Source organism: Bartonella sp. AP4SXKL, from assembly GCF_042195845.1.
GTDB lineage: Bacteria > Pseudomonadota > Alphaproteobacteria > Rhizobiales > Rhizobiaceae > Bartonella.
The window spans coordinates 57,672-115,342 of sequence record NZ_JBHIPA010000006.1 but is presented as its reverse complement, the minus strand read 5'-3'; the positions used below and the strand labels follow the sequence as shown (position 1 = coordinate 115,342).

49 protein-coding genes, 1 other RNA gene and 1 pseudogene (2 of these 51 cut by a window edge) are annotated in these 57,671 nt (G+C 38.0%); 33 read left to right on the top strand and 18 right to left on the bottom strand.

Features of this window, described 5'->3' with window-relative positions:
- Window positions 1-146 carry the 5' portion of a hypothetical protein gene (locus tag ACFIMI_RS04680; RefSeq protein WP_375692283.1) on the bottom strand. The gene continues 184 nt to the left of window position 1, outside the view, so the window shows 146 of its 330 coding nt (coding positions 1-146); it begins with the start codon at window positions 144-146; its stop codon lies off the left edge, out of view.
- A 414-nt stretch (window positions 147-560) separates the two neighbouring features.
- On the opposite strand from ACFIMI_RS04680, the pseudogene ACFIMI_RS04675 reads away from it, so the two are divergent.
- Window positions 561-1,003, top strand: a pseudogene (locus ACFIMI_RS04675) (integrase); the annotation flags it as partial.
- A gap of 250 nt (window positions 1,004-1,253) precedes the next feature.
- Here ACFIMI_RS04675 and ACFIMI_RS04670 read toward each other — a convergent pair.
- The 11 genes from ACFIMI_RS04670 to gshB form a co-directional block, all read right to left on the bottom strand.
- Complete coding sequence (locus tag ACFIMI_RS04670; protein WP_375632307.1) at window positions 1,254-1,874, bottom strand: ribonuclease D; 621 nt, start codon at window positions 1,872-1,874, stop codon at window positions 1,254-1,256.
- Window positions 1,867-3,261 carry a M20/M25/M40 family metallo-hydrolase gene (locus ACFIMI_RS04665; protein WP_375611787.1) on the bottom strand — a complete coding sequence of 465 codons (1,395 nt, stop codon included), beginning with the start codon at window positions 3,259-3,261 and terminating at the stop codon, window positions 1,867-1,869. The genes ACFIMI_RS04670 and ACFIMI_RS04665 overlap by 8 nt, the downstream gene beginning before the upstream one ends.
- Before the next feature lie 84 nt (window positions 3,262-3,345).
- Window positions 3,346-4,221, bottom strand: coding sequence for a bifunctional DNA-formamidopyrimidine glycosylase/DNA-(apurinic or apyrimidinic site) lyase (gene mutM / locus ACFIMI_RS04660; protein WP_375613328.1), 876 nt, complete (start codon window positions 4,219-4,221; stop codon window positions 3,346-3,348).
- A 271-nt stretch (window positions 4,222-4,492) separates the two neighbouring features.
- Window positions 4,493-5,740, bottom strand: a complete 1,248-nt coding sequence (locus ACFIMI_RS04655; protein WP_375613327.1) for an aminopeptidase — start codon at window positions 5,738-5,740, stop codon at window positions 4,493-4,495.
- 177 nt (window positions 5,741-5,917) lie between these two features.
- Window positions 5,918-6,751 carry a cell wall hydrolase gene (locus tag ACFIMI_RS04650; protein WP_375613326.1) on the bottom strand — a complete coding sequence of 278 codons (834 nt, stop codon included), beginning with the start codon at window positions 6,749-6,751 and terminating at the stop codon, window positions 5,918-5,920.
- A gap of 549 nt (window positions 6,752-7,300) precedes the next feature.
- On the bottom strand, window positions 7,301-8,023 hold the full coding sequence (gene phoU, locus ACFIMI_RS04645) for a phosphate signaling complex protein PhoU (RefSeq protein WP_375638370.1): 723 nt from the start codon (window positions 8,021-8,023) through the stop codon (window positions 7,301-7,303).
- A 21-nt stretch (window positions 8,024-8,044) separates the two neighbouring features.
- Entirely contained in the window at window positions 8,045-8,803 is a 759-nt protein-coding gene (pstB, locus tag ACFIMI_RS04640; protein WP_375611792.1) for a phosphate ABC transporter ATP-binding protein PstB, read from the bottom strand.
- A 51-nt stretch (window positions 8,804-8,854) separates the two neighbouring features.
- Window positions 8,855-10,144, bottom strand: a complete 1,290-nt coding sequence (pstA, locus tag ACFIMI_RS04635) for a phosphate ABC transporter permease PstA (RefSeq protein ID WP_375692282.1) — start codon at window positions 10,142-10,144, stop codon at window positions 8,855-8,857.
- On the bottom strand, window positions 10,141-11,601 hold the full coding sequence (gene pstC / locus ACFIMI_RS04630) for a phosphate ABC transporter permease subunit PstC (RefSeq protein ID WP_375611794.1): 1,461 nt from the start codon (window positions 11,599-11,601) through the stop codon (window positions 10,141-10,143). Before pstC ends, pstA begins: the two co-directional genes overlap by 4 nt.
- 74 nt (window positions 11,602-11,675) lie before the next feature.
- The gene (locus ACFIMI_RS04625; protein WP_375692281.1) at window positions 11,676-12,722 is read right to left on the bottom strand and encodes a substrate-binding domain-containing protein; all 1,047 of its coding nucleotides are present in this window, start codon (window positions 12,720-12,722) and stop codon (window positions 11,676-11,678) included.
- A 133-nt stretch (window positions 12,723-12,855) separates the two neighbouring features.
- The gene (gshB, locus tag ACFIMI_RS04620) at window positions 12,856-13,803 is read right to left on the bottom strand and encodes a glutathione synthase (protein ID WP_375627632.1); all 948 of its coding nucleotides are present in this window, start codon (window positions 13,801-13,803) and stop codon (window positions 12,856-12,858) included.
- A gap of 87 nt (window positions 13,804-13,890) precedes the next feature.
- Here gshB and ACFIMI_RS04615 point away from each other — a divergent pair, with 87 nt between their 5' ends.
- Window positions 13,891-14,685, top strand: a complete 795-nt coding sequence (locus tag ACFIMI_RS04615; protein WP_375613322.1) for a molybdopterin-synthase adenylyltransferase MoeB — start codon at window positions 13,891-13,893, stop codon at window positions 14,683-14,685.
- Between the two features lie 926 nt (window positions 14,686-15,611).
- Here the strand turns inward: ACFIMI_RS04615 and ACFIMI_RS04610 are convergent.
- Window positions 15,612-16,175 (bottom strand): c-type cytochrome, encoded by a 564-nt coding sequence (locus tag ACFIMI_RS04610; protein ID WP_375668309.1) that lies wholly within the window; start codon window positions 16,173-16,175, stop codon window positions 15,612-15,614.
- Window positions 16,176-16,279: 104 nt separating this feature from the next.
- On the opposite strand from ACFIMI_RS04610, the gene ACFIMI_RS04605 reads away from it, so the two are divergent.
- From ACFIMI_RS04605 to truB, 24 genes are all read left to right on the top strand, one after another.
- Window positions 16,280-17,011 (top strand): 3-deoxy-manno-octulosonate cytidylyltransferase, encoded by a 732-nt coding sequence (locus ACFIMI_RS04605; RefSeq protein WP_375632301.1) that lies wholly within the window; start codon window positions 16,280-16,282, stop codon window positions 17,009-17,011.
- Window positions 17,008-17,871, top strand: a complete 864-nt coding sequence (locus ACFIMI_RS04600; protein ID WP_273790573.1) for a prephenate dehydratase — start codon at window positions 17,008-17,010, stop codon at window positions 17,869-17,871. The genes ACFIMI_RS04605 and ACFIMI_RS04600 overlap by 4 nt, the downstream gene beginning before the upstream one ends.
- 537 nt (window positions 17,872-18,408) lie before the next feature.
- Window positions 18,409-18,816 carry a hypothetical protein gene (locus ACFIMI_RS04595; RefSeq protein ID WP_375668310.1) on the top strand — a complete coding sequence of 136 codons (408 nt, stop codon included), beginning with the start codon at window positions 18,409-18,411 and terminating at the stop codon, window positions 18,814-18,816.
- A 1,581-nt stretch (window positions 18,817-20,397) separates the two neighbouring features.
- Window positions 20,398-20,495: signal recognition particle sRNA small type (gene ffs / locus ACFIMI_RS04590), an RNA gene on the top strand.
- A gap of 223 nt (window positions 20,496-20,718) precedes the next feature.
- Window positions 20,719-22,659: a DNA polymerase III subunit gamma/tau gene (locus ACFIMI_RS04585; RefSeq protein ID WP_375692280.1), complete on the top strand. Its 1,941-nt coding sequence runs from the start codon at window positions 20,719-20,721 to the stop codon at window positions 22,657-22,659.
- A 14-nt stretch (window positions 22,660-22,673) separates the two neighbouring features.
- Complete coding sequence (locus ACFIMI_RS04580; protein WP_375611802.1) at window positions 22,674-22,997, top strand: YbaB/EbfC family nucleoid-associated protein; 324 nt, start codon at window positions 22,674-22,676, stop codon at window positions 22,995-22,997.
- A 30-nt stretch (window positions 22,998-23,027) separates the two neighbouring features.
- The gene (gene recR / locus ACFIMI_RS04575; protein WP_273790577.1) at window positions 23,028-23,633 is read left to right on the top strand and encodes a recombination mediator RecR; all 606 of its coding nucleotides are present in this window, start codon (window positions 23,028-23,030) and stop codon (window positions 23,631-23,633) included.
- 49 nt (window positions 23,634-23,682) lie between these two features.
- Window positions 23,683-24,711, top strand: a complete 1,029-nt coding sequence (locus ACFIMI_RS04570; RefSeq protein ID WP_375613318.1) for a YeiH family protein — start codon at window positions 23,683-23,685, stop codon at window positions 24,709-24,711.
- 734 nt (window positions 24,712-25,445) lie between these two features.
- Window positions 25,446-26,132 (top strand): tRNA (adenosine(37)-N6)-threonylcarbamoyltransferase complex dimerization subunit type 1 TsaB, encoded by a 687-nt coding sequence (gene tsaB, locus ACFIMI_RS04565; protein WP_375613317.1) that lies wholly within the window; start codon window positions 25,446-25,448, stop codon window positions 26,130-26,132.
- Window positions 26,132-26,623: a ribosomal protein S18-alanine N-acetyltransferase gene (rimI, locus tag ACFIMI_RS04560; protein ID WP_375613316.1), complete on the top strand. Its 492-nt coding sequence runs from the start codon at window positions 26,132-26,134 to the stop codon at window positions 26,621-26,623. The genes tsaB and rimI overlap by 1 nt, the downstream gene beginning before the upstream one ends.
- Window positions 26,624-26,654: 31 nt before the next feature.
- Window positions 26,655-28,031: a tRNA (N6-isopentenyl adenosine(37)-C2)-methylthiotransferase MiaB gene (gene miaB / locus ACFIMI_RS04555; RefSeq protein WP_375611806.1), complete on the top strand. Its 1,377-nt coding sequence runs from the start codon at window positions 26,655-26,657 to the stop codon at window positions 28,029-28,031.
- 159 nt (window positions 28,032-28,190) lie between these two features.
- On the top strand, window positions 28,191-29,315 hold the full coding sequence (locus ACFIMI_RS04550) for a PhoH family protein (protein WP_375613339.1): 1,125 nt from the start codon (window positions 28,191-28,193) through the stop codon (window positions 29,313-29,315).
- A complete protein-coding gene (ybeY, locus tag ACFIMI_RS04545; protein WP_375611807.1) occupies window positions 29,312-29,779 on the top strand; it encodes an rRNA maturation RNase YbeY in 468 nt (155 codons plus the stop codon). The genes ACFIMI_RS04550 and ybeY overlap by 4 nt, the downstream gene beginning before the upstream one ends.
- 109 nt (window positions 29,780-29,888) lie before the next feature.
- Window positions 29,889-30,914, top strand: a complete 1,026-nt coding sequence (locus tag ACFIMI_RS04540; RefSeq protein ID WP_375613314.1) for a hemolysin family protein — start codon at window positions 29,889-29,891, stop codon at window positions 30,912-30,914.
- Window positions 30,877-32,511, top strand: coding sequence for an apolipoprotein N-acyltransferase (gene lnt, locus ACFIMI_RS04535; RefSeq protein WP_375671922.1), 1,635 nt, complete (start codon window positions 30,877-30,879; stop codon window positions 32,509-32,511). The genes ACFIMI_RS04540 and lnt overlap by 38 nt, the downstream gene beginning before the upstream one ends.
- Before the next feature lie 148 nt (window positions 32,512-32,659).
- Window positions 32,660-33,073 carry a helix-turn-helix domain-containing protein gene (locus ACFIMI_RS04530; protein WP_375611810.1) on the top strand — a complete coding sequence of 138 codons (414 nt, stop codon included), beginning with the start codon at window positions 32,660-32,662 and terminating at the stop codon, window positions 33,071-33,073.
- A gap of 130 nt (window positions 33,074-33,203) precedes the next feature.
- Complete coding sequence (metK, locus tag ACFIMI_RS04525; RefSeq protein ID WP_375613312.1) at window positions 33,204-34,472, top strand: methionine adenosyltransferase; 1,269 nt, start codon at window positions 33,204-33,206, stop codon at window positions 34,470-34,472.
- Window positions 34,469-35,170, top strand: a complete 702-nt coding sequence (locus ACFIMI_RS04520; protein ID WP_375613311.1) for a tRNA (guanine(46)-N(7))-methyltransferase TrmB — start codon at window positions 34,469-34,471, stop codon at window positions 35,168-35,170. Before metK ends, ACFIMI_RS04520 begins: the two co-directional genes overlap by 4 nt.
- Window positions 35,171-35,297: 127 nt before the next feature.
- A complete protein-coding gene (rimP, locus tag ACFIMI_RS04515; RefSeq protein WP_375613338.1) occupies window positions 35,298-35,948 on the top strand; it encodes a ribosome maturation factor RimP in 651 nt (216 codons plus the stop codon).
- Between the two features lie 47 nt (window positions 35,949-35,995).
- On the top strand, window positions 35,996-37,627 hold the full coding sequence (gene nusA / locus ACFIMI_RS04510) for a transcription termination factor NusA (RefSeq protein ID WP_375613310.1): 1,632 nt from the start codon (window positions 35,996-35,998) through the stop codon (window positions 37,625-37,627).
- A complete protein-coding gene (locus ACFIMI_RS04505; protein WP_375611814.1) occupies window positions 37,628-38,263 on the top strand; it encodes an RNA-binding protein in 636 nt (211 codons plus the stop codon).
- A complete protein-coding gene (gene infB, locus ACFIMI_RS04500; RefSeq protein ID WP_375611815.1) occupies window positions 38,260-40,779 on the top strand; it encodes a translation initiation factor IF-2 in 2,520 nt (839 codons plus the stop codon). The genes ACFIMI_RS04505 and infB overlap by 4 nt, the downstream gene beginning before the upstream one ends.
- 123 nt (window positions 40,780-40,902) lie before the next feature.
- The gene (rbfA, locus tag ACFIMI_RS04495) at window positions 40,903-41,310 is read left to right on the top strand and encodes a 30S ribosome-binding factor RbfA (protein WP_375611816.1); all 408 of its coding nucleotides are present in this window, start codon (window positions 40,903-40,905) and stop codon (window positions 41,308-41,310) included.
- Between the two features lie 4 nt (window positions 41,311-41,314).
- A complete protein-coding gene (truB, locus tag ACFIMI_RS04490) occupies window positions 41,315-42,277 on the top strand; it encodes a tRNA pseudouridine(55) synthase TruB (protein WP_375611817.1) in 963 nt (320 codons plus the stop codon).
- A gap of 462 nt (window positions 42,278-42,739) precedes the next feature.
- Here truB and ACFIMI_RS04485 read toward each other — a convergent pair whose 3' ends face one another.
- Entirely contained in the window at window positions 42,740-44,368 is a 1,629-nt protein-coding gene (locus ACFIMI_RS04485; RefSeq protein WP_375692279.1) for an MFS transporter, read from the bottom strand.
- A 314-nt stretch (window positions 44,369-44,682) separates the two neighbouring features.
- Between ACFIMI_RS04485 and rpsO the strand changes: the two genes are divergently transcribed.
- The 3 genes from rpsO (at window position 44,683) to ACFIMI_RS04470 (ending at window position 48,463) form a co-directional block, all read left to right on the top strand.
- Window positions 44,683-44,952 (top strand): 30S ribosomal protein S15, encoded by a 270-nt coding sequence (gene rpsO / locus ACFIMI_RS04480; RefSeq protein WP_005774142.1) that lies wholly within the window; start codon window positions 44,683-44,685, stop codon window positions 44,950-44,952.
- Between the two features lie 250 nt (window positions 44,953-45,202).
- Window positions 45,203-47,395: a polyribonucleotide nucleotidyltransferase gene (gene pnp / locus ACFIMI_RS04475; protein ID WP_375692278.1), complete on the top strand. Its 2,193-nt coding sequence runs from the start codon at window positions 45,203-45,205 to the stop codon at window positions 47,393-47,395.
- Between the two features lie 72 nt (window positions 47,396-47,467).
- Window positions 47,468-48,463 (top strand): class I SAM-dependent methyltransferase, encoded by a 996-nt coding sequence (locus ACFIMI_RS04470; RefSeq protein WP_375654448.1) that lies wholly within the window; start codon window positions 47,468-47,470, stop codon window positions 48,461-48,463.
- 19 nt (window positions 48,464-48,482) lie between these two features.
- On the opposite strand, the gene hslU is transcribed toward ACFIMI_RS04470, so the two are convergent.
- Window positions 48,483-49,793, bottom strand: a complete 1,311-nt coding sequence (gene hslU / locus ACFIMI_RS04465; protein WP_375631079.1) for an ATP-dependent protease ATPase subunit HslU — start codon at window positions 49,791-49,793, stop codon at window positions 48,483-48,485.
- Complete coding sequence (gene hslV / locus ACFIMI_RS04460; protein WP_012754621.1) at window positions 49,794-50,375, bottom strand: ATP-dependent protease subunit HslV; 582 nt, start codon at window positions 50,373-50,375, stop codon at window positions 49,794-49,796.
- Window positions 50,376-50,595: 220 nt separating this feature from the next.
- Here hslV and ACFIMI_RS04455 point away from each other — a divergent pair, with 220 nt between their 5' ends.
- The 4 genes from ACFIMI_RS04455 (at window position 50,596) to ACFIMI_RS04440 (ending at window position 55,111) form a co-directional block, all read left to right on the top strand.
- Window positions 50,596-51,585 (top strand): asparaginase, encoded by a 990-nt coding sequence (locus tag ACFIMI_RS04455; protein WP_375627650.1) that lies wholly within the window; start codon window positions 50,596-50,598, stop codon window positions 51,583-51,585.
- 123 nt (window positions 51,586-51,708) lie between these two features.
- A complete protein-coding gene (gene coaA, locus ACFIMI_RS04450; protein WP_375627680.1) occupies window positions 51,709-52,707 on the top strand; it encodes a type I pantothenate kinase in 999 nt (332 codons plus the stop codon).
- 13 nt (window positions 52,708-52,720) lie between these two features.
- Window positions 52,721-54,088 carry a M17 family metallopeptidase gene (locus ACFIMI_RS04445; RefSeq protein WP_375692277.1) on the top strand — a complete coding sequence of 456 codons (1,368 nt, stop codon included), beginning with the start codon at window positions 52,721-52,723 and terminating at the stop codon, window positions 54,086-54,088.
- A gap of 159 nt (window positions 54,089-54,247) precedes the next feature.
- Window positions 54,248-55,111, top strand: a complete 864-nt coding sequence (locus ACFIMI_RS04440; protein ID WP_375611871.1) for an NlpC/P60 family protein — start codon at window positions 54,248-54,250, stop codon at window positions 55,109-55,111.
- A gap of 898 nt (window positions 55,112-56,009) precedes the next feature.
- Here the strand turns inward: ACFIMI_RS04440 and mutT are convergent.
- Together mutT and argJ are read right to left on the bottom strand one after the other, a co-directional pair.
- Window positions 56,010-56,423 carry an 8-oxo-dGTP diphosphatase MutT gene (gene mutT / locus ACFIMI_RS04435; protein ID WP_375627652.1) on the bottom strand — a complete coding sequence of 138 codons (414 nt, stop codon included), beginning with the start codon at window positions 56,421-56,423 and terminating at the stop codon, window positions 56,010-56,012.
- Between the two features lie 125 nt (window positions 56,424-56,548).
- Window positions 56,549-57,671, bottom strand: partial view of a bifunctional glutamate N-acetyltransferase/amino-acid acetyltransferase ArgJ gene (gene argJ, locus ACFIMI_RS04430; RefSeq protein WP_375613298.1) — the 3' portion only. It continues 110 nt past the right edge of the window; only the last 1,123 of its 1,233 coding nucleotides appear in the window; its start codon lies off the right edge, out of view; the stop codon is at window positions 56,549-56,551.

Here is a 57,671-nt window from a genome sequence, read left to right as displayed (position 1 = left end):
AGCTGTTCACCAGTAAAAAAACCTATTGGAGGAACAGCCGAAGATGCTCTCTGTATAAGGTTTTGAGACGCTAAAAAACTTGCACCTTGAGCCATAGAGATTGAAGCAAAAGTAGCAAAAGCTGTAATAAAATATTTTATGTTCATAAATTTAACCTCATCAAATATTCATAATGGATTTTATCTAGTGCCTTCATTGCAAATTTCCAGAAAAAATAGCATGTTTATAGATAAAAAGTGAGAATCCTTAAAAATAAAGCTTTGGAGCATTTTAATTTTAAAATAAAAGAAAATTGCCCTGCTCTGCCAACATAGAAATTACTTATTGAGTAATAAATAAAGGCACGAAGTATCGTCTGAAAATAATAAACTATACGAACTTCATATAATATACTGATTTATAATGATAATATAGCGTTATCCATATTGACTGAGAATCCTAAATACCATAAGATTCTCTCATTCCAAATCTTTTTCATGTTGAATCAATCAAAACCATTTGTTTGCACGTTACAAGTTGAGAGAGCTGTGTGGATAAAAAACACTAAAAAAAGACTAAAAATGCCTCTTATGAACCGTCTCAAGTGCTAAGGACTTACACAACATTGGGAATTGGTACAGTTGTGTGGATGGTAGCGGCTTGTTACTCCATAAGCATAAAGATGGTAGTGTTCAATAGATTTTATATTGGTATTGGAAGCTTTATTGTTATATCTTTTATGAGCGCCACCGTAAAATGAACTTGGGTGTCGGTTTCTTTACAAAAAGCACATGAATTAGCAACACAAATATATTCCGTTTAGGGCGTTCTGTTTTACACGAAGAACGTAAATCCATTAAAAACATGAGGCAATGCGTAATCTCTATTATTTAACAGACATTGCTTTAAATACTTTTGAAAGTCGTAAAGCAGAATTAAAAATGATGGTAAAGATGAGATTTGGTTTTTACATTTACACATTCATATTCTCCCCCAATTAGGCTGTATACCGGTTTCAGAGATTTAAGTCTTCCAACCTACCGTATGTTTCCAGCCTCTCCTCAAAATTGCTTTGTTTCAAATAAAAGCTGTTACAAAAATAAAAAATATGGATTCGCAAAAGTATTTTTATTGCCTAAACTTCAAATGAAATAGCACTTAAGAATTTATTATAATTCTTATCAGAAAAGATGAGAGGATAAAACGCCCATAATGTACAAGCATTTTGTCCTCTCACATCAATAATTAACTCTATTTAAAAGCCAATTTTAAAGTTAGCTATGCGCAAAAATATCAACTTCCGCCCATCCTAAAAGATCAAGCCTAGCTCTCATAGGCAAAAATTGAAAGCATGCCTTGGCAACATTTTCTCGCTCTTCACGTCTTAAACGTTCTTCAAATATAACCTTTAAACGATGTAAATATAACACATCCGACGCAGCATATTCAATTTGTGCCTGTGATAACGTTTCTGCCGCCCAATCCGAAGATTGTTGCTGTTTAGAAATATTCACATTCAGCAATTCATTACAAATTTCTTTCAAGCCATGACGATCCGTATAAGTGCGCGTGAGTTTCGAAGCAATCTTTGTACAAAAAATAGCCTCTGGCATAACACCAAATGTATGCGCTAAAATAGCAAGATCAAAACGCCCAAAATGAAATATTTTGGTTATTGCGTTATCCTCAAGCAATTTTATCAAATTTGGTGCACTCTTTTGTTCTTTAGCAATCTGAATAACGTCAGCAGTACCATCTCCAGAAGAAAGCTGAACAACGCATAAACGATCACGATAGGGTTGTAATCCTAAAGTCTCGGTATCAATCGCAATGGCATCAGTTTTATAATTGTCTAAGTTTGGTAAATCACCTTGATGAACGCGAATCTCAGCCATTTACCCTCCTACTTGCTAAAGCAGCAAGAATACGCGCCCAAGACCGCTGCCCCTTATGAAACGATTTTAAATTATACTTTTCATTAGGAGAATGAATACGGTCATCAGCCAATCCAAAACCAACCAAAAGAGTTTCCATACCAAGAATTGACCGAAAATCTGCTACAATTGGGATCGAGCCCCCCATGGCTGTCAAGACAGCGGGCACTTCCCACTCTTGTGATAAGGCATCCTTCGCCTCCTTGATAAAAGATGAATCATCAGAAATCTGAAGTGCCGGAGAAGAACCGTGATTCTTAAATTCAACCTTACAATCAGCAGGAATTGAGCTACGTACATAATCACGCAACGCTTGGCGTATTTTCTCTGGATCTTGCTTATGCACCAAACGACACGATACTTTTGCACTCGCTTGAGAAGCAATAACTGTTTTCATCCCTTCCCCTTCATAGCCGCCACTAATACCATTAATTTCCATGGTAGGACGTGCCCATACAAGCTCTAAAATGCTCCGCCCTTTTTCACCAGCTGGAACGGAAAGTCCTATAGGACCAAGAAAATTTTCAGCAGTACAATTAAGTGCATTCCATGATTGTAAAATCTGTGGAGGTGTTTCTTCTACGCCATCATAAAAACCAGGAAGTGTTGCCCTATTATTTTCATCGTGAAGTCCTGCTAAGATTTTCGTTAAAATACGAATGGGATTAGCTGCTACTCCTCCAAAATAACCAGAATGTAAATCACGATTCGCTGCTGTGATAATAATCTCTTCTGCCATAATTCCCCGAAGAGAAAGAGCAATAGATGGTGTATCCGCATCCCACATTGACGTGTCACAAACCAATGCATAATCTGCCTTAAGTTCATCTGTATTTGCTTTTAAAAAAGGAATAAGGGAAGGAGAAGCACATTCTTCTTCTCCCTCAAATAAAACAGTAACTTTAATAGGAAGCTGCCCTGTTTCTTTCTTAAATGCACGACATGCTTCAATAAAAGTCATCAACTGACCTTTGTCATCTGAAGCTCCACGAGCACAAATAACTTTCTCTCCATCTCTCTCTTTTAAAGAAGGTGTAAATGGATCATCCTCCCATAAACTCAATGGATCAACAGGTTGAACATCATAATGTCCGTAAAACAGCACATGCAAACAATCATCTGAAGGTCCAGGATGATGCCCAACAACCATTGGATGCCCCGGCGTATCACGGCGTGAAGCCTCAAAACCGATGCTTTTTAAATCCTCCACTAACCAATCAGCTGCTTTACGACATGCATCCTTGTAAGCCGAGTCTGTAGAAATCGATTGAAAACGTAAAAGAGAAAAAAGGCGTTCAAGGCTCTTCTCTATATTTCCATCAAGATGTGTTAGTACTTTATTCAGCATAAAAAAAACCTTTCAAGCCTTGTGTAATTATATTATAGATGCGATGACTTTAAGCCTCTTGTAAGATTTTGCAAGACACCTTATTCATTTTTGACATTGTGAGCAGTAAAAACTTGAACGTCCAGCCTGTAAAATGCGCATAATAGGCGCTCCACATTCCAAACATTGCTTGCCTTCTCGTCCATAAACTGAAAAAGCATGCTGAAAATAACCAAGCGAACCATCTATATGCATATAATCACGTAAAGAAGAGCCACCAGACAAAATGGCTTCAGAAATCACATTGCGTATATTTTGTGCTAAAGAATCTGCAAATTCACGTGCACGTGCCGTTTTTGATGCTAATGTAAATGCACCACGTTGTGGAGACAAACGACTCCGCCAAAGTGCTTCACAAACATAAATATTCCCAAGACCTGCAACAATAGACTGATCAAGTAAAACACCCTTGAGAGACATTTTTTTATTAACAAAAGCCTTTTGTAAATAACGACCAGAAAACGAATTACTTATAGGTTCAAGACCTAGCTTATTTAAAAGTGGATGTTCATAAAGCTTATCCGTATCGACTAAAAGCATAAACCCAAAGCGACGCACATCATTATAAATAAGACGATAAACGTCACCATTCTTTGTCTGAATATCCATGACAAAATGATCATGTTTAACTAATTTACTTGACGCTGAACAAGCTTTTCTTAAAAAATCATTCTCTATACGCCATGAACCAGACATTCCTAAATGGCTTAAAATCGTTTCATCCTGAGAAAGATGAAATAATAAATATTTCGCACGCCGACCAAGTTCTATAATTGTTCTGCCAATAAGGCGCTCAGAAAAAGCCTCAGGAAAAGGAAAGCGCAAATCTCTACGATTAAGTTTGACAGATACTATCTTTGCATCAGTTACAACGGACTCAAGTCCACGACGAACTGTCTCTACTTCAGGAAGCTCAGGCATTACTCTTCTTTAATAATTATACACTTTCCAATCGTATCACTGATAAATTGACTTCTTCCCCCCTCAAAAAACGAAGACTTCCTCTACATCTACTAAACAAATTCTTGATGAGTCGATTTTACTTGGATTCCTACTCATGTGAATCATTTAACTAAAGGCTTTATGGACAAACCCTGCCTTGAATATATACCACACACTCTAAAATACTTAACGTATCAATAAAGCTTACATCCCACCCCACCTCAAATGACCGCGTTTTATGGTAACAAAATTAAGCCCATTCACCCTTACGAAATACAGGAACTCTTACACCATCTTGGGTAATGCCATCTATGTCAATTTCACCAGAACCAATCATCCAGTCAATATGAATGACACTTTTATTCCCACCACGTGCTGCAATCTCTTCTGACGTCAATGATGCCCCATCTAAAAAGCATTTGGAATAACACTGCCCTAAAGCAATATGACATGCAGCATTTTCATCAAATAAGGTATTATAAAAAAGGAGGCCACTCTTAGAAATTGGTGAAGAATGGGGCACAAGGGCAACTTCGCCCAACCGGCTTGCACCCTCATCACTTTGCAAAACCTGCTGTAAAACTTCTTGGCCTGTTGATGCACGAGCCTCAACAATACGCCCGGCTTCAAAACGTACTTCAATATTATCAATCAGAGTTCCTTGATAGGAAAGGGGCTTTGTTGAGCGAACGAAACCTTCAACCTTATGAGCATGAGGAGTCGTGAAAACTTCTTCTGTCGGAATATTCGGATTGCAAATAACACCATTTTGAGCAACGGATGCACCACCATGCCATTCATGATCATCTGCCAAACCAACAGTTAAATCAGTCCCTGGCCCTGTAAAGTGTAAGGCAGAAAAACGCTGCTCATTAAGCCAAGATGACCGTTTCTTCAAATGTGCATTATGAACAGTCCACGCCTGCACCGGATCTTCTCCTGTAACACGTGAAGCAGAAAAAATTGCATCGGCTAATTTTTTAATCGCCTCATTAAGTGGTAAAGAAGGAAACATTGCCTCAGCCCATCCTGCTGTTGGATAAGCAACAATCGACCAATTCATAGCAAAATTTGATATTTGCTTGAGTGCCGGCTGGTAAGCTATTGAAGTGGCTTTATTTAAACGTGAAACCTTATCAAAATCCTGATTGGAAAGGAGCAAAGGATTATCACCAACAATCGCTAAACGCGCTGCCCCATTTTCAAAAGCCTTTGCCATTCCCTCATAAAGCCAAGAAGGGGCACAATCAAAACTAGCTGTATGGGCATTTTCAAACCGTGTAAGCGATAACATATCATCACTAAAAATTGGTGTAATGACACCAGCACCAACCTTATAAGCATGATATGCAATACGCCGAACAAAAGGTAACGCTGAAACTGGAGCAGTTAAAACAAGATCCTGCCCCTCTTGTAAATTCAACCCCACTTTCACTGTAATTTCTGCAAGACGATTAAGCATTTCAGGCAAAATTGTCTCATGAATATCAAAGTACATTACCAATACCCTTCTTTAAATAGAATGCGTTCTTTATGTCGTCATATTATAAATTGTTTTTCAGATCCTTTGAGTTCGCTTTCTCTACGTATATTTATGCGTATCATTATCGCTAAAATTCACTTAATTCATAAACCGCAATGGGTATATCATCCTTCTTTGGTCATGAAAAACTTACTAGTTCCTGTGTCGTTTTTCTAACATTGCAACAATTGCATTTAACTGATCAGATGAAGGTAAAACCATAATCGTTTTATTTTCCTCTTTCCTAGCTAGATGTTGAGGTGCATAGGCAGGGATAGGAACTTTATCAAGCTGTACCATAGCAAAAGGCGCAGGATGTGCCATCTTGGACTGTGCTACTTCTGTCGAAGGAGATGTACTTTTCTCTGCCTTTACGCCCCTACTCTCTAAGCCTTCATCTATAAAGCTTGGCGCATGACCAGAACGTTCTTGAGCAAAAGCATAAGCAACATCATAAGGGCGATTATTTGTAGGAACTTGAAGCTCTCCATCACGTGATCGTTTTTCATAAAAAGCATTTCCCCCTGCAACCTGAACATAATGCATGTTTTTATACGGAAAAGACAAACCAGCGGTATGAAAAAACTTAGCGTGTTTAACTTTCTTATCTCGTTCACCCCGTAAAACGGCATCAGCCGCCTCTCTTACACGAGCAACAGATGCTTTCTCCGTCATAGGACGCGTTAAAACACCAGGAGCAAATTGCCTATATTGACCAACAACACCACAAATCGTCTTAGGATAGGCGGTTGAATTAACACGATTCATAACAACCGTTCCAACGGCAATCATTCCTTCACGGCTTGTGCGATTTGATTCAAAATACATCGCTCGCATAAGACATTGACGCTCTGTCAATGGATATGTAACCGCTTTTGTCTTATTATTATTTATTTTTCCAGCATCTAAATGACTTGAAGCACATCCCACAACAACTAACGGCGCTACACAACAGGTAACAAAAACATTCCAACGATTTTTTTTCATCTTATGCAACACATTCCTATAATCTCTGAGATATTCAAGTCTTGAAATGAGCTTTAAATGTATCTCTCAATAAAGTACATAGCTAATTGTTACCACTCAGTAAAATTTTAATACAAGAGGTAATCAAAAAGTATCTATGCAAAATAAAAAATAAAAAACTCTTAATTTACAGATCGATATTGTTATTCTTCATGGTTCAATATAGGCTATAATAACCCACACGTTTCAATTACAATAAAGTAACACTATCCACTTCTTCTACATACGAAAAAATAATACAGATATCCCCTTTAATATAAAATTTTAACAAAATGATCTGAAAGGAAATTCCCCTAGAAAACTCCCCTCCTGCCACAATACGAGTGATGATATCATCCAATATACAAATATGTCAAACCAAGAGTTAACAATCTGCCATGCTTCTCTGAAAAAACTCTTTGTTGCTTCTTTGTGCTTTGCCATAAAATGGTTATCTTATTCTTCTTATAGCTGCACTGTAAGAAAATACTCATATATCTACAAACTTATTTTATACATATAAGAAAAATTTTAATCTATTTTCTTCTCACCTACCCCAACTTTATAAGTAAGGTCATCACGAGGACGATCAGAGGACATATGGTAACCCGTTATGATATAATGCAGCATTTCAGCAATATTAGTAACATGATCACCAATTCGTTCAATATTCTTTAAACAAAACAGTAAGTGCGTACAAACCGTAATATTGCGCATATCTTCCATCATATACGTCAAAAGTTCACGAAAAAGAAAAGTATACAAAGCATCAATCTTCTCATCACGCTCACGCACCGCGTCAACACGCTCTAATAGGCGACTCGTATAAGCATTTAAGACTTCTTTTAATTGATTGAGTGCTAAAGCTGTAATTGTTTCAAGCCCATGATAAACAGAAGCAGATTGACGTATTTCTGAAAGTGCAACAGTCCTTTTAGCAATGTTTTTTGCCATATCCCCAATCCGTTCAAGATCAGAAGAAATACGAATGGCTCCAATAATTTCACGCAAATCGACAGCCATCGGTTGGCGTTTGCAAATAATAGCAACCGCTTTTTCATCAATGTCACGTTCTGCTTCATCTAAAAACACATCATCGGCAATCACTGTCGTTGCAAGTTGAAGATCACTACTCACAACCGATGCGACAGAACGTTCAATCATCCTTTCTGCATGGCTCCCCATTTCTGTAATCCTTACTCTTAAATATTTTAGTTCTGCATCATAAGAACGGACAGTATGTTTCATAGACATATCTTACACTCCTCAATTCACCTATCCAAAACGCCCCGTAATATAATCTTGTGTCCGTTGCTCTTTTGGTGAGGTAAAGATCATTTCAGTCGCACCAACTTCTACCAAATGCCCTAAATGAAACATAGCCGTATATTGAGAAACACGTGCGGCCTGTTGCATGGAATGCGTTACGATAACAATTGTATAATTTTGCCGTAACGCATCGATAAGCTCTTCAATCCGTGCTGTTGCAATGGGATCAAGAGCTGAACAGGGCTCATCCATCAAAATAACTTCAGGACTAACCGCAATAGCACGTGCAATACACAAACGCTGTTGTTGTCCCCCTGATAAACTTGTTCCAAGATCATGAAGGCGGTCTTTTACTTCTTCAAACAAACCTGCCTGCCTCAAACTCTTTTCAACGACATCATGCAATTCAGAGCGTGTTTTAACTAAACCATGAATGCGTGGACCATACGCAACATTCTCAAATATAGATTTTGGAAAAGGGCTGGGCTTTTGAAAAACCATTCCAACACGAGCGCGCAATTCTACAACATCAATCCGTGTGTCATAAATATTCTCCCCATCTAAGGTAATAAGACCAGTTGTTTTAGCGCCTTCAATTGTATCATTCATACGGTTAAAACAACGCAAAAAAGTTGACTTTCCGCATCCTGATGGACCAATCAAAGCAGTTACTTGATGTTCAGGAATATCAAGTGTAATACCGTGGAGTGCTTCTTTATCTCCGTAAGAAACCTTCACATCCTGACCGCGCATTTTAATCTTCATTACAAAAATTCACCTTACAAAAATCTTATCAAAGCTGTTGTTTTATTAAAATTACTGGCGGCGTTCAAATCGTCGACGTAAAAAAACCGCAGAAATATTCATGATCGCAAGAAAAATCATCAATACAATAATAGCACCTGATGTCTTTTCAACAAAAGCACGCTCTGCTTCACCCGCCCACATAAAAATTTGAACAGGCAAAGCCGTTGCTGGATCCATGGGGGTCGTAGGAATATTAACAACAAAAGCAACCATTCCAATCAAAAGCAAAGGAGCTGTTTCACCCAAAGCCTGAGCGACTCCAATAATTGTGCCTGTTAAAATGCCAGGCGCAGCTAAAGGAACAACATGATGAAAAATCATTTGTGTTTTTGATGCTCCCAACCCCAAAGCTGCAGAACGAATAGAGAGAGGAACAGCACGCAGAGCAGAACGTGTTGCAATAATGATCGTGGGAAGAGTCATGAGCGCTAAAACAAGACCACCAACAAAAGAGGCTGAACGTGGTAATCCTAAAAAATTAACAAAAAAAGAGAGTCCTAAAAGACCAAACACAATTGAAGGAACAGCTGCAAGATTATTGATATTAACCTCTATAAAATCTGTAAATTTATTTTTGCGTGCATATTCTTCTAAATAAAGAGCCGTTGCTATGCCTATCGGAAGGGAAACTAATAAAACGATGCCTATCATATAAAGAGAACCAATGATCGCAACACCTAATCCCGCAGTCTCAGGACGACTTGAAGCGCCAAATGTAAAAAAACCAATATTAAATGTTTTATAAAGCGTACCATCATGCGCTAAACGCTTTATCCATTCTATTTGTCGATTAGAAACTTTACGTTTTTTTTCTGCTACACGCAGATCAATCTGTCCCTTATAAGCAGAATCAATATCCGCAGATGCCAAAACTTTAACTTTTTGCATTGTGCCAATCAGTTTTGGATTTTTTGTCACCATTTTACGCAGTTGAACACGGACACCATTTGAAAACATACGGTTAACGTCCAAAAGAGAGGCTCGATCATTTTGATTGATATTAAGTTTCTTCGCTAAAGCATTGCGTACAAGAAGTGGATAATTCGCCGTCATGAGCACTTGTGGTTTTGTTTTACGTTGACCACTTGGATCAATGATCTTTTCATCCAAATAAATCGATAATGTCATTTCACTTTGAAAAAAAGCTGTATAACCCTGACTAATGATAGACCATAAAAGCGTAAATAAAAAAAATAAACCAATAAAAATGGCAATCAAACCATAGGCACGAAAACGACGTTCAGCCCAATACCGACGCTTGAGACTAATATTGCGACGAGGAAAAAAATCTTCATTCATTCATATTGTTCCCGATATTTACGCACAATATAAAGAGCTAGAATATTCATCAAAAGTGTCATAACAAAGAGCGTCATCCCTAAGGCAAAAGCCACCAGAGTTTGTGGAGAATTAAACTCAAAATCACCGGTCAATTGATTAACAATCTTAACAGTCATCGTAGTCATTGCTTCGAAAGGATTGAGTGTTAAATTTGCTGCAACACCTGCCGCCAAAACCACAATCATTGTTTCTCCAATTGCACGCGATGCCGTCAACAAAATAGCCCCCATAATCCCTGGAAGCGCTGCTGGTATAACAACTTTTTTAATTGTTTCAGATTGCGTTGCGCCTAAACCATAAGAACCTTCACGTAAAATGCGTGGAACAGCCGTAATAACATCATCCGATAAAGAGGAAACAAAAGGTATCAACATAATTCCCATCACAACTCCAGCAGTCAAAACACTTTGTGCCATAATAAAACTAACCCCGTCTGAGAGAGAAGCAGAGAGATCTCGTAAAAATGGTCCCACAACCTTCAAAGCAAAAAAGCCATAAACAATCGTTGGAATGCCAGCAAGAACTTCTAACAATGGCTTCACAATTGCTCGCAATCGCGCAGAAGCATACTCCGCCATATAAAGAGCTGAAAATAGTCCTATAGGTACAGCAAAAAGCATGGCAACAAATGCAATATAAAGCGTACCAGCAAGAAGCGGTATTAGACCAAATTGTCCTACTTCATCGCTGGAACCGCTCGCGGAAAAACGCGGATCCCAAACTGTTCCTAAAAAGAAATTTGAAAAGGATACAGACTGAAAAAAGCTTACTGTCTGAAAAAGCATAGAAAGCGCAATGGCTATTGTTGTCAAGACTGCAACAATAGATGCACAAATCAATCCAATAATAATAAAAGATTCAACCTTATTACGGGCACGTTGATGAGGCGCAATTTGCATCATTCCACAGATAAAACCAAAGGACGCAATAGCAAAAAGAAAAACATAACCTATAAACTTAAGCTTTTCAGAAGAGAATACCCACGACTGTGCTATTTTGAACACATCATCCGATGCTTCATCGGATAAAATCAATCCCTTCGCGAGTAATTGTGCCTGCACTTCCTTATAGGAAGCGGTAGAAAGATTCCCCTCAAAGCGATGAATCTTTTTGACGAGACTTCGAAGTGTCTCCCAAAGTAGATCGTGATTTACAGGCTCTGTTACATGCGCACTATACGCCCCCAGCTCTCGAGAGGCATTATATTCTAAATAAATTGTACTCCCAGCATCCCAAACAATTAAAAAAATAAAAGCTGGAATAACAGTAATCAAAAATGTCCACCAGCCATAATAATACGCACGAGAATGCATTTTATGTTGTCTGTATTCAAGAATGCGTGCTCGCATATAAGAAATACAAAAGCCACAAAATCCAAAAATCAATAATAGCAAAACAATGAAGGAAATGCGCATTTTATCTTTCAGTTTTTATAAAAAATAGCACCCAAATTTCCTATCTCAGAAATCCAACAAATTTTCCCTGCAAATTATTTCAATGTCATTACTCGACCAGCAGAAAAATCAGAACGCTGTGCTTGACGTTCCTTTTCAGGAGAAACAATCAAACCATATTCAGCCAAAGGACCCTCTGGACCAATCATTTGATCAGAAAGAAAAAAATCAACATACTCTCGCAAACCTGAAATAATACCTAAATGTGCTTTCTTAATATAGAAAAAAAGCGGACGAGAAACCGGATATTGTCCACTAGAAATCGTCTCAACTGTTGGCGCAAAACCGTTAATATCGGCAACCTTTAGTTTATCAGCATTATTTTGATAAAAAGACAAACCAAAAATACCAACCCCTGTTTTATTAGAAGTTAGACGCGCAAATGTTTCAGAATAATCACCATCAATATCAACCGCTTTTCCATCCTTACGTACCGCAATACAAGCAGTGTGTATCTCCTTATCATCCATTCCTAAAGACTTCATCACCTCAACTGCCCCACTCTCTTTACACCCCTCAGTAAGTAATTTTTCCTCAAAAACTTCACGTGTCCCATGCTTCTCTCCAGGAATATACGCTGCTATCGTCCAATCAGGAAGAGCACTATTGACTGCACTCCATTTCAAAACATTATTCGGTTGCAACTTTCCGTCTATAATAATTCGAGCAGCAAGGGCTTTATAAACATCTACTGGCTGTAATTTCCAATCAGGTCCCTTAATATCAGTTGCAAAAACAATGCCATCATACCCAATACGTATTTCCTCAACATCTTTTACACCAGCATCAAAACAAGACTGTAATTCACTCGGTTTCATTGCTCGCGAAGCATTAACAATATCAACAGTGTTCTCCCCAATACCACGGCAGAATTCCTTAATACCAGCTCCTGTTCCTCCCGATTCGATAACAGGAACCTTAAAATGGGGATAAATTTCTCCAAATGTTTCAGCAACAATCTTTTGATAAGGTAAAACTGTAGATGAACCAGTAATCTGTATTTGATCGCGCGCATTGCCTCCATTTGCTGACAGCAGTAGCGCAAAAATCAATCCCACTCCAATTGATAATACTTTGTTCATCTATAAACTCCCTAAAAATTGAAAACAAAGCCTCTTAATTTATACTATACGGTCATTCTAGTTCACATTTGCAACATAACAAATATAAAAAACAACATGGATCATTTTTTTAAAACCATGTTTTTGTCCTCTGTCAAATAAATTCATTTGAACGCTTGAACTCAATAACATCCCAAAACAAATGAGCAACATCCGTACCGCAGAAGCGTTTAATTTCACGAATTCCCGTAGGAGACGTCACATTAATTTCTGTTATATAATCTCCGATCACATCAATCCCCACAAAAAGAAGACCGCGTTCCTTTAAGGCTGGACCAATGCGTTCACAAATTTCATAATCACGTTTTGTTAACTCCACATTTTCCGCGCGACCTCCAACATGCATATTAGAGCGCACATCTGTTTCTGTCGGAATTCGATTAATAGCTCCAACAGGTGTACCATCAAGCAAAATAATCCTTTTATCTCCTTTTCGTACTGCCTCTAAATAGCGCTGAACAATAAAAGGTTCGTGATAAATTTCTGCAAACATTTCTAACAATGATGCTAAATTGCGATCATCTTGTCTTAAATAAAAAATACCAGCGCCCCCATTCCCATAAAGTGGTTTAACAATAATATCGCCAAATGTCTCTCTAAAAGCTGTTATTTCTTCAATATCTTTGGTAATTAATGTTTCTGGCATCAGATCAGAAAATTCAGTAACAAAAATTTTTTCTGGACTGTTGCGTACCCATGCAGGATCATTCACAACGAGTGTTTTAGGATGAATACGCTCTAACAAATGAGTTGTTGTGATATAATTGAGATTAAAAGGTGGATCTTGGCGTAAAAGAACCACATCCATATCTGTTAATTCCGTACGAACAGGCTTTTCTAATCGATAGTGGCTTCCCTCTTTATCATGTACAATCAATGGCTCTAGTCGTGCAATCACACAACCATCGTATAGAGATAAACGATCTGGTGTATAATGGAAGAGAGAGTGTCCACGTTCTTGGGCTGCTAAAGCGAGTGCAAATGTCGTATCTCCTTGAATCCGAACTGTTGAAATATGATCCATCTGAATGGCAATTTTCATAAATAAATCCTCTCTATCCTAAAAGCAGACTGGTCTATGCATCATAAACTTAGTAAACAATAAAAGAACTATGACAAGAGAAAATTTATGACACAAGAAACAGATATAAAATTAAACAACAAAGAAATCGAACGCTATGCACGCCACATCATTTTGCCTGAGATTGGTGGTGCAGGGCAACAAAAGCTAAAAACAGCACGTGTTCTTGTTGTAGGCGCGGGTGGTCTTGGTGCTCCTGTCTTAACCTATTTGGCTGCCGCAGGTGTTGGAACCCTTGGAATTGTCGATAACGACATCGTTTCACTTTCCAATTTACAACGCCAAGTTATTCATAAAACAAATGCAATCAACAAAAGCAAAACAGACAGTGCTGAAACCACTATAAAAGCAATAAATCCCCATGTTGTAGTTAAAAAACACACCCTACGCTTAGATAAAAGTAATGTGGATAAACTGCTCAATGCTTACCACATCATTGTTGATGGAAGTGATAATTTTACCACACGCTATCTTCTCGCTGATCACGCTGCCCAATGCAAAAAACCTCTAATAAGCGGTGCTGTAGAACGTTTTAATGGCTCATTAACGGTCCTTATGCCGTATAAAGACAATAATCCTCACTATCGCGATTTATTTCCCACCCCTCCAGCTCACGGGACTATCCCAACATGCGCTGAAACTGGAATCATCGGTGTTTTACCTGGCGTTATTGGGACCCTACAAGCAATGGAAGTTATTAAAATGATCACAAACATCGGAGAGCCATTAGTAGGAAAGATTCTTCTCTATAATGGATTATTAGCGCAATTTAATATTATTACTTATAAACGCTCAAATTATAAAGAAAATACCATAGTTATTAAGAAGCTTGGAGAATCATGATTATGTCCTCTCTTCCACTAATTTTTAGCACTCTCGCAATATGTATTGAAATACTAATTAATTTTATCGCAAGTCATCGAAACATTGTAACCAATGAAACCTATTAAATTTATCACAAATATGGCAAACCTTTTGTGAAAAAATAATTCTCTATAATGGATTATCAGCATAATTTCATGTCATCGTCTATAAATGGACAGAGACTCGTGGGAACGCAGCTGCTATCAGTATTCTTGTGTAAAAAATTTTCGACGTAGATAAAAATACAATCAGCAGAACTCTATTCAACTATTTTACTATTCACACATAAAAATTGTTTCACATGAAAGTGCTTACTTCAAACCATAACCTATAAATAAATAATTTAAGTCATATTTTAGTGATCGATACTATAAAAGGTCAATGATCTGTCCGTACATCTCTAACCTCAAGAGAAAACGTCTATTCATCGAGCATCATAAAATGCAGCTTAGGATTATTGCACGTATAAGAACAATCAATTGTCTCTGTTCATAAGAAAAATACATGGGACTTGATGTAAAAGTACATAGGGATTGATGTGTATAGAAGGATTGAGATAAACCTCATGGAGAGCTTTAATTACATAATTATTGCATTCAGAAGCAGAAAGCTGCGGCTCATGAATTGATAATCCTTCAGCAATAATTTCACAGACAAGTATATGTAGAAAAAGTGAAGCACACAAATCTTGAAAACCAATCCACAGACGACAGCGTAAAGAGTGTATTTTTATAAAAGATCTCTTTAAAATAAGCGAGTAAATATGCAATGTTAAATATGTTCTGTTTTGCGTGAGGGGCGTTCCCCCCTAACAAAACATCAATAAGAGCTCTTTTTATAAAACTGTGAAACTAAAATTACAAAAAAATCAGACTTCTTTCTAAAATTAACATCTATGGTATAAGTTAATTTGGCTCATTCGCTTTATTATTATCCATTGGTAAAGGAACAGGATGATCGGATAAACTGCGTAAATAAAGCAAAAGATCGGCACGATCTTGGTCATTTTTAATTCCACGAAAAGACATAATGGTCCCAGGAAAAGCTTCACGTGGAGAATGTAAATAACGATCTAACGTTACAAAATCCCATTTTTGATCAGAATGAGCACGTAATGCCCGTGAATAAGCAAAACCTGCTGCTGATGCCAAAGGGCGGTTAACAATCTCCCAGAGAACTGGACCAACACGCCCTGCTTCATTGCGTCCAGATGTGTGGCATATGGCACATTGGCGAAAAACTTTACGGCCATTTTCAAAATTGCCTTGTTGAAGGCGGCTATTTAGTGATAGGGAAACATCAGGTGCTTTTTGTTTTTCTTGAAATATATCATTCTTGGCAACTGTATGATGATATTGGACTGATGTAGGATGATCGTAAATTATATTGCTGAGTGTGGAAATCCCCACAACAGCGACCAGCACACATAAACAAGCACAAATAAAATAAATAAATCTCGAGCGATTCATAAAAACTCAAATGTTCACGGTTTTATTACCATTTTTAGTTTAAGCTTTTTCTTTATAACACACAACATCATAAATGCATCACAGATGACATTGGGAATCTTACAATGGCTCTTGAACCAATTATTCTTATTCCTGCCCGTATGGGCTCAACCCGTCTTCCTCAAAAAGCTCTCGCTGAAATTGGCGGAAAACCGATGATTGTTCATGTCGTAGAACAAGCCAAAAAAGCTGGAATAGGACGTACAATCGTTGCAACAGATCATAATGATATCGCTAAAGCTGTTGCAGATTATGGGCATGAATATATCATAACACGAGGTGATCATAAGTCTGGATCTGATCGTATTTATGAAGCTTTAGTGCGCATTGATCCTGAACAACGCTACAACGCCATTTTAAATATACAAGGTGACTTACCAACAATCATGCCTCGTGAAATCATTCGTGCGCTACGCCCTTTAGAAAATAGCTTTACTGATATTGCAACCTTGGGTGCCAAAATCATTGAAGAAAATGAAACAAGAGATCCCAATGTTGTCAAAATCATTGGTACACCGCTTTCTCAAAATCGCCTTCGTGCTCTTTATTTTACGCGCGCCAAAGCACCTTATGGAGAGGGTCCTCTTTATCACCATATTGGAATATACGCCTATAGGCGCGAAGCACTTGAGAAATTTGTATCATTCAAACCCTCACCACTTGAGAAACGTGAAAAACTTGAACAATTACGTGCATTAGAAAACAATATGCGTATCGATGTGGAAATAGTCGATACAATTCCCTTAGGTGTAGACACACAACATGATCTCGATAGAGTTTGTGAGATTTTAGCATGAAAATACTTAAAAAAACCAATAAAATTTCTTTCCAAGGAGAATACGGCGCTAATTCCCATATTGCTTGCTCCAATATGTTCCCCAATATGGATGCTGTTCCCTCTGCTACTTTCGAAGACGCCCTTAATTTAGTGGAAAGCGGGAAAGCTGATCTTGCTATGATCCCTATTGAAAATACCCTTGCGGGACGCGTTGCAGACATTCATCATCTTTTACCACAGTCATCTCTTTATATTATTGATGAATATTTTTTACCTATCCATTTTCAACTCATGGTTTTGCCCGGCGTTACACATGACGAAATTAAAACCGTCCACAGCCATACGCATGCCCTTGCACAATGCCGAAAAATCATACGAAACAACGGTTGGAAACCTGTTGTTTCTGCTGACACCGCTGGAGCTGCAAAATTTATTAAAAAAAATGCTAAACGTTCACAGGCTGCCTTAGCACCTTTAATCGCAGCAGAACTCTATGGACTTGATATTCTTGAAAGAGATGTTGAAGATAACCCTCATAATATTACCCGTTTTGTCATCCTTTCACGCTCCAAACGACATGTCCCCAAACCTCAAAATGGCGAAAAAATCATCACCAGTCTTCTTTTTCGAGTGCGCAATGTCCCCGCTGCTCTCTATAAAGCTATGGGAGGATTTGCAACGAATGGTATCAATATGACAAAATTAGAAAGCTATCAAATTGGTGGAAATTTCAATGCAACACAGTTCTTTGTTGATATTGAAGGACATCCTGAAGACCCGATGATGAAACTTGCCTTAGAAGAATTATCTTTCTTTTCTGCAGAACTGCGTATTATCGGTACTTATCCAGCACAAAACGATCGAACATCGTATATATAAAAGCAATTAAGCTGCTATCATTTTTTGTTGATATCAAAAAGCATCGTAAAAATTTCATAATGCAACGTATCCTGAAAGAGCTCGTTTTTTTCTACTCAACACCCTTCATAAAAACTGAAGAAGAAAAAACAGCTCGTAACAGAATATATAAATTATTTGCATAATATTTTCTCACAAATTATATCATGATAAAAAGCACTTCAACTTGTATAAAAACCAGTGTAAAAAAACACAGTAACCAAAAATAAAAACGCTTGTACCATCTATTTCCTTTTATATATTCAAAGAGAGCTTCTTGAGAAAAGTCATTTCCTCTGACAATATTCCAATAAAGATAACGAACTTCTAAATTAGCTCTCAAAACAATTCAAATTATTATACATAATAGAGCATTCAAATCTCTTAGATTAATGTCATTCTAAACATGGTTTAAAACTAGAAAATGCAACTTAGCCCTGATTTTAGCGTTAAGTTTGAGCTTTTATCTTTATAAAAATTGATTTATGATTCACCTCACTTTAGAAAAAGGAGAGGATAATGAAAAAAATCTTCATGCAAGGATTATTAGCCACAAATATTCTCGCCTACTCTAGTGGTGCGTTTGCTGGCTTTGGTGAGAGAAAATGGAATTTTGGGCTGGATGAAAGTGTTGTGATCATCCCATCCGATACAATCCATCAAGGAGCTGAATACTCTTGTAGTATCTTTGAACCGAAGAAAGTATCCTTTACTTTATCATACTCTACCCCTTCTGATTTAAACAAATTGAGAATTGCTGTTGATGATGAAAAGAAAATAACCCATGATAAAGAAAAGAAGATCTTTATCCTAAAAAATATAAAATCTCTTCATATAAGTTTTCCTTCGTCAGGACATTATATTTTTAAAAATATTACGAAGAAAAAAGTTGTTGGAACAAATTGTGACACAGGAGATTATGATTAACAATATTTCTATAACATCTAAATTTGAGTAGAGTTATTCTTTTTTTAGGTATTTTTTTCAAAATAGGGCATAATGAGCCATTAAAACTAATCGCTGAAAAGCTTATTTTTATCCTAATATGGCAAACCTTAAGCTGCTTATAAGGTTAGATATTAAAGAACTTTTGCGAAAACTAAATGACTAAACTTAAATTGTTCTGTATTTTCTACTATCAGAGCTATTTTTTTAATAAGAATATAACTTCTATCTTTGCAACTGCTTTATTTTAAGTACTATAAAGCACATCGTACCCAAATCACTTAGATAAACAGAAAAGTAAAATTTGCTCTACAGATGCATTCCTCGCTGCATTTTAAATCATACTCATTCAGCTTTTGTAAAAATTCATCTCGCTTTTCCCTCCTTATTAAAGGATATAATTATTTGAAACTATAAAATGTCGCTTATATCGAATAAGAACCATTTTTATGCTTATAAAATCAGTACCCCCTTATTTCTATAGCGTTTAATGTTGCATCTTCTCTTGCATGAGTACAGTCCCTTAAAAATATATGAAACCTTTTCTCAAATAATGAAAATTCATATATTGATCCATCTTGTGATAAACATCAATGTTTTTTAATTAAAAGAACAAGCACGCAAAAAAAGAGCGATAACATCTACTCAGTATTTATATACGTTAAAAGAAAAAATATTACATATTTGATATTCTCATTCACTATAGAAATGAGGTGGTTCTCTTATAAGATATTTAATATATTGACTTATCATTATAAGACTTTGATTTTCTTACACTGAATTACAACCACAAATAAAGTAAGATCCTCCCATCTTAAATCTCATATTGAATCCATTAAAATCGTTTCCTTGAAAGTTACAAATGAGAGTGGTGTGTGAGTAAAAACGATTAAAAAAGGAATAAAAATGCTTCTTATAAAGCCTTTCAAGTGCAAGGGATCGCAACATTGGGAGTTGTTAAGTAGTATGAGGGCTAAAATTTATACTTTTATTAAGCATAAAAAGGATAGTGCACAATGGACTTATATCTCAAGGAGAGTATGTATACTATTTACGAGTAGAGTTTGAAATATAGTTAAGAGTATTGAGCAATCGCTCTTTAAAAAGCCTGTGAATGTACAACATTAAATGTATTCTGTTTGGGATTTTTTGTATAGAGGAGCAACACCATTAAAGCAATATTTTATAATTATTTAAATAGCACTCTTCCCCCTGACTTTCGAATGTTAGCCAATTACATGATCTATCTGCTTTATTTGCTTCTTTGACTGTTGTAAATTTTTGATGATTCAATTTCGTAGTTTTAGAACAGACGTGTCTATCCTAAAACTCTTACATGTTTCAGCGAATGAGAATAATTATACATTCAGACTATCTTAAGCGAAAAAATATTTTCATACCAAATAAATATGAAGAGCTACTGCTATAAAAACTGGTAAATCCACAATCTCTTTGTTGTTTATATGTCAATAAATTAAACGCAAAGGAAAATTCTTCGTCGTTCTTAGGATATTTTTCGTTTCTGATCTTGATTTTTCATTCCAAATCGACAATATGAGCTTGGGAGGTTGGTGGTGGACGGACTACTCGCCAACTGGGTCAGGTCTGGAAAGAAGCAGCCCCAACGAGTTCTGGTACGGGTCATCGTTCCAACCTCCTATTTTGCTGAAGAAATTATTTTTTATGCTGTCTTTTAGCGAGGTATTTTTAATCTTCAGAGCAGCATTTGTATGCAGCAAATAAAGGGGTTTTGTTATTTTTAAACAAATTGTCCCATAAATAATTTGATTAAGAAAAAATCCTTTTATATGAGACTACAGTATTGATCTATGCTTTTGTATTATCAAAATGTACGCATAAAGAACTTCGAAGTTGGAAATACTCATGGAAAATTTACCGGTAGAAACAGCCTATCGTGTTCTTGCTCGTAAATATCGACCCCAAAACTTCTCTGACCTCATTGGTCAGGAAGCTATGGTGCGTACTCTCACCAACGCCTTTGAAAAAGGTCGTATTGCACAAGCGTGGATGTTAACAGGGATTCGTGGCGTAGGTAAAACCACAACAGCACGTATTTTGGCACGTGCGCTTAATTATAAAACAAAAGATATTGATCAACCAACAACTGTATTGGACTCTCTTGGTGAACATTGCACACAAATTATCGAAGGACGCCATATTGATGTTATAGAAATGGATGCCGCTTCTCATACGGGCATTGATGATATTCGTGAAATTATTGAACAAATACGCTATCGTCCTGTTTCTGCACGCTATAAGGTTTATATTATCGATGAAGTACATATGCTCTCAACACAAGCCTTTAATGGTTTATTGAAAACTCTTGAAGAACCACCTTCCCATGTGAAATTTATTTTTGCCACAACAGAAATTCGCAAAGTTCCTATTACAATTCTTTCGCGTTGCCAACGTTTTGATTTACGACGTATTGACTCAAAAGCTTTGAGTGCACATTTGCGTCAAATTGCGAAATATGAAAAGGTAGAAGTAGAAGATCAAGCACTCTCTATGATTGCCCGTGCTGCAGAAGGATCTGCACGTGATGCATTATCCATTTTTGATCAAGCAATCGCCCATAGCAATGGCAATGTTAATGCTATTGCGGTGCGTACAATGTTAGGATTAGCGGATCAAGCACGTATTATTGATCTTTTTGAATTTATCATGAAGGGCGATGTTGTCAATGCGTTACATGAATTACGCAGTCAATATGAAGCAGGTGCTGATCCTCTTACTATATTGACAGAACTAGCCGATTTTAATCATCTGGTCACACGTTTACGTTTTACACCAGAAATAGTGGAAGATTTCTCTCTGACTGAAGAACAACGTTTAAGAAGTTTAGACTTTTCAAAAAAACTTTCCGTTCCTATTTTATCCCGAAACTGGCAAATGTTACTCAAAGGTTTACAGGAAGTTAATCAAACTGCACGTCCTCTTCAAGCCGCTGAAATGCTTTTAATTCGTCTTGCTCACACGGCTGACTTACCAACTCTTGATGAGGCTTTAAAAAAGCTTACGCAAGAAAAAACGCCTCTCACACTGGTTAAAAACTCTTCTCATCAAGAATCTACAAATGCAAATAATATAACAAAAGAAACAATGGTCGGAGCCCATGCTTCCTCGAGCATTTCAAATACATTAGCCGATCAATCAGATTTAAAAACATCTTTGAAAAACCAATTAGATCATTCCTTACAACCAGAAAATTTAGTTAAAAATCAAAACCATGACAAAATCAGCGCCCAAGAAGTAACAGAAATTCTAGAAACTTCTCAATCTACTGATCTTTCTGAAAAGATTGCAAATTTATCGCATTCTGTCACGCAAACAACAGAAAAGATTACTGAACCTAAAACTCTCGTGATTAATTCTTTGCACGATATTGTTCAATTAGCCGAACAGCATAATGACGTTCCTTTCAAACTCCTTGTTAAAGAATTTGTTCATCCTGTTTCTTTTGAAGCTGGGCATATTACCTTGAGACTTTCTGAAAATACCCCACAATTTCTTGCTCATGATATAGAAAAAAAGATATCTCAATGGACTGAAAAACGCTGGACAATAACTTTTGTTAATGAAGGAGGTGGCCCAACCTTACAGGAGGAAAGTATAGCGATTCAAAAGACTCTTTTTTCCAATGCAGAAACAGATCCTGATATTGCGAAAATCCTCAATCATTTCCCAGAAGCAAAAATTGTCGATATTCGACTCAATAAAGAAGAAAATGATCTTGATTTACTCTCCAATACCTTTAAAAATGCTGATATTTTTAAAAATAAAAATGATATCAATGATGAATAAGGATACCTATTCCTATGCGTGAAATGATGAGCATGATGAAAAAAGCCAAAGAAATGCAAGAAAAAATGCAGAAGATTCAGGAGGAAATAGCTAATCTGCAAGCTGTGGGCACTGCAGGGGGTGGTCTCGTCAATATCACTTTAAATGGCAAAAATATTATAACAGCAATTCAAATTGATCCTTCATTACTCAAACCTGAGGAAGGTGAAATTCTTGAAGATCTCATTATGGCAGCTTATAATGAAGCAAGAACAAAAATTGAAGTTGCAATAGAAGAAAAAACCAAAAGTATGACCGCAGGGCTACCACTCCCATCAGGTTTCAAACTTCCATTTTAATGAAACGGTTTTTTCCCGTGAGACAAAAATATGTCTAAATACATTGCAGGACCTGAGATTGAACGTCTCATTCAGATTTTATCACGGTTACCAGGTCTTGGTCCACGTTCAGCACGTCGTGCTGCGCTTCATCTTATCAAAAAAAAGGAGACATTGCTGGAGCCTTTGGGAGCGGCTATACAAGCAGCTATCGAAAAAGTCGGTATTTGTTCTGTTTGTGGAAATGTCGATACCATTGATCCTTGTTCAATTTGTACAGATTTGCGCCGCGATGATACAACAATCATCGTTGTTGAGGATATTGCTGATCTGTGGGCCCTTGAGCGCGCAAAAACTTTAGCCGCACGTTATCATGTGTTGGGTGGACGACTCTCCCCCTTAGATGGAATAGGTCCTGACGAACTCAACATTGCCACCTTAATACAGCGTGTTGTACAAAACCCTATTACGGAAATTATTCTTGCTGTCAATGCGACTGTCGAAGGTCAAACAACTGCTCACTATATCACCGATCAGCTTTCCAATTTTCCAGTTAAAATTACGCGACTTGCTCATGGTGTCCCTGTAGGAGGCGAGCTTGATTATCTTGATGACGGAACTTTAGCAGCAGCTGTACAAGCAAGAACAAATCTTTAAAGCTTTTTCTTCTTAACCTTTAGCTCTTTAATGACGGGGGAATATTAAAATGATAAAGAAAAATCTCTCACTTTTAAACGACTTTGGTCCTGGTGTTTTAGTATGTTTACTCATATCAGCCTTAGCTTATGGCTTAGAAGTTGTAGAAAAACAGCTTTTCACGGAAGCGTGGCTTGAAAGCCTTGTTTTGGCAATTCTTCTAGGATCAATTATCCGTAGTTGTTTTTCTTTGCCAACATATTTTCAAAAAGGTATCACCTTTTGTGCAAAAACACTTCTCGAAATTGCTATCGTTCTTCTAGGAGCAAGCATTAGCATTAACGCAGTCCTTTCAGCTGGTTGGAATTTGCTTGCTAGTATCATATTCGTGATATTCGTAACAATTATCCTGAGCTTTGCCATCGGCCGACTTTTCGGGCTTTCTACACATTTGGCAATGCTGGTCGCTTGTGGGAATGCTATTTGTGGCAATTCAGCTATTGTCGCCGTTGCACCTGTTATAAAAGCAAAACATGACGATGTAGCCGCATCAATTGCCTTCACTGCTCTTTTAGGAATTCTTATTATTTTATTTCTACCCTTTTTACATCCATCTCTGAATTTGTCATTTAGCCAATATGGTGTGCTTGCTGGCATGGTTGTGTATGCTGTACCACAGGTTTTAGCAGCAACAGCACCTATCTCTTTTCTAAGTGTTCAAATTGCAACAATTGTCAAATTAGTACGGGTTCTCATGTTAGGCCCTGTTATTTTTACTCTATCAATCATTTATCGCCGATCAGCAGAAACACGCTTGCGTTTACATACCCTCGTCCCATGGTTTATCATTGGCTTTATTATCATGATGCTTGTTCGCTCAAGTGGTCTTATCCCTGAAAAGGCTATCAATCCCATCAAATTTATTGCCCAGTTGTTTACTGTTATCTCAATGGCTGCACTAGGATTAGGTGTTGATATCCGATCACTAAAAAAAGCAGGATGGCGCGTCATTTTGGCTTCAACCTGCTCCATCATTATTCTCGGTATTTGTAGCCTTCTTATGATACAATTGAATGATTTAAATCATATAACATTTTAAATGTGCATTGATTATTATTTTTTCAACGTAGTATACAATCAACCCAAAGTCCTCATTATTATTAAAATCAGTTCTTTCATAAACCAGAAAAAGTTCTAAAATACTGCTCATTATTCTATACAAAAAATTGAAAGAGCTGATATTTAAGTGAAAACTGTCAAATGTGCTTTTCAGTCCATAATGATTTGCAACAGGGTAGTATCAAAATACGTAACTCATGCAAAACAATGCCATTTCTTTCATCTGCTCTCATTACACTGAGTTTTTTATATAAAGACGGATAGAATATGTTCTTATTTGGAAAAAATGTGGGGTCATAACTTTTCCTCTTTTAAATTACTTTTACTTACTATGTAATACAAGTGGCATCAAAGTACTATTTGATAGCTTACAAGTTGTGACAACCCTTACATTTAAACGATTCGTGAAGGAGTTTTTATTCTTTTCTTCAACAGTTTTGATTCATACGCTAACTCCGCTTGTAATATACAAGCTAATAACTTTAATTGTTTCACCATAAGTAGACTTAAAATAAGAGAATCTTACAATACTCAAGGTACTCATTCAAAAAGTGATAAAAATAAGGATTAAATCAACATCTCGTTCTATCCCATAAAAAGATATTGTTGCTTATTGGCACTAGTAACTTTCTTACAAATGAAATATACGATAATGAAAAGATTAAAAATACAGCAGGACTTTTATTTATCGTTTTATTCAACTAAAATATTTTTATGCTTATCCTTGCTATAGATACTGCTTCAATTTATTGTGCTGTTGCGCTTATTCGTCATAAATCTGTTATTGCGCGTATCAATGAACGCATGAACAAAGGACATGCCGAAAAAATTATTGGGCAGATTACACAAATAATGAAACAAGCCAATATGACGCTTGATCAAGTTGAGCGTATTGCTGTCAATATTGGACCTGGATCATTTACTGGTGTACGTGTCGGTGTTGCAACAGCGCGCGCTTTGGCATTAGCACTTGAAATACCAGCTGTTGGAGTGAGTGCTCTTGAAGCGTTAGCAGCACAAGTTATAAACAATAAAAGTACAGCATCGGCAATTACTGTTGTCATTGAAGCAGGGAGAGGGATGTTCTACCATCAAAATTTTCATAATGATCTCACACCTTTGGGAGAGCCGGGATTAAAAACAATTGAAAATATCCTCGAAGATTTGCCAAAAAAAACCCGACTGACTGGCCCAGCTGCTGATGTCGTTGTGGAGCATATTAAAAACCATAAAATACACGAAAAAATTGTCCTAGAAAAAATCCCCTGCGAAGCGGCCGATATTGTAAACTATGCTTATCTTGCTGCAAACAAACAATCAAAAAATTCACCTCGCCCACTCTATCTACGCAGCGCTGATGCAAAACAACAAACCAATTTTTCTTTACCACAAAAAAAATAATGCCCAAATTTTCATTGACAAAAAAGAATTTTGGAATTGCTCCGCTACAAGTTAATGATAGTGCTTCTCTTCATCAAATTCATCAGCATTGTTTTACCCCTTCTTGGGAAAAACAAGCTTTTGATAATTTCTTAACAGATCACTCTATCTTCGGATACAAAGCTTTTCTCATTGATCACTCTGATCAAATTTTAGGCTTTTGCCTATGCCGTCTCATCCTTGATGAAGCAGAAATCATCACAATTGCTGTTCATCCTCATTATCGTCAAAAAGGAATTGGTACCTTTCTTATCGATCGTACAGTTCACCATCTTCACGACAAGGGCGCTATAAAATTATTCTTGGAAGTAGAAGCCACAAATCTTTCTGCTTTGAACCTTTATCAACGCTTTGAATTTCAAAAAATTTCTGAACGTCTTGCCTACTACGTGTCAAAAAATGGTCGTGGTGATGCAATTATCATGCAAAAAACTTTTAAGCAAATAGATTGAGATTTGTGTAAAAAACATTTACACATGCGCTATGAATAAAGTAAATCCTAAAAATACGCCTCCTGTTGCTCCTAAAAAGGTTTTTATCAAAACCTATGGATGTCAAATGAACGTTTATGATAGCCAACGGATGACTGATAGCCTCAGTTCGCAAGGCTATGTGACAACACAAATTCCCAATGATGCCGATCTTATTCTTGTTAATACCTGTCATATTCGTGAAAAAGCAGCAGAAAAACTTTATTCTGATCTTGGTCGTTTGCGCGTTATGCGTCAAGAGCGCACACCTGATAAACCCCTGATGGTTGGTGTAACAGGTTGTGTTGCACAAGCTGAGGGAAGTGAAATCTTGCGCCGTGCTCCAACAGTGGATCTTGTTATTGGTCCGCAAATGTATCATCGCTTGCCAGAATTGTTAGAAAAAGCCAAACAAGGGAAAAAAATTATCGAAACAGACTATGCTGTTGAAGATAAATTTGCTCATTTGCCGCCCCATAATAAACATGCAGTAAGAAAACGAGGTGTTAGCGCATTTTTAACAGTACAGGAAGGTTGCGATAAATTTTGCACTTTTTGTGTTGTTCCTTACACACGCGGTGCTGAAATATCACGGTCTGTCGAGCAAATTACCGAGGAAGCCCTTCAACTCATCGAAGCGGGTGTCAAAGAAATTACGCTGCTTGGACAAAATGTCAATGGTTGGCATGGACAAAGTGCTGATGGCAAAACTTGGCGTCTTGGCGATCTTCTTTATCATCTCGCAAAACTCGATGGTTTAAAGCGTTTGCGTTACACAACCAGCCACCCACGTGATATGGATGATAGCCTTATTGCCGCGCATCGAGATCTTGATATGTTAATGCCTTACCTCCATCTTCCTGTTCAATCAGGTTCAGATCGCATCTTAAAAGCCATGAACCGACAACACAAAAGCTCTCATTATCTTCATCTTATCGAAAAAATTCGAACCGCACGGCCAGATATCGCCTTTTCAGGCGATTTTATTGTAGGGTTTCCAGGAGAAACAGATGAAGACTTTGAAGAAACCATTAAACTTATTCAACAAGTACAGTACAGTTCAGCTTATTCTTTTAAATATTCCCCCCGTCCTGGAACAGTGGGAGCCACAATGAAAAATCATGTTGATGAATCTGTAAAAGATGCCCGACTTCAACATTTACAAGCCCTTCTCCTTGAGCAACAAAATGCGTTTTTGCGTTCTAAAATTGATCAAAAAACGAACGTTCTCATCGAAAAACCTGGACGTCACTCAGGGCAAATGGTAGGGCGTTCCCCTTGGCTTTTACCTGTTGTTGTCGATACAGAAGCCTCTACAGGTAGCGTGATAGAAATTCATATTAAAAATGCAAGCTCAAACAGTTTTGTTGGTGAAGTGACAAATAGATAAGCATGCCTCTAATACCTTGTTCAAAAATAAATATTTTGGAAAACTCTTTTATTTTAAAAGCAAATGATTACATCTAAAGCGTGCACTTTTTGTAAAAATTGTCTTTTATAAAGTTTACTTAACAAAATGTGCAATATTTATGTAAATATGGAGAATAGGCTGAAAGCTTCAACCGAAAAAATAAAGCGTATTAAAGAAAAAGTAAATATGTCCCTTGAAAAGGCTGATACCTTGAAACAAACAAGCGCTTCAGATGTGAGCCAAGTTGTTTTGATTTTCGAAAATAATAAATATGCAAAAGCAGTTTTTGGTAAATTTGACGAAAATCTCGCTTATATCGAAAAAAAACTCGAACTTAGTATTCATCCGCGTGGTAATGAAGTCTTAATCCGTGGAAATATTTCTGTTATAAAACGTGCGCAATATGCATTGCAGCAGCTTTATGAACGTGCCAAAACACATCAAGAGCTCACTTTATCAGATATAAAAGGAGCGATTGCTATGGCAAATATACCAAAGAAGCAGAAAGAAGACACAATAACACACAAATCTGCAACGAAACGTATAGCAGCTCGGTTGAGTACCCATAAAAAAATAATTCATGCAAGAACTCCAACACAAGACGCTTACATAAGTGCTATGGAGCATACTGAACTTGTGTTTGGTGTAGGACCAGCAGGAACAGGAAAAACGTATCTTGCTGTTGCTCATGCTGCAATGCTTCTAGAACGTGGTATCATTGAGCGAATTATTCTCTCACGTCCGGCTGTTGAAGCTGGAGAACATCTTGGTTTTCTTCCCGGTGATCTCAAAGAAAAAGTCGACCCATATTTACGACCACTTTATGATGCTCTTTATGATATGATGCCCGCTGAAAAAATAGAACGCATTTTAGCCTCTGGTGTCATAGAAATTGCTCCTCTCGCCTTTATGCGCGGACGAACACTTGCCCATGCTGCTGTTATTCTTGATGAGGCACAAAATACTACGCCCATGCAAATGAAAATGTTCCTCACACGTCTTGGAGAAGGAACACGTATGATTGTTACCGGTGACGTAAGCCAAATTGATTTGCCTACAGGGCAAAAATCAGGTCTCATTGAAGCAATTCGCATTCTTTCAAATGTAGAAAATATTGCAATTGTGCATTTTGATGAAAAAGATGTTGTACGCCACCCACTTGTTGCTGCTATCGTTCGTGCTTATGATCGTGATTCCGAAATACAAAATAAAAAAAAATCATTCGCATGCGATGCATTAAAAAATGAATTTGATTCATCATGATTATTATTGATATAATGATTAAAAGCGCAGGGTGGAATGATGAGAAAATGCTTTATAATATCACTGAAAAAGCATTAATGGCAACTATGCATCATGTTTCATTGGCAAATGTTGTAAGCGAGATTAGCCTGCTTTTTACGGATGATGAACATATGGCACAAATCAATGCACAATGGCGCAACAAAAACAAATCTACTAATGTATTATCCTTTCCTGCTTTTCCACTTAAAGCTGGAAATCGACCTGGTCCCATACTCGGTGATATTATTATTGCCCGAGAAACTGTTGTTTTCGAAGCAGAGAAAGAAGGAAAAACATTTCAAGACCATTTAACACATATGATTGTTCATGGTATCTTGCATCTGCTTGGTTATGACCATGAAACTGATGATGAAGCATATAAAATGGAAAAGCTCGAAAGAGAAATTCTTCAAAAGCTTTCCATAAAAGATCCTTACGCATAATTGTCTATCAATGATAAAATTTAACTTTTAAAATCAATATTACCAGCATACCATTTAAAGCCTCTTATTTATCTATTATAAAAAAGAAAGTCTAAAAGATTTCAAAACCATGGCAAACAAAATAAATGCACAAAATAATAGTCAAGCATCTTCTAATAATGAAAAAGACCCCTCTCAACAGACGAATCATACAGAGAAATATTCCCTGATGAATCATTTATTTTCATTCTTACGGGGTCGTAATTGTGCATCTACGTCACTGCGCGATGATCTTACCGTTGCACTCACGACTAACAATGAAAAAGATACCGCCCTCTTCTCACCTGAAGAACGTACTATGCTGCATAACATTTTACGCTTACGTGAAGCACGCGTGGATGATGTTATGATACCTCGTTCTGAAATCGAAGCATTAGAAATAAACACCTCTCTTGGAGAAACCCTTAAATGTTTTGCAAAAATTGGTCATTCTCGTATCCCCGTTTATGCTGAAACTTTAGATGATCCGCGCGGCATGATCCATATCCGCGATATTCTTAACTACATCACTCGCTTTATTATCAACCCAACAAAAACCGAACAAAAATCTGATTTGCTTCAATTAAACCATACAGACTTGCATACTCCAATCGGTGAATTGGATTTGATCCGAACAGTTCTCTTTGTTCCCAGTTCTATGCTTGCAAGCAAATTATTAACACGGATGCAAACTACACGAACTCAAATGGCTTTAGTTATTGATGAACATGGAGGAACAGATGGTCTCGTTTCAATGGAAGATATTGTTGAGTTAGTCGTTGGGGATATCGAAGATGAACATGATAATGTCGACAATGCTATCGTACGTGAACCAAATAATAAATGGCTCGTTGATGCAAGAACTGAACTAGAAGATGTGGAGAAAGCTCTTGGTCCTGATTTTATCGTAGGGGAATATGGTGATGAAGTTGATACTATTGGTGGTTTGATCGTCTCAATTCTTGATCGCATTCCTGCTAAAGGTGAAATTGTCGAAGCTGTACCTGGCTATAGATTTCGTATTTTAGAAGCTGATAAACGCCGGATTAAACGATTGCGCATTTTTCGCATTCCCAAAAATGAGAATCTTGAGAACAATGCCATCCCTAAAGAATAGTCCAGTATTTTTAAACAATTTCATCGTTTTTTTGTTCTCTGTTACAGGCTGGAAGCGCCAAGCATGGATATTTCTGTGTGGTGCTCTTACTTCTTTTGCACTTCCACCCTTTTATTTAACGCCTCTTTGCTTTTTAACTTTCCCTCTCTTTATTGTTTTACTTGACTCAATACGGGCCACCAAAAACAATAAAAAACATTTTTTTACTTACGCTTTAAGCTGTGGAACCTTTGGTTTTAGTTATTTTATTTGCGGCCTTTGGTGGCTATGCAATGCTTTGTTAACAGATCCAGATTCTTTTGGTTGGGCAGTCCCATTAGCCATTTTATTCCCTCCACTCTACCTTTCTCTTTATTGGTTTTTTTCTGGTTTCATTGTCGGTTTATTATGGACAAAAGGAATAGCACGCTTTTTTGTTTTAGCCTTTGCATTAGGATTATCCGAGTGGTTGCGTGCGTTTTTATTCACAGGATTTCCATGGAATTCTCTTGGCTATACAGCCATGCCAACCCCAATGTTCATGCAATCTGATGCAATCGTAGGACTTTACGGAATGAATATTCTTGCTGTCTTAGCCTACAGTTTGCCAACTGTTTTATTAACGGATGAAAAAAAGAAAGTGGCACTTTCTCTTTGCTTATCACTTATATTCATTCACTGTGGTTTTGGGTTTTATCGTCTTCATACTATAGAAAACACAACTGAAGATCAAAAAAGTGCTTATTGGGTGCGCATTGTTCAACCGTCCATCCAACAAAATATAAAATTGCGTGATAATACACGAGAATCTATGTTGGAAGCACATATGAAGCTAAGTGCAACGCCAACAACCGATCAAAATTCAGAACCCGATTTTATCGTATGGCCTGAAGCTTCCGTTCCTTACCTTCTCTATGATAATTCATCTATCACAATGCGCATTGCCTCTCTTTTAAAACCTAAACAATGGGCTATTGTTGGAGCAATACGCGCCAGCAATGATCTACCTCATTCCCAAACACAATATTTTAATACAATTGCAGTCATTAATGCTCAAGGTAATATTTTAAATACTTCCGATAAACTTCATTTGGTTCCTTTTGGTGAGTATCTTCCTTATCAGAGTTTATTGAAAAAAATTGGATTGCGTACCCTTGCTGATAATATTGGTGGATATAGTGCTGCAAGTGTGCGCAAAATTGTTACAATGCCAAACGGATTTTCTTATCTACCCTTGATTTGTTATGAAGCAATATTTCCCCATGAAATGACTTTCAAAGGCTCCCCGCCTCAAGCAATTATTAATATTACAAATGATGCATGGTTTGGTGTAACACCTGGACCCTATCAACATCTTCAACAAGCACAGCTTCGTGCCGTTGAACTGGGAATCCCCCTCATACGGGCCGCCAATAATGGCATATCAGCTGTTATTGATTCTTATGGACGAATCGTTGTAGCTCTTCGACAAAATGCTGTGGGCATTATTGATTCACAAGTTCCATCATCCATTACCCCTATAGGAAGCAATGAATACAGAACTTTCTCTACTTTTATCTTATTCATCCTTATGCTATTGTGTCGTATTGGTTTTGGTTTTACAAAACAGCTTAAATGATTCAAGTGCCCTTTGTACGGTATTGTGTTGCGTGTACCAGTGATATTGGGAAAAAATATTACATATTGTTTTAATTATATGATAAATCAACTGCGCATAAATATGATGTTGGTTTAGAAGAAAAATGCTGGAAATAAAGAGTTGCATTATGACCGAAACTAGAAAAAAACCTGACCCTATAGATATCTATGTTGGAACTCGTATCCGTTTACGTCGTAATATTTTAGGACTCACTCAAGAGAAACTAGGTGAAAAATTAGGAATTACTTTTCAGCAAATCCAAAAATATGAAAAAGGAACAAACCGTATTGGTGCCAGCCGTCTTCAAGCGATAGCGGAAATTATGGATGTTCCTGTTTCTTACTTTTTTGATAAAGGTATTACCTCCCAACAAGTAGAGGGTTTTGCTGAAAGTGAACACAATTTTATAGACTTTTGTTCTAGCAGCGAAGGGATTCAGCTCATGCGCGCTTTTACAAATATATCTGATGCTAAAGTGCGTCGAAAAATTATTGACTTGGCAAAAGCACTTTCTGAGGAAGATTTGACAAATAAGTTATAAATTAAAATTATATCTTTTCTCTTTTATTCATATACATTTGCATTGACTATTTGCTGTAGAATTAGCAAATGGTGACGACTTTAGTAAGCAATTGATTAAATCGTTGGTTTTCTTTTTTGAAGGAGTTCCTATGCCGCATCAAGATTATCTTTTTACGAGCGAATCGGTATCGGAAGGACATCCTGATAAAATTTGTGATCGTATTTCCGATGAAATCGTTGATATGATCTATAAAGAAGCTGAAAAGACTGGTACTGATCCATGGTTAGTACGCGTTGCCTGTGAAACTCTCGTCAGTGTCAACCGTGTTGTTATCGCTGGTGAAGTACGTGTTCCCGATACGCTATTAAAAAAAGATAAAAATAAAGAATTCATCTATGATGAAACTAGCTTTCCACTCATTAATCCTACACGTTTTCGTACAGCAGCGCGCCGTGCTATTCGTACCATTGGCTATGAACAAGCAGGCTTCCATTGGAAAACTGTTAAAATTGATGTTCTTTTGCGCCCACAATCAGCTGATATAGCAAGAGGGGTTGATAATGCTACGGATCGGCATGGTGAAGAAGGAGCGGGTGATCAAGGTATCATGTTTGGATATGCTTGCCGTGAAACACCTGATCTCATGCCTGCGCCAATTTATTATGCGCATAAAATTCTCAAACTTCTTGCCGCAGCTCGTCATAAAGGAGAGGGAGAAACTGGAAAATTAGGACCAGATGCTAAAAGCCAAATAACCATACGTTATAAAAATGGAAAACCGATAGAGGTCACATCCATTGTTCTTTCAACGCAGCACCTTGATGAAAGCTGGGATTCCAATAAAGTACGTACAGTGGTTGAACCTTACATTCGCCAAGCTTTACATGACATTCCCATTGCAGCTCAATGTAGTTGGTATATTAACCCAACAGGAAAATTTGTCATTGGAGGCCCTCAAAGCGATGCCGGATTAACGGGACGCAAAATTATTGTGGATACTTACGGAGGTGCAGCACCCCATGGAGGCGGTGCTTTTTCAGGAAAAGATACAACAAAAGTTGATCGTTCTGCTGCCTATGCGGCACGCTATCTGGCTAAGAATATTGTTGCTGCTCATTTAGCAGAGAGATGCACCATTCAACTCTCCTATGCAATTGGTATTGCACAACCTTTATCTATTTATCTTAATCTTCATGGAACAGGAAAAGTCGATGAAAAGGTTATTGAAGAAGCCATCCGCAAAATAATGGACCTTTCACCTACCGGCATTCGAAAACATCTTGACCTCAATAAACCTATTTATGCGAAAACAGCTGCCTATGGTCACTTTGGTCGTAAACCAAAACACGATGGTTCGTTTTCATGGGAAAAAACTGATCTCGTGAAAACGCTTCAAACAATGATCCAAATCCCATGATTAAACATAATATACGTAAGAGTGAAGCATTTTTTGGACGCCGACAAGGAAAACAACTTCGAGACAGTCAGCTTACACGTATACAAATGCTTCTCCCCAGTTTGAATATTGATTTAAATGTCCCTCCTCCCTTAAACCTTACATCCTTATTTTCAAGCAAAGTAAGAGAAATTCGACTTGAAATCGGTTTTGGTGGAGGTGAACATTTACTTCATGAAATGGCATATTTTCCAAAAACCGGTTTTATCGGCGTCGAGCCCTTTATCAATGGCATGGCAAAAATATTGTCGTCTCTTGAACAGCATCAAAACCATCAAAATCGTCTTCGCCTCTATAATGATGATGCTACACGCCTTCTTGATTGGCTCCCTGATAACTCGCTTGATGGAATAGACCTCTTCTATCCTGATCCTTGGCCGAAAAAAAAACACTGGAAACGACGCTTCATCAATATAAAAAATCTTAACCGTTTTGCTCGTGTTCTTAAAATAGGAAAATTTTTTCGCTTTGCTAGCGATATAGACAGTTATGTAAACTGGACTTTGTACCATTGTGCACAACATGATCACTTTGAATGGAAAGCAGAAAGCCCTCAAGACTGGAAACTCCCTTATCCACTATGGAGCGGAACCCGCTATGAAGCAAAAGCTTTACGCGAAGGACGAACGCCTGCCTATCTTACCTTTATCAAGAAATAAATGATCAAGCGCTTTTCTCATAAACAACTTGAAAAATTTTGAATTTAAGAGTATTAATAGTTAAATTCTTGGTCTTATGATGAAGAGTGGGCCGTTGGACCCGCTCTTTTTTAATATCATAAAACTGATGAAACCAACTTGGATAAAATGTATGAACGAAGCTGAAAAAATAAGCAATCTTGACGAACCGCGCCTGTTTGAAGAAGATGGTATCGAAGCACAGGTTGCTGCTCTTGTCATACCATTGTTTAAACCTTTAGGTTTTCGTTTGGTTCGTGTAAAACTTCTTGGTCAAAATGGTTTAACACTTCAAATTATGGTTGAACGTGCCGATGGTTCTATGACCATAGAAGATTGTGAAACTGTTAGTCGAACTGTTTCTCCCCTCCTTGATGTACAAAATGTTATTGAACGCAAATATCATTTAGAAATCTCATCACCTGGAATTGATCGTCCATTGGTAAGAAAATCTGATTTTTTTCATTGGCAAGGGCATCTTGCAAAAATTGAAACCAAAATAACAATTGATGGGCGCCGAAAATTTCGTGGGACACTTACAAATATCACGCAAGATGGATTTATTTTAAACACTGATAAAGCTGCTTATGGAGAAGCCATGTATACCCCTATTTCCTTTTGTGATATCATAAATGCGCATTTAGTGCTTACCGATGAGCTTATTCGCGATGCATTGAAACAAAATAAAGATTTAAGTCAACAATTCATTGCCGAAGAGAACGCTAACGACTCTATACAGACGCTCAATTTCAAAAAATAATATCACTGGGAAATACCCATCGTGTGGCACAAAGAAGGAGAAAATTGATGGCTACAAGCGCTAACAGGCTTGAGATTCTGCAAATTGCAGATGCTGTTGCACGTGAAAAGTCAATCGACCGTGAAATTGTCATTTCTGCGATGGCTGATGCTATTCAAAAAGCAGCACGTTCTCGTTATGGTCAAGAAACCAATATTCGTGCTGAAATCAATTCTAAAACAGGTGAAATTAAATTACAGCGCCTGCTTAAAATCGTTGATGTCGTTGAAGACTATACAACGGAAATTACTTTGTCTGATGCTCTCAAACGTCAAGCAGAAGCAAAAATTGGTGATTTTTTTGCTGATCTTTTACCTCCTATGGATTTTGGACGTATCGCAGCACAATCTGCTAAACAGGTTATTGTACAAAAAGTACGCGATGCAGAGCGCGATCAGCAATATGAAGAATTCAAAAATAAAGTTGGTGAAATTATTTCTGGTACAGTTAAGCGTGTGGAATATGGTAACGTCATCGTTGATCTAGGGCGCGGTGAAGCTATTGTTCGCCGTGATGAATTAATTCCTCGTGAATCATTCCGCTATGGAGATCGCATTCGTGCTTTTGTCAATGATGTACACCGTGAAACGCGTGGTCCGCAAATTTTCCTTTCACGCACACATCCCCAATTTATGGTAAAACTTTTCACTATGGAAGTACCAGAAATTTATGATGGTATTATAGAAATCAAATCTGTTGCTCGTGATCCAGGTTCACGGGCTAAAATCGCCGTTGTTTCACGTGATGGTTCCATTGATCCTGTTGGAGCATGCGTTGGAATGCGAGGAAGTCGTGTACAAGCTGTTGTTGCTGAATTACAAGGCGAAAAAATTGATATTATTCCTTGGTCGCCTGATGCGGCAACATTTGTCGTTAATGCACTGCAACCTGCTGAAGTTTCTAAAATCATCCTTGATGAAGATGCTGAACGGATTGAAGTTATTGTGCCAGATGATCAACTTAGCCTTGCTATTGGACGACGTGGGCAAAATGTTCGCTTGGCTTCGCAACTAACAGGATGGAACATTGATATTTTAACGGAAAAGGAAGAATCTGAAAATCGTCAAAAAGAATTTACTGAACGAAGTAAATTGTTTATGGAAGCCTTAGAGGTTGACGAAATGATCGGACAGGTTATGGCATCAGAGGGTTTTTCTTCTATTGAAGAAATCGCCTATATTGATCTTGAAGAAATCGCTTCTATTGATGGTTTTGACCATGATACCGCCGCTGAAATCCAAAGTCGTGCCCGCGAATATCTTGATCATCAAGAAAAAGAACTCGATGAAAAACGCAAAAAGCTCGGAGTTTCTGACGAATTGCGAACACTTCCTGGAATGACAAGTGCTATGTTGGTTGCTGTAGGTGAGGATGGTGTAAAAACAATAGAAGACTTTGCTGGCTATGCCGTTGATGATTTAGCTGGTTGGAGAGAACGTAAAGAAGGTCAAACACAGAATTTTTCTGGTATTTTAACCCCTTTTGACATTACACGCGCAGATGCAGAAGCTATGGTTTTAGCCGCACGTGTACAAGCAGGCTGGATAGACCAAGCTGATCTTGTTACAGAAAATCCTGTAGAAGATGGAAATTCTACAGAAAATGAAAAAATAGATGATTTGGATGTGGATACACTTTAAATGAATGAACGGACTTGCATTGTGACCCGAAAAAATGCTTCAGCACAAACGCTGATCCGTTTTGTTATTGGACCCAACAACCAAATTGTTCCTGATCTTAAAGCGAATTTACCAGGGCGTGGCGTTTGGATTTCTGCCCATCACGCTGTTATTGAGAAAGCAATCAAACAGAAAGCTTTTCATAGAAACTTTAAAACAGATGTTGAGGTTGCACCAAATCTTGTGCATGTTGTTGATACGCTTTTACTAAAAGCCGCTCTTTCAAGCCTTTCCATGGCACGAAAAGCGGGAGCAATTGTTATGGGAGCAACAAAGGTTGACGCTGCTATCCGCTCTGGTAAAGTTATTCTTGTACTTCATGCTAAAGAAACAACAGAAGATGGGAAACGAAAAATTGCACAGGCCATCCATTCAATACAACAACAAACAAATCGGACTATAAAAACCATATCTTTATTTACAAGTGATGAAATGCGAGTGGCTTTTGGCTCTAATCCTGTAATGCACGCGGCCTTACTGGACACAAAAGCTGCTGAAGGATTTCTCAAAACAACATGTAAATTGATCAGCTATCGTGACGACAAGCATAGTAAGTCTAGTGAGATGACGGCCCAAGCCGTGAAGGAAGTACAATGAGTGAAAATAACAACGACAAAACAACCGTCAAGAAGACACTAACTCTCAAGAGGTCTGTCTTGGAAACGAGTACGGTTAAACAAAATTTTAGTCATGGCCGTACGAAGGCTGTCGTTGTCGAAACCAAACGGCGTAAAATTACGCGACCTGATGAAAAAGCTGAAACCCTACAGCCCATTACAAAGCCGCATGTGGCCCCCCAGCGTTCTAAACCGCGTTTTGAGGGAAAAAAGCCTCAAGAATCTGTGACCAAAAGCAATCTTTCATCAACTGAAATGGAAGCGAGACTTCGCGCGTTAGAAGAAGCACATATCCAAGAAAAAATAACGCGAGAACAAGCCGAAGAAGAAGCAAGACGCGCTAAAGAGCGTGAAGAAATTTTACAGCAAGAAATTAAAGAAAAAGAAATACATCTCCAACAAGAAGAAGAAATATCGCCAGTACAGACTCCACCTGTTCCCCCTCTCATTGAACAGACAGATATTCCTATTGCCCCTAAACAGACAACCGTGGTTGAAAAACGCAAAATAGATGACAATAAAGAGGAAGAACGGCATAGTCGACGTGCTAATCCTGCTAAATCAGAAATACGTGTACCCAAAGTTGTCAAAGGAGCTGATGAGCGGAGACGCGGAAAGTTAACTCTGAATAGTGCACTGGATGAAGAAGGAAGCGCACGTGGGCGCTCAATGGCTGCAATGCGGCGTAGACAGGAAAAGTTTAAGCGTGCACAAAATCAAGAACCAAGAGAAAAAATTTCTCGCGAAGTTGTTCTTCCTGAAACGATTACTATTCAAGAGCTCGCACAACGTATGACTGAGCGTTCTGTTGATGTGATTAAATTCTTGATGAAACAAGGACAAATGATGAAACCTGGCGATGTTATTGATGCAGATGTTGCCGAACTCATCGCTGTTGAATTTGGCCATACTGTTAAACGTGTTTTAGAATCTGACGTAGAAGAAGGTATCTTTAATATAACAGATAATCCTCAAAACATGCAGCAGCGCGCCCCTGTTGTAACCATTATGGGCCATGTTGACCACGGAAAAACTTCGCTTTTGGATGCTATTCGTAAAGCAAATGTTGTTTCTGGCGAAGCAGGAGGTATTACGCAGCATATTGGTGCCTATCAAGTAGAACAAAATGGTCAAAAAATTACCTTTATTGATACACCAGGTCATGCTGCATTTACCGCTATGCGTGCACGCGGAGCTCGTGTTACTGATATTGCTGTTCTCGTTGTAGCCGCTGATGATAGTGTTATGCCTCAAACGATTGAATCAATCAATCATGCGAAAGCTGCTGGTGTACCTATCATTGTTGCTATCAACAAAATTGATAAACCAGCTGCGAATGCACAAAAAGTGCGTACAGAACTTCTACAACATGAAGTGTTTGTTGAAACTATGGGTGGAGAAACTTTGGACGTTGAAGTTTCTGCTAAAACTGGTCAAAATCTTGATAAACTTCTCGAAGCTATCCTTCTTCAAGCTGAAATGCTTGATCTGAAAGCAGATCCTCAACGAACTGCAGAGGGCGTTATCATTGAAGCCAAATTGGATCGCGGACGTGGGTCTGTTGCAACAGTTCTTGTTCAAAAAGGTACATTACACCCTTCTGATATTATCGTTGCTGGAAATGAATGGGGTCGTGTACGTGCTTTGATTGACGACCATGGCCGCCATGTCAAAGAGGCCGTTCCCTCTACACCAATTGAAATTTTAGGCATGCAAGGAACACCACAAGCCGGAGACCGTTTTGCTGTTGTCACACATGAAGCAAAAGCACGTGAAATTTCTGAATATCGGCAACGATTAGCACGTGATAAAGCTGTTGCGCGGCAAACTGGTTCGCGTGGTTCTCTTGAACAGATGATGACAAAATTGCAAACGACTGGTGTTAAGGAATTTTCTCTTATTATAAAAGGAGATGTGCAAGGATCAATTGAAGCAATCGCTTCAGCATTGGAAAAACTCGGAAATGACGAGGTTCGTGCGCGTATTGTACATTCTGGTGCTGGAGGAATTACCGAAAGTGATATTTCTCTTGCAGAAGCTTCTAACTCTGCTGTAATTGGCTTTAATGTTCGAGCCAATAAGCAGGCACGTGATTTTGCTAAAACACAAGGAATTGAAATTCGTTATTACAACATCATTTATGATCTTGTTGACGATATCAAGGCTGCTATGTCTGGATTACTCTCACCAGAACAGCGTGAAACTTTCCTTGGTAATGCTGAAATTCTAGAAGTCTTTAACATTACAAAAATTGGAAAAGTTGCAGGATGTCGTGTTACAGAAGGTAAAATAGAACGAGGAGCCGGTGTTCGCCTTATCCGCGATAATATCGTTATTCACGAAGGAAAGCTGAAAACACTCAAACGCTTTAAGGATGAAGTCAATGAAGTGCAAAGTGGTCAAGAATGTGGAATAGCCTTTGAAAATTATGAAGACATGCGCGCAGGAGACATCATTGAGACCTTCCGTATCGAACATATTAACCGCACATTATAAAATAATCCAATAACTTTCCTCATTTCACGACAGAGTTAAAGTGATTGGATTTTATAAACAATGTCTCTTTTTTCCTTATCTTGATGATTAAAAAAGAGATCTTGTAGCAGGGATAAAACTTTGATGAAAAATGCAGGGCCATCACAACGGCAACTTAGAGTAGCAGAGCAAGTACGTCATGCAATAGCGCATATATTACAGCGTGATATTTTGCTTGATGATGTCTTGAAAGATATTGTTATTTCTGTCTCTGAAGTACGCATGTCACCAGATTTAAAAATTGCTACTTGCTTTGTATCACCTCTCAGTACTCTTAAAAATGCTTCTCATACCGATGTTGTTGATACCCTCAATAAACATAGTCGTTTTCTCCGTGGAGAAATCAGTCATGCGTTGCGACAAATGAAATATATGCCAGAACTGCGTTTCCGACTTGATAATAGCTTTGATAATTTTTCAAAAATTGATGCCCTCCTTCGCTCGCCTGAGGTTGCACGCGATCTTCACCATAGTGATACAGATGAGGATTAAAGATATGGCGCGGCAACACAAGAAAAAAGGGCGTCCTGTTTCTGGCTGGGTCATATTTGATAAACCAAAAGGAATGAAATCAACAGAAGCTGTCTCACAAATCAAATGGCTCTTCCATGCTCAAAAGGCAGGACATGCGGGTACACTTGATCCTCTTGCTTCTGGTCTCCTTCCCATTGCATTGGGCGAAGCAACCAAAACCGTCCCTTACGTGATGCAAGGCAAAAAAACTTACCGTTTTCATATTGCTTGGGGGCAAGAGCGCTCAACAGATGATTTAGAAGGAGAAATAACGAAAACTTCTCTCATACGTCCAACACAAGAAGAAATACTTGCTCTTCTTCCTCAATATACAGGTGTTATTTTGCAAACACCTCCACAATTTTCAGCAATCAAAATTGCTGGAAATCGTGCCTATGATTTAGCGCGTGAAGGGGAAGTTGTTGACATTCCGCCCCGTGAAGTGGAAATAGAAACTTTCAAGTTATTAGAAATGCCTACCAAAGAGCATTCTATCTTTGAAATAACCTGCGGAAAAGGAACTTATGTGCGCTCTTTAGCACGCGATATGGGACGTGATCTCGGTTGCTATGGGCATATTGCTGATTTAAGACGTATTGCCGTCGCACCTTTTGATGAAGAAGATCTCATTACATGGGAGGAACTAAAAGCGGCCATTCCGCCAAATAAAAACACTACAGATGAGAATAATCGTTCTTTTGAAAAAAACTTCTCAACACTCGATGGGCTCTTAATTGACACAAGCGCCGCATTGGATTGCCTCCCTCACTATATCCTTAATGAAACTCAAGCACAGAGAATTATAAGAGGCCATTCTATCCTCTTGAATCATCACAAAGCACCTCTTGATGAAGAGGAAATTTGTGTCCTCTATAAGGAACAACTTCTTGCTATTGGCACTCTCGACAAAGGTCTATTTAAACCAAAGCGGATTTTCACAATTTAATCGATTCTTTTCCCAACCACCTTTTGCGGAAAGATATTTTTCTCTATCAATTAAGAAAAATATGGTGCTTTTCATTGTCTATATTTACCGTATTCATATCAAAATTTAAGTCAGTGCTATAAGCTAACACCACCACACACTTTTTCCTCTTAATGTCGCAACAATCCTTGCATTTAAAGGATTCATAAGAGGCTTTTTATTTCTTTTTCAATCGTTTTTTACTCATACTTTAGTCCTCGTTTATAATGTACAAGCAAAGATATGGACTGATTTACTCTAAATAGATTTGAAACGAGAAAAGCTTAAGATTTTCAGAACTATCACTCAACATGAAAAATGACAAATAACCATTATAAATCAATTCATTAAATATTGAAATAGCAATTTTTTATGATTATGCTAACAAATTGATCGAAATAATATTAACATAATTTAATATTTTACAAAAAAACTGTTTTAACCCTAAGGGAGATGATCAGAGGAGGATTTTAAAAGCATCTCATTGGCTTGGGGTATTGTTTGGCGTTCAATCATGCGGTGCACTCTTATACCGTTAGGAGCACAATTTAAATGACGCAGACGCTTATTGACTTCTGCATCTGCTTTTGTACGACGATGATTATGGCGTAAATAATCTACCCATGTTGGCATATGATAAGCCTCTGTCCAATATTCAGGTCTTTCAAGATCTCGTAAAAGGACCCACTGACGCGCACCATCACGTAATCGAATATGGCGTCGACGCGTCATCACTTTGAGAAACTCTTCGAGTTCATTTTCATGAATTTGGTAATCAATCATTATCATGATCGGGCCACTTCTTGCTTTGAGGTCGAGTAATAGTTCCGGCTCTCTAAAATGATCAAGAGGATTTAAATCTATCTGAGGAATTTCTTGAATTCTAAATTTTACCCCTGCAAGAGCACCAAAAATCAAGAATAAAGAACAAACGCTCAAAGCAATTGTTGGAGAATAACCATCAGCTAAACCTCCCCAGATTGCACTTCCAATAGCCATCCCCCCATAAGATGCCGTTTGATAAAGAGCTAAAGAACGTGCAACAACCCAGCGTGGTGTAGAGAGTTGTACAGATGTATTAAACAATGATAAGGCCAAAACCCAACATAACCCTGCAGGAAATAAAGCAATATGGCTTATAATCAGTGAACGGCTGATTCCCAATAAAAAGCAAGAAAAGGCGAAACCAATAAATGCACTTGCAATAATTGTTTCTGAACGAAAATGATGCCGTACAACTGCATTAATAATACCTGCTGTCATGGCTCCTAACCCAAAACAACCGAGCAATGTACCATAAAGAAGGGCACTTCCTCCAAGAACTTTATGCGCAACAATTGGCAAAAGTGCTAAAATAGAAATTGCTCCTATACCAAAAAGGAACGCTCGAACCATAATGCTCAGGAGATTAGGTGACATCGCAACATAACGCAAACCATCTGAGACAGCTCCTAACAGCCTTTCTCGTGGCAATGAGTTGTTTTCATAATTCGACTTCCAGAAAAACAACGCACCAATAAGAGGAATATAGCTTATAGCATTAAACAAAAAAGCAGCCGATGCCCCTAAAGTTGCAATGATGGCACCCCCAATAGCAGGACCAACACTCCGCATCAAATTAAAGCCAACACTATTCAAACTAACAGCAGCAGGAATATTTTCCCTGCTCACAATATCTCCTATCGTTGCTTGCCAAGAAGGATTATAAAAAGCTGTGCCACATCCAATCAAAAACGTAAAACATAACAAAAGCCAAGGTGTTAGAAATCCCATATAGGCTAAAACAGATAAACTCATCGATATGACCATCATCATAATCTGTGCACACAACATAATTTGACGCCGATTAAAATTATCAGCTAATGCCCCTGCCATCAAAGAAAACATAACAAGTGGTAATGTTGTGGCACTTTGAACGAGCCCAACCATGGAATGCGAAGAACTAATCAACGCCATTAACCACCCTGCTCCAACAGCTTGTATCAGCCCCCCTAAATTAGAAATAAGAGTAGATGACCATAAATTTCGAAATACCGAATTACGAAAAAGTTTTAATGTTGAAATGCTCTGCATCTTTTTCCTCCAACGGTATTTATCACTTTTGTTACCACTCACACACACTCATAATCTTTGTATCAAAAGGATGCATAATTGTTTAAAAAACTTCTCATAAAACTCTATTTAAATCAATATTTCAAAACAAAAGCTTTTATTTAAAGAAAGACTTCAAAATGCTGTCAAGGACTAGTATTTTAACCTTCTTTCCTATATAAGAACGAAATTAGGTAAGAGTCTTCGACTTTTCCTGTTTTCTCACAGACCCTAGCTGAACGACATCTCGGCTATGGGTGACTTTATGTTTCTTCGTTTTTGGAAAGGATAATACGATGTCGATTACAGCTGAACGTAAACAAGCTCTTGTCGCAGAATACGCAAACAAAGTTGGTGATACAGGATCACCAGAAGTACAGATTGCTGTACTTTCTGAACGTATTTCTAATTTAACAAACCACTTTAAATCTCACAAAAAGGATAATCATTCTCGTCGAGGTCTTTTGAAGATGGTGTCTCAACGCCGGCGTCTTCTTGATTATCTTAAAGGAGTTGACCAAAATCGTTATCAGACACTTATAAAGAAGTTAGGTTTACGTCGCTAAAAGAAAAATGGAGGTGGTATTTAAAAAAACCACCCATTTTTTCAATGTGTTGCTTTTAATTAAAAATTTTAAAAACTGATAAGTTATTATGGGATAGGACTGCTCATCGTTTCACATTTAATGCGATTTACTTCTCTCTTCTCGCAACAAAGGAAGTAATTTGTTGTCCACCCCAAAACTTGCAAATATGCTGCGCACAACCAGAATGTAAGCAATCAAAGATTTAAACACTGGTCATTAAGGATAAAAAATGTTCAAAACGCACAAGATAGAAATTGAATGGGCTGGGCGTCCTCTCACCCTTGAGACAGGGAAAATAGCGCGTCAAGCTGATGGTGCAGTGATTGCTACCTATGGAGAAACTATTGTCTTAGCAACCGTTGTATCGGCCAAAAACCCAAAACCAGACCAGGACTTTTTTCCACTCACTGTTAATTATCAAGAAAAATTCTATGCTGTTGGTAGAATACCTGGAGGCTATTTAAAACGTGAAAGTCGACCAAGTGAAAATGAAACTTTGGTTTCACGTTTGATTGATCGCCCAATTCGTCCCCTTTTCGTTGAGGGATATAAAAATGATACACAAGTTATTGTTTCCGTTATACAGCATGATCTCGAAAACAATCCCGATATCCTTGCGATGATTGCATCTTCTGCCGCATTGACCCTGTCAGGTGTTCCTTTCATGGGACCTATAGCTGGTGCACGCGTTGGCTATTGTAATGGACAATATGTTCTTAATCCTCATATCGATGAAATGCCTGAATCAAAACTTGATCTTGTTGTTGCTGGAACAGAAAGTGCTGTTTTGATGGTTGAATCAGAAGCACAAGAATTACCGGAAGATATCATGTTGGGGGCCGTAATGTTTGGTCACCAAGGCCTTCAACCTGTCCTTGATGCCATTATAAAGCTTGCTGAAGTTGCTGCAAAAGATCCTCGTGATTTTGTTCCTGAAGATCTTTCTGAGCTTGAAAAAGCGATGCAGAAAATGGCAGAACAGGATATACGAAAGGCTTACACAATTACTGATAAGCAAGAACGTTATGCTGCAATTGATGCACTAAAGACAGAAATCCTCAATAAATTTATGCCAGAACCAGAAAAAGACTGTCAATTTAGTGCAGATCAAATTGCAACCGTATTTAAACAGTTGCAAGCAAAAATTGTTCGCGGAAACATTCTTGATACCCAAAAGCGGATTGATGGACGCAATCTTTCTACCGTACGCCCTATCCAATCAGAAGTAAGTATTTTACCCCGCACACATGGATCAGCACTCTTTACCCGCGGAGAAACACAAGCGATTGTCGTTGCAACATTGGGAACTGGTGAAGATGAACAATATGTTGATTCTTTGACAGGAATGTATAAGGAAACATTCCTTCTCCATTACAATTTTCCACCATTTTCAGTGGGTGAAACGGGACGCCTTGGTTCTCCAGGTCGTCGTGAAATTGGACATGGCAAATTGGCATGGCGGGCAATTCACCCCATGTTACCAACGAAAGAATCTTTTCCTTATACCATTCGTGCTGTCTCAGAAATCACTGAATCCAATGGCTCTTCTTCTATGGCAACGGTTTGTGGAACCTCACTTGCTCTTATGGATGCTGGTGTTCCTCTAGCACGCCCTGTTGCTGGTATTGCTATGGGCTTGATTAAAGAAGGAGAACGCTTTGCTGTTCTTTCTGATATTTTAGGGGATGAAGATCATCTTGGAGATATGGATTTTAAAGTCGCAGGAACAGAAAATGGTATTACTGCCTTGCAAATGGATATCAAAATTGATGGTATTACCGAAGAGATTATGAAAATCGCGCTTGAACAAGCCAAAGGTGGACGAATCCATATCCTTAATGAGATGGCGAAAGCTTTAACCAGTGCACGTGCTGAGCTGAGTGAATTTTCTCCACGAATCGAAGTTATGAATATTTCTGTCGATAAAATCCGTGATGTTATCGGCTCTGGTGGTAAAGTTATTCGGGAAATCGTGGAACAAACTGGAGCAAAAATTAATATTGAAGATGATGGTACCATTAAAATTGCTTCTGCTGATGCTAAAACCATTGAAGCAGCAAAACGTTGGATCCATTCTATTGTCGATGAGCCTGAAGTTGGTGCTATCTACCAAGGAACAGTTGTAAAAACTGCAGAATTTGGTGCATTTATAAACTTCTTTGGTTCTCGTGATGGACTCGTTCATATCTCTCAGCTTGCATCAGAACGCGTCACCAAAACAACAGATATTGTAAAAGAAGGTGACAAAGTTTGGGTTAAATTAATGGGCTTTGATGAGCGTGGAAAAGTTCGGTTATCAATGAAGGTCGTTGATCAAACAACCGGAAAGGAAATCACCGGTGATAAAGCGATGAATGAAGAAAAGTGCGTGGATGAAAAAAAACAACCTGAAAATAAGCGCCGCCGTAAGAAAGAAGAGTAAGTTTTTCCTCTTATCGTATCATGAAATGCCATCCCAACATTGGAGTGGCATTTTTCTTTGAAAGAGTCATATGTGTTATTATTTTTGCCTTTTGAAAATCATGAACTCCCGTATCCTGATCCAAACCAGTGTTGGCTAAGTTTTGGTTTAACAGAAATCCCAGCTCAAGAATGGGCACAAAATTTAAGAGTTATTACGCCTTGGCGACCAGATTTTTTAAAATTTGTCGATACTCAATTTCACTGCTCTCCTCAAATAGATAAAACCTTCAGCTATGATGGTGCATTTTTACATTTGAGCAAATATCGTGGTTTGAACCAAAATTGTTTTCTTGATTTATTAGAATGCGTTAAACCCAATGGATGGATTGTAATCAGTGGGAATAAAACTGCTGGTGCTGCTTCAATGATGAAATGGGTCAAAACAATTGTTCCCATCACCAATAAATTATCTAAAAATCATGGTCTTGTATTTTGGTTGCAAGTTCCTCAACAAATTGAGAGACATAACATTGCGCAATTGCGCTCACCACCGCTCACTTTTGGTAAATTTCAAACCGCTTCTGGTATGTTCTCACACGGACGTATTGATCCAGGATCTGCTGCGCTTGCGTCTTATATGTTCAAAGTTATTTCTGGAAAAACGGCTGATTTTGGTGCTGGATGGGGCTATCTTTCTCACGTTGCACTTGAAAGAAGTGAAAAACTCACCGCTCTAGACCTTTATGAAGCCGACTACAACGCTTTGAGAGCAGCAAAACGGCACCTTAAATCCATAACAGCTCCTTTTCCAATTCATTTTTATTGGCATGACCTTGTACATGAACCTATCACAAATCTATATGACACAATCATTTCAAATCCACCGTTTCACACACAACAAACGACAGATGTTTCATTAGGAAAAAATTTTATTATAAATGCTGCAAAGTGCTTAAAACCAAGCGGCAGTCTGCTTTTTGTTGCAAACCGCCACCTGCCTTATGAAACATTATTAAAAAATATTTTCCGCACAGTGTTGATACATGAACAAGCCCATGGTTTCAAAATTATCGAAGCGCGCAGATAAACAAAACAAGCAATAACTTTCAAAGAATAAAACGGGAAAGATCGATATCAGCAGCAAGCTCGCCAATAGATTTTCTTACGTAAGCAGCATCAATTTTAAACGATGTTCCAGCTTTATCTGGCGCCGTAAAAGAAATCTCATCCAAAACGCGCTCCATCACTGTTTGCAAACGACGTGCCCCTATATTTTCAATCCTTGCATTTAAATCTACAGCAATATCTGCTAAAGCATCAATTGCATCATCGGTAATTTCCAAATGAACCTCTTCCGTTGCCATAAGAGCAATATATTGTTTAATCAAACTGGCTTCTGGTTCTGTTAGAATGCGTCGTAAATCTTCCCTTGTTAAAGGATTGAGCTCCACACGGATGGGCAAACGTCCTTGAAGTTCCGGTAATAAATCAGATGGCTTGGAAACATGAAATGCACCTGAGGCAATAAAAAGAATATGATCTGTTTTGATTTGCCCATATTTTGTAGCAATTGTTGTTCCTTCAACCAAAGGCAAAAGATCACGTTGAACGCCCTCACGCGAAATCGCAGCACTGGCTCCACCGTCTCGAGTTGCAATTTTATCAATCTCATCAATAAAAACAATACCATCATTTTCAGCAACACGAAGCGCCTCTTGAATAATTTGCTCCTGATCAAGGAGTTTTTCAGATTCATCATCAATGAGCGGTTTAAAAGAATCCTTTACTGTCGTCTTACGGACTTTTGTACGACTGCCCATTTTGCCCAAAATATCTGATAAATTCATAATACCCATTTGTGCCCCAGGCATACCAGGAATATCAAAGGTTGAAGCACTATTGCTATTATTATCGGCGACTTCAATTTCAATCTCTTTCTCATCCAGCTCACCTTCACGCAATTTTTTACGAAAACTATCACGGGTAGCAGGACTTGCTGTTTTACCAACAAGGGCGTCTAAAACGCGCTCTTCAGCATTCACGTGAGCCTTTTCTTTTATTTCATCTCGTTTCTTTTCACGTACAAGAGAAATGGCAATTTCAACAAGATCTCGAATAATTTGCTCAACATCACGTCCCACATAACCAACTTCAGTAAATTTCGTCGCTTCTACTTTAACGAAGGGTGCTCCAGAAAGTTTTGCTAATCGACGTGCGATTCCTGTTTTACCAACACCTGTTGGCCCTATCATTAAAATATTTTTTGGCATAACTTCTTCACGCATCGGCTCATCAAGCTGTTGCCTACGCCACCGATTGCGCAATGCAATAGCTACAGAGCGTTTGGCATCATTTTGGCCAATAATAAAACGATCAAGTTCAGAAACAGTCTCACGAGGGGAAAATACAACACACATTTAAATAGCTTTCTCTAAAGAAGATAATTCTGCATCCAATGTTTCAATCGTAAAATGATCATTGGTGTAAACACAAATTTTAGCGGCAATAGCCATAGCTTTACGAGCAATAGTTTCTGCATCCAAATCCAAATCCATGAGTGCACGCGCTGCTGAAAGAGCAAAATTTCCTCCAGAGCCAATTGCCATAACCCCATCTTCTGGTTCTAAGACATCACCAAGCCCTGTTAAAGCCAAAGTTACTTTCTTATCAGCCACGAGCATCATTGCTTCGAGACGACGCAAATAGCGATCTGTTCGCCAATCTTTTGCAAGTTCTACACAGGCACGCATAAGCTGATCAGGATATTGTTCAAGCTTTGTTTCCAATCTCTCCAGTAATGTAAAAGCATCTGCCGTAGCACCTGCAAAACCAGCAATAACCACTCCGTTCTTTCCAAGACGACGCACTTTACGTGCATTGCCTTTCATAATTGTCTGTCCAAGAGAGACCTGACCATCACCGGCCATCACGACTTTTCCACCTTTTCGTACCGTAATAATTGTTGTACCATACATTATGTCTGGCTTATGTTCTGTCATAAGGAAACTCCTTAATATTAACTTTACTTTTTAATATTGATTTCTTTTCATACAATGTAAAACTCAATTACTATTGTCCTATTTAAGAACATATACAGCAAAACACAATGATTCAGCATAACTCAATTTGTTGAAAATGGAAAAATGATATCATTGTTGTCAATGTAAATTACTGCTAAATAGCTTTATATAAACAGTTTGTGCTTTTTAGAGGAAAATTATGAAAAAAATAGCCATAGGGACCTTAGGTGGAACAATTGCAATGACTGCTGATAGTTTTGGTCACATGCAACCGACTTTAACTTCAGATAACCTTATAAAAAGTGTTCCTGATTTAAATAACGTTGCTGATATTCATGCACAAACATTAATGCAAATACCAAGTGGATCTTTATCGTTTCAAATGCTTTTTGAAATAATTAAGTGGGCAAAACAACAAATAAACGCTGGTGCAGAAGGTATTGTTTTAACACAAGGGACTGATACTCTGGAAGAAACAGCTTTTTTTCTTTCTCTTTATTGGAAGGAGGCTGAACCACTCATCATAACCGGCGCTATGCGCATGCCTCATGAAGCAGGCGCGGATGGCCCCGCAAACATTTTAGCAGCCACTCGTGTCGCAGCAGCCACACAAAGTCGTAACAGGGGCGTTCTCGTTGTCATAAATGATGCAATTCATTCACCTTATTGGCTCTATAAAAGCCATACCGTCAAAGTCGAAACATTTCAATCAGGTCTTGCAGGTGTTTTAGGAACTATTTTAGAGGGAAAACTTATTTATTTCAATGATCGAAAATTTTTCCCAAAAACGTTTGATCTTCCCCAAAACCATGATCATCAAATTGCACTCCTCTATTCCTCTTTATCATCTGATGCAAAATTAATGAAACTATGCCTTGAAAGTGGGTATTATGCTGGAGTTGTTATTGCTGGTTTTGGTGCAGGACACTGTAGTTTTCAAGAAGCAGACCTTGTACAACAATATGCACAAAAAATACCAATCATTATTGCTAGTCGTTGTTGTAATGGCTCAACAACTCGTATAACTTATGGCTATAAAGGCTCCGAAATCGATATGATTGCTTCTGGTGCTCTCATGTCTGGTTATTTATCAGCCGTAAAAGCGCGTCTACTTTTATGGACTTTTTTGGCGCAAGGGCACTCATTAGCACAAATCCGTGCAAACTGGAATGACTGGACTATAAGTTAATGAAAAATGATCTACTATCTTAAAAGAAGAGAGCATGCAAAACAAAATTTACTTGAAAATGAAGCCGCTCATCTGTCTACTCTTAAATCAATTGCTGCTGCAAAAAATTCTCGACCAATACAAATGATTGATACGACTATACAAAAAATTAATCAGAAAGATAATCTGATCAAATCCGTTTCTGACCGATATTCACCCTATCGCGTTTTTACTGCACAAGAATGGTCAGAGTTTCGTGCAGACACACCTCTTACTTTGACTTTTGATGAAATTAAGCGTTTACGCTCTATTGATGATCCTATTGATCTTAAAGAAGTCCAACGCATTTATCTTTCTTTATCGCGTCTATTATCATGCCATGTTGAAGCAGTACAGGAACTTTTTCACAAACGTCAGCAGTTTCTCCATCAAGAAGAGAGTAGAAAAACGCCCTTTATTATTGGAATTGCTGGTTCTGTAGCTGTAGGAAAATCAACCACGGCTCGCATTCTTCAAGAACTGTTGAAAAGATGGACATCTAGCCTTAAAGTTGATCTAATCACAACGGATGGTTTTCTCTATCCTAACGCAATCTTACAGCAAAAAAATCGAATGAATCGCAAAGGATTTCCTGATTCCTATGACATTAAAAAGTTGCTGTGCTTTCTTTCGGCTATAAAAGCAGGTATCGGAAATGTCCGTGCCCCGCTTTACTCACATATGATCTATGATGTTCTAGAAAATCAGACTATTACCATTGATCGTCCTGATATTTTAATTGTTGAAGGTATTAATGTATTACAGGTCAGTGATCTTCCTAAAGATGGAAAAGCTATTCCTTTCGTATCAGATTTTTTTGATTTTTCAATCTATGTCGATGCTGAAACAGAAGTCATTCGTCACTGGTATTTGGAGCGCTTTAAACGTTTGCGTAAAACAGCTTTTCAAAATCCTGAATCCTATTTTCATCGTTATGCCCATCTCAATGAAAAAGAAGCTTCAAAAATCGCTGAGGATCTTTGGCAAACGATTAATTTAAAAAATTTACAGGAAAATATATTGCCAACACGACCACGGTCCAATCTCATTCTACGAAAGGGAAAAAATCATTTGGTCGAATATGTCGCACTTAGACGACTATAAGGATCTCATAACTATGCAGCACCACCACATTTATTTTACCTCAACACGTATCGATAACAGTTGCCCTATCATCTTGGTAAACCAAAGAACTCTTGCCAACTTATCACTTGATGCGTCAACAACAGCATGGATAAAAGTTAATGACTTTACTGGTAAAGCGGGACAAATACTCTTTATTCCTCACGAAACGGGGCATTTAAAAAAAGTTTTATTTGGAATTGGCAATGGTAACGATCCTTTTATCACAGGAGTTCTTGCTCAAAAACTTCCTGCTGGTCAATGGCATTTAGAAGGTACAACCTCTGATGAAATAAATACCTATCTTGGATTAGCATTCGGTAGCTATCAATTTAATCGCTATCGTCAAAATTCTTCTTTCAAATCATTATCTATCCATGTCAATGAGGCTATTGATCTTAATGAACTCCAACGAATTTATGAAGCTGTCTTTTTCGTCCGTGATCTCATTAATATTCCAGCCAATGATATGAACCCTGATACTCTCGAAAAAGAAGCTCGAAAACTAGGAAAAACCTATGGTGCTCATATCAAAAGTATTTGTGGAGACGATCTCTTAACCCATAACTTTCCGATGATTCATGCTGTAGGACGAGCAGGCAGCACTGCACCACGACTGATTGAGTTACTCTGGGGGCAAGAACATCATCCTAAAATAACGTTGGTGGGCAAAGGCGTAACTTTTGATACTGGAGGCCTCGATATTAAATCAGCCAATAACATGTTGCTTATGAAAAAAGACATGGGGGGTGGAGCAAACGTTTTGGGATTGGCTAAACTTATCATGGATGCAAATTTGCCTTTCCGTTTACGCGTTTTGATTCCAGCTGTAGAAAATGCAATTTCTGCGAATGCTTACCGACCAGGTGATATTCTTAAAAGTCGTAAAGGTTTAAGTGTTGAAGTAGGTAATACAGATGCTGAAGGGCGCCTTGTCCTTGCCGATGCACTCGCCTATGGTGATGAAGAAAGTCCACAATTCATGCTTTGTATGGCTACTTTAACAGGGGCAGCGCGTATAGCATTAGGACCAGATCTTCCCGCATTTTATTGTAATGATTCAATATGGGCACAACAAATTTCTGAATCTGCTCACGCTGTCTTTGATCCTCTTTGGCAAATGCCCCTTTGGAAACCTTACCAAGAGATGTTATCATCACCAATTGCCGATCTTAACAATGTAACTGGAAATAGCTTTGCTGGTTCTATAACGGCTGCTTTATTTCTTAATTCTTTTGTTGAAAAAGCTGAACATTTTGCGCATTTTGACCTTTATGGATGGGTTCCAAAAGAAAAACCAGGATACCCTATTGGTGGATCAGCACAAACTATTCGTGCCCTTTATAATATTTTTAAAAAATGAATTTTGACACAAATATCCACAAAAATGGACAATTTTGCAGCTTAAAGAATAATTGGTCTTACACTGTGTTCTTAGTTTTGTTTGAGGATAAAAACCTTACCAATACAGTTTTCATGAGTTTGTTTAAAGGTAAGGAGTAACAAAATGGAAAGCAAAAAGATGATCTCTAAAGACCCAAGACTTCATGCATTCAGAGATGATCTAGCAGATCAACGTCTTGAAACAGAAATTACAGCTCAACGCTTTGTTCAAGGTGAAAAAAGACGTGTTAATACAGCGGTCGCTGGACTTTTTAAAGAAAATAGTAAAAAAAGTGAAAGACAAACAGAATGCTTATTGGGAGAAGAACTTCTCATTTTTGAACAAGGGGAAACATTGTCGTGGGGACAATCACTCAAAGATGGTTATGTCGGTTATATTGATACAAAAGTTCTTTGTACATCAACCATAAAACAAACACATGTGGTTTCAGTACCACGCACATTTAAATATTTACACGCTGACTTACGTGGACCAATAGTATCCCCATTATCTATGGGAAGCAAAGTCAGTGTTGTTGATGAAATTGAAGTCCGTGACACAATGTATTCTATTCTTGAAAATGGAACAGCAATCATTACGAGCCATCTCAGCCCCATTGGACGCGTATATGAAGATTATGTCACAGTTGCAGAAACCTTTATCCGTACACCTTATCTTTGGGGTGGTGTCAGCGGTTTTGGAATTGATTGTTCGGGACTCATTCAGCTCTCTATGATGATGACCGATCAAATAGTCTTACGTGATACCGATATGCAGCAAGAAACTATAGGCAGTCTTCTTACAGATACTGATAAACTTCAACGAGGTGATTTAATTTTTTGGAAAGATCATGTTGCTATTATGGTCGATCACGCAAATATTATTCACGCAAATGGTTTTTCTATGGACGTTATGATTGAGCCATTGGAAAAAGCAATTACGCGTATCGCTAAAAAAAATCAATATCCTATCGCAAAACGCCGTCCAATTCAAGAAACTTAATACATGCCTCCTATAAAAAATTAATTGAATGTTTTTATTATGCAATAGATTGATTTATAAGGATAATTATCCATCATTCACTCTGCATCAAGCATTCTAAATATCGTAAAATTCTCTTATTTCAAATCTGTTTTTATGTTGAATCAATCAAAATCGCTTGCTTGTTCATCACAAGCGAAATTGATGTATAAGTAAAAATGATTACGAAAAGAAAAATATCCCTTCTGAATGCTCTCAAATGCCAAGAGCTATCATAACTAACATTGGAACCAGCTTACTCCTTCACAAGCGTAAAGATAGTGGCGCTCAATAGATTTTATCTTATAAAGCTCTACCATTATACCATTCACGAGTGCCGGCACGAAATGGGCTTTGGAATATTGCGAGATGCCTCTTTTAAACAACCCCGCAAATATGCAACACAATGGCGTTCTATATTACGTAAGGGATATGCCCCTCTTAATCAAAAGCAACATTTTTTGAAATTTTTCCTATTATCGATATCTTATGAAAGAAATACTCCTAATATCTCTCGGTGCATCCAAGACAATCTCTCAATAATAATCGCGAAAAGTATAAATCCATTATCTACCACCATTTTTATGCTTATGAAGCGTGCAAAGGCATCATTATACACTTTGCCAATTCTCAATGTTGCGATAACCCTTGGCTATTGGAGAGTATTCTTTCAACACGTATTTTATTTCTTTCTTAAATAATTTTATCCACATGACCCGCCCCGCTTGGAACGTGCAAAAGAATGGTTTTGACTAATTTAACATAAAACAGATTTGAAATGAGAAAATTTTTATGACCCTGGACTTTCCCATTCAACATAAAAAATATAAATTATTATTTTAAATCAATATATTGAATTATATTTTCTTCTTATAACACATTAAAGAAGATGATTTTTCAATACCTGAACCAATGGTTTATCAGCATCAGGCATAGGGTATTTATCAAGATCATTAATAAAAACCCATTCTAAATTTTGGCCCTCTCGTCCTTGCGCAACGCCCTCATAATGGTCACAAAGATACAATGGCATTAAGAGATGAAATGTTTTATAGCTATGACTTGCAAATGTTAAAGGGTGTAAATTATTTGGTTGAACATAAATACCAAGCTCTTCCTCTAATTCACGAATCAATGATGCTTCCGGAGTTTCACCTTGCTCAACCTTGCCACCAGGGAACTCCCATAAACCAGCCAGTGATTTTCCTTCAGGACGCTGTGTAAGCAAAACACGATTATTCTGATCTAACAGTGCACATGCAACAACAAGAAGAATGGAACTTTTCATACACATATCACTCCCCAATAGGGAACATAAAGATAACTGACTTTTCTATCATATCCCCTCTGCTCCTAAAAGAGCTCACATACCCCATTTGCTCTGAAAAATAATAAACTGTTAAATATAAAGTGCATCCATTAACTTCTGTAATCGCTATTGATCATAACGTACTCTTTTGTTAAATCGCAAGACCAAACCGTCGCCGTACTCTTACCCAAACCGATATCAACACGAATCGTGATGTGCTTACCTTGCATATAAGTACCTATTGTCTCTTCACAATACTCAGGATCTCGTACGCCATTCACGGCCACACGATGCTCACCAAACCAAATCGTCAATAGATCACGATCGACTTCAACACCGGCCTTCCCAACTGCCATAACGACCCGCCCCCAATTCGCATCTTCACCGGCAATAGCCGTTTTTACAAGCGGTGAATTTGCAATTGATAAAGCAATAGTTTTAGCTGCATTATTTGTTGTAGCACCTACCACATTAACCTCAATTAAATGACGAGCACCTTCACCATCACAAACAACTTGTAGTGCAAGTTCATGCAGAAGTGCACTCAATTGTTTCACAAAAACCCCATAACGCGGATCAGATTTACTTGTAAGACATGGAAAATGTTCTTTTCCTGTCGCAAACAACATAAGCGTATCTGAAGTTGAGGTATCGCTATCAACAGTAATTGAATTGAAAGAACCCTCAACTGCCTCTGATAACATGGATTGGAGTGCATCCGAAGAAATGGTAGCATCACTAACCACAAATGACAGCATTGTCGCCATATCGGGTGCAATCATACCAGCACCTTTTGCAATTCCATTAATGGTAACACGCTCTCCCCCACAGTCAAAAGTGCGGGTCGCAAGTTTTGGAAATGTGTCCGTTGTCATTATGGCTTTTGCAGCTTCCAACCAATTTCCCTCTTCTGCTGTCTCTGTCATACTTGGTAAAAGATTGACAATACCCGATGCATCCATTGGCTCACCAATAACACCCGTAGAAGCTATAAAAATTTCATCTTCTCTAACCTTTAAAGCGTTCGCTGCTGCACAAATAATTGCATCGGTTGTGTGCTTTCCTTTGCTTCCTGTAAAAGCATTTGCATTTCCAGAATTCACAACAACACCCCTCGCAACCCCATGAGGAAGCGATGCACGACAATGCTCTACAGGGGAAGATGGACATTTTGAACGGGTAAAAACACCGGCCACACTCACTGGCTTATCGAATATGATGAAAAGAAGATCT

Excerpts from the sequence above, each read along its gene's own strand:
- pstB (WP_375611792.1), bottom strand. The coding sequence starts at position 8,803 with ATGAAGATTAAAATGCGCGGTCAGGATGTGAAGGTTTCTTACGGAGAT.
- ACFIMI_RS04505 (WP_375611814.1), top strand. The coding sequence starts at position 37,628 with ATGAATGAACGGACTTGCATTGTGACCCGAAAAAATGCTTCAGCACAA.
- pnp (WP_375692278.1), top strand. The coding sequence starts at position 45,203 with ATGTTCAAAACGCACAAGATAGAAATTGAATGGGCTGGGCGTCCTCTC.
- rimI (WP_375613316.1), top strand. The coding sequence starts at position 26,132 with ATGCCCAAATTTTCATTGACAAAAAAGAATTTTGGAATTGCTCCGCTA.
- truB (WP_375611817.1), top strand. The coding sequence starts at position 41,315 with ATGGCGCGGCAACACAAGAAAAAAGGGCGTCCTGTTTCTGGCTGGGTC.
- phoU (WP_375638370.1), bottom strand. The coding sequence starts at position 8,023 with ATGTCTATGAAACATACTGTCCGTTCTTATGATGCAGAACTAAAATAT.
- metK (WP_375613312.1), top strand. The coding sequence starts at position 33,204 with ATGCCGCATCAAGATTATCTTTTTACGAGCGAATCGGTATCGGAAGGA.
- ACFIMI_RS04595 (WP_375668310.1), top strand. The coding sequence starts at position 18,409 with ATGAAAAAAATCTTCATGCAAGGATTATTAGCCACAAATATTCTCGCC.
- ACFIMI_RS04580 (WP_375611802.1), top strand. The coding sequence starts at position 22,674 with ATGCGTGAAATGATGAGCATGATGAAAAAAGCCAAAGAAATGCAAGAA.
- ACFIMI_RS04520 (WP_375613311.1), top strand. The coding sequence starts at position 34,469 with ATGATTAAACATAATATACGTAAGAGTGAAGCATTTTTTGGACGCCGA.
- nusA (WP_375613310.1), top strand. The coding sequence starts at position 35,996 with ATGGCTACAAGCGCTAACAGGCTTGAGATTCTGCAAATTGCAGATGCT.
- ACFIMI_RS04615 (WP_375613322.1), top strand. The coding sequence starts at position 13,891 with ATGACACAAGAAACAGATATAAAATTAAACAACAAAGAAATCGAACGC.
- ACFIMI_RS04570 (WP_375613318.1), top strand. The coding sequence starts at position 23,683 with ATGATAAAGAAAAATCTCTCACTTTTAAACGACTTTGGTCCTGGTGTT.
- ACFIMI_RS04540 (WP_375613314.1), top strand. The coding sequence starts at position 29,889 with ATGGCAAACAAAATAAATGCACAAAATAATAGTCAAGCATCTTCTAAT.
- miaB (WP_375611806.1), top strand. The coding sequence starts at position 26,655 with ATGAATAAAGTAAATCCTAAAAATACGCCTCCTGTTGCTCCTAAAAAG.
- ACFIMI_RS04610 (WP_375668309.1), bottom strand. The coding sequence starts at position 16,175 with ATGAATCGCTCGAGATTTATTTATTTTATTTGTGCTTGTTTATGTGTG.
- ACFIMI_RS04440 (WP_375611871.1), top strand. The coding sequence starts at position 54,248 with ATGATCTCTAAAGACCCAAGACTTCATGCATTCAGAGATGATCTAGCA.
- ACFIMI_RS04605 (WP_375632301.1), top strand. The coding sequence starts at position 16,280 with ATGGCTCTTGAACCAATTATTCTTATTCCTGCCCGTATGGGCTCAACC.
- ACFIMI_RS04670 (WP_375632307.1), bottom strand. The coding sequence starts at position 1,874 with ATGGCTGAGATTCGCGTTCATCAAGGTGATTTACCAAACTTAGACAAT.
- tsaB (WP_375613317.1), top strand. The coding sequence starts at position 25,446 with ATGCTTATCCTTGCTATAGATACTGCTTCAATTTATTGTGCTGTTGCG.
- hslV (WP_012754621.1), bottom strand. The coding sequence starts at position 50,375 with ATGACAGAACATAAGCCAGACATAATGTATGGTACAACAATTATTACG.
- infB (WP_375611815.1), top strand. The coding sequence starts at position 38,260 with ATGAGTGAAAATAACAACGACAAAACAACCGTCAAGAAGACACTAACT.
- lnt (WP_375671922.1), top strand. The coding sequence starts at position 30,877 with ATGAGAATCTTGAGAACAATGCCATCCCTAAAGAATAGTCCAGTATTT.
- rbfA (WP_375611816.1), top strand. The coding sequence starts at position 40,903 with ATGAAAAATGCAGGGCCATCACAACGGCAACTTAGAGTAGCAGAGCAA.
- pstC (WP_375611794.1), bottom strand. The coding sequence starts at position 11,601 with ATGCGCATTTCCTTCATTGTTTTGCTATTATTGATTTTTGGATTTTGT.
- rpsO (WP_005774142.1), top strand. The coding sequence starts at position 44,683 with ATGTCGATTACAGCTGAACGTAAACAAGCTCTTGTCGCAGAATACGCA.
- ACFIMI_RS04445 (WP_375692277.1), top strand. The coding sequence starts at position 52,721 with ATGCAGCACCACCACATTTATTTTACCTCAACACGTATCGATAACAGT.
- coaA (WP_375627680.1), top strand. The coding sequence starts at position 51,709 with ATGATTGATACGACTATACAAAAAATTAATCAGAAAGATAATCTGATC.
- gshB (WP_375627632.1), bottom strand. The coding sequence starts at position 13,803 with ATGAAAATTGCCATTCAGATGGATCATATTTCAACAGTTCGGATTCAA.
- rimP (WP_375613338.1), top strand. The coding sequence starts at position 35,298 with ATGAAACCAACTTGGATAAAATGTATGAACGAAGCTGAAAAAATAAGC.
- mutM (WP_375613328.1), bottom strand. The coding sequence starts at position 4,221 with ATGCCTGAGCTTCCTGAAGTAGAGACAGTTCGTCGTGGACTTGAGTCC.
- ACFIMI_RS04485 (WP_375692279.1), bottom strand. The coding sequence starts at position 44,368 with ATGCAGAGCATTTCAACATTAAAACTTTTTCGTAATTCGGTATTTCGA.
- ACFIMI_RS04600 (WP_273790573.1), top strand. The coding sequence starts at position 17,008 with ATGAAAATACTTAAAAAAACCAATAAAATTTCTTTCCAAGGAGAATAC.
- ybeY (WP_375611807.1), top strand. The coding sequence starts at position 29,312 with ATGATTATTATTGATATAATGATTAAAAGCGCAGGGTGGAATGATGAG.
- ACFIMI_RS04585 (WP_375692280.1), top strand. The coding sequence starts at position 20,719 with ATGGAAAATTTACCGGTAGAAACAGCCTATCGTGTTCTTGCTCGTAAA.
- ACFIMI_RS04455 (WP_375627650.1), top strand. The coding sequence starts at position 50,596 with ATGAAAAAAATAGCCATAGGGACCTTAGGTGGAACAATTGCAATGACT.
- pstA (WP_375692282.1), bottom strand. The coding sequence starts at position 10,144 with ATGAATGAAGATTTTTTTCCTCGTCGCAATATTAGTCTCAAGCGTCGG.
- ACFIMI_RS04625 (WP_375692281.1), bottom strand. The coding sequence starts at position 12,722 with ATGAACAAAGTATTATCAATTGGAGTGGGATTGATTTTTGCGCTACTG.
- ACFIMI_RS04650 (WP_375613326.1), bottom strand. The coding sequence starts at position 6,751 with ATGAAAAAAAATCGTTGGAATGTTTTTGTTACCTGTTGTGTAGCGCCG.
- mutT (WP_375627652.1), bottom strand. The coding sequence starts at position 56,423 with ATGTGTATGAAAAGTTCCATTCTTCTTGTTGTTGCATGTGCACTGTTA.
- ACFIMI_RS04665 (WP_375611787.1), bottom strand. The coding sequence starts at position 3,261 with ATGCTGAATAAAGTACTAACACATCTTGATGGAAATATAGAGAAGAGC.
- recR (WP_273790577.1), top strand. The coding sequence starts at position 23,028 with ATGTCTAAATACATTGCAGGACCTGAGATTGAACGTCTCATTCAGATT.
- hslU (WP_375631079.1), bottom strand. The coding sequence starts at position 49,793 with ATGTGTGTTGTATTTTCCCCTCGTGAGACTGTTTCTGAACTTGATCGT.
- ACFIMI_RS04530 (WP_375611810.1), top strand. The coding sequence starts at position 32,660 with ATGACCGAAACTAGAAAAAAACCTGACCCTATAGATATCTATGTTGGA.
- ACFIMI_RS04655 (WP_375613327.1), bottom strand. The coding sequence starts at position 5,740 with ATGTACTTTGATATTCATGAGACAATTTTGCCTGAAATGCTTAATCGT.